The organism is Phyllobacterium sp. TAF24 (assembly GCF_052113785.1).
Taxonomy (GTDB): Bacteria; Pseudomonadota; Alphaproteobacteria; order Rhizobiales; family Rhizobiaceae; genus Phyllobacterium.
The window spans coordinates 56150-112236 of the sequence record NZ_JBFRDN010000011.1; the positions used below are offsets into that span (position 1 = coordinate 56150).

Genomic DNA, 56087 nt, shown 5'->3' on the forward strand with positions numbered 1-56087 from the left:
CGGGCTGCGGAACCTTGGCTTCACAGTTCTTGTTGATCATCGATAGCGAGCGCTGCGCCAGATTACCCAGATCATTGGCAAGATCGGCATTGGTGCGATTGACAATGGCTTCATGGCTGTAATTGCCGTCCTGACCGAATGGCACTTCACGCAAAAGGAAATAACGCACCTGATCAAGCCCGTAATGCTCAACCAATGTGAAGGGATCGATGACATTGCCGACCGACTTTGACATTTTCTCGCCGCGGTTGAATACAAAACCATGGCCGAAAACGCGCTTTGGCAGCTCAATGCCTGCGGACAACAGGAATGCAGGCCAATAGACCGCATGGAAGCGAATAATATCCTTACCGATAATGTGTACATCGGCTGGCCAGTAACGCCACTTTTCAGCAGTCTCGTCGGGATAGCCTATGGCAGTAAGATAGTTGGTCAACGCATCGACCCAGACATACATGACATGCTTTTCATCGCCGGGAACAGGAATGCCCCAGTCGAATGTCGTGCGCGATATGGACAGGTCTTTGAGACCTGATTTGACGAAGGACACAACCTCGTTGCGCCGCTCATCCGGTCCGATAAAGCCCGGATTATCCGCATAAAGCGTGAGAAGACGATCCTGATAGGCGGAAAGGCGGAAGAAGTAACTCTCCTCCTCCAGCCATTCGACGGGAGATCCCTGCGGACCATAACGCACGCCGTCGGCACGCACTTCCGTTTCATCTTCCTGATAATAGGCTTCATCGCGCACGGAATACCAACCGGCATAGGAATCCTTGTAGATATCCCCGGCTTCCACCATTTTCTGCCAAATCGCCTGYGATGATTTATAATGCCGCTCCTCGGTGGTGCGGATGAAATCATCATAGGACGCATTCAAAGCGTAGCCCATGTCACGGAAAAGCTTGGCATTTCTATCGGCCAGCTCTCGCGGCGTGATGCCTTCCTTGCGTGCCGTCTGATGCATCTTGATGCCATGTTCGTCAGTGCCGCTGAGGAAGAACACATCCTTACCGTCATGACGGTTGAAACGGGCAATCGCATCCGTCGCGATCAGCTCGTAAGCGTGACCGATATGCGGACTGCCGTTCGGATAGGAAATGGCTGTTGTGATGTAAAATGTTTCGCGGCTCATACGTAACCTGATTTGCTTCGGAATTGGCATCTTGGGAAGGCGTCAGGCTGACATAACCCATGTCTGGCCTGATTGCTATACCGGTCATAAACTCATGATCTGATTGAAATAATATTCCGCTTCTATCCGTTCAGGCGATCAACCGGCAAGCAGTGCGCGGTGCATCCTGTCTAGAAAGATAAGAACAGACTGCTTGCGATCAAGATTGAAAGCATCGGCTTCCCGTGCTTCGCTCTGCATCTCCTGCCAGAGCGTCGACCATTGATTGGCCTCGGCGACAGCGCCTTTTGCGGCGGCCGCCCTCGCCTTTGCCGCCAAGCGCGAGAATATGTCTTCAAGAAAGAGATCAAACTGGATCTCGGAATCACGGCCTGACAAGGCCGTTCCTAGCGCCTGAGCCTTCGGCACATCAAAGACCGGCTTGGTCAGGATGGCATCAATCGTCTGCGATATTTCAAGGCCGCCAAAGGCCACCAGCAGCGCCGCCTTGCGCACACTGCCATCCGCATGGGCGACAAGCGCTTCAGTGTCAGGCACCTGATCTGCTCCAAGACCGATTGTTTCAAGTGCCGACAACAGGTCCTGCCGGTCCAGTCCTTCAAAGCGAATGGATTGGCAGCGCGACCGAATTGTCGGCAGCAAACGCCCGGAGGAATGTGAGATCAAAATGAACAACGTACGCTGTGGTGGTTCTTCAAGAGTCTTCAGCAAAGCATTGGCAGCATTGCGATTCATGTCATCTGCCGGATCGACAATCACGATGCGCCAAGCACCATCATGCGCTGTGCGATTGAGAAAGTGCGTGACACGGCGGATCTCGTCGACGGTAATGCCGGTCTTGAATTTTCCGCTTTTCGCATCGAGTGGACGGCTGATATGCAAGATGGCCAGATGCGTGCCCGTGGCAATCTGCCGGTATGGCGCAACAGAATAGTCGGGGGTGGCCAGTTCCAGCGGCGCATCAAGCTGGATCGGATGTTTGAGCATGTGGCCGGCAAGATGGAACGCCAGTGTGGTCTTGCCTACACCTTGTGGCCCTTCGAGCAGCAATGCATGGTGCATATGGCCGGATTGATAGGCCTGTGCCAGAAACGAGCGCACAGCCATATGACCGAATAAGGCAGGATTGGCCGAAGGCGCCGGAATGCCATCAATGGAATCATGCGTGGCTGGAACATCAAGAACAGCATCGCTCATTGTGCCGCTCCCGCCTTGGGCTTGGCCTTGATGGACCGACTTGCCTTCAACCGGTCGACAAGTTCGGCAATATCGGCAGCAATGTCGTCAACCGGTCTATCGGCCGCAACAACCTTGCATCTGCCCGGTTCCGCCGCGGCGATGGCCAGATAGGCGTCCCGCCGCTTGCGATGCATTTCGATTGTCTCTTTCTCAAAACGATCAGCAGTCTCTGCGCCGCGCCGTGCATTTGCGCGTTGCAATCCGGTTTCCGCAGGCAGATCGAGAATAATAGTCAGATCGGGCATCAATCCATTGATTGCTGCACGTTCAATTGCACGCATCAACCCTGCATCGAGATCGCCGGTCACACCCTGATAGACACGACTGGAATCGATATACCGGTCGCAGAGCACCATGCTGCCGGTATTCAGTGCCCGGCGCATGACCTGCTCGACATGATCATTGCGCGCGGCGGCAAACAGCATGGCTTCCATGGCTGGACCAAATGGCTCGGCCGCTCCGCTCAAGATGACATGGCGCACGGCCTCCGCACCGGGCGAGCCGCCCGGTTCGCGTGTCACCAATACATCGTCACCGCCCGCGCGCATGTGTTCTGCCAGACGGGTGATCTGGGTAGATTTGCCCGCGCCCTCGCCGCCTTCAAAGGTAATGAATAGTCCCTGTTGCACGCCGTCAGCCGTCTTTCGCTAAAGAGTCACTCTTTACAGCTGGTTCTAATGCCCGAGGAAGAAAAGGTCGAGCGGTGAAAGCACTAAAGCTTAAGGTGCCGTGTCCAGCCTGTGGTCAGTTCCAGCACGGCATCCATTGTCCGCTTCTGCAAATCGCCTGTTTCAACGGCTTCTCCCGTATAAACAGGTGTTTCCTGAGCCAAGGCATCGCCAATCCAGATTCGCAGCACGCCAACCTGTTCATCCGCCTTCACTGGTGCAATGAGCGGCCCCTTATACTCCACATGGGCCCTGAGGCGGTCCTTATTGGCGGCTGGAATCAAAAGACTGATCTTTTCATGCGCTTTCAGGGGAACGCTCGACTTCACACCGCCAAACACGCTGGCCTCGCCCACAGTCTCGCCATCAGCAAAGATGCTGATCTCTTCAAAGGCGTTGTAAGCCCATTCAAACACCTTCTTGGCCTCTTCCGCCCGTTCCTTGTCTGAAGCAAGACCACTCAGCGCAACAATATAACGGCGCCCATTATGTTCGGCAGATCCTACGAGACCATAGCCCGACTGTTCCGTATAGCCGGTTCCCATGCCATCGGCGCCGATATCCAGCCGCAATAGCGGATTGCGATTGCGCTGGAAAATATTGTTCCAGGTAAAGCTCTCCTGCGTGTAGGTCCGGTAATACTCAGGATATTCGTGTTTGATGTAGCGAGCCAGTGTAACGAGATCGGTCAGGGATACTTTTTGCTGCGGATCGGGTAAGCCGGTCGAATTGCGGAATGTCGAGTTCTTCAGGCCAATTTCCTTGGCCCGTTCATTCATCATCTCGGCAAATTTCTGCTCGGAACCCGCAATGCCTTCTGCCAGAATGATGCAGCCATCATTGGCCGACTGCACAATGACACCCTGAATGAGATCGCCGACGCTGATCGATGATTTGAGCTTGGCAAACATGGTCGAACCGCCGGAGGGCGCCCCACCCGTCCGCCAGGCATTTTCACTGACCGTATATTGTGTATCGATCTTGATGTTACCGGTTTTAAGCTCATGAAAAACCAGTTCCATGGTCATCAGCTTGGCCAGCGCCGCCGGTTCAATCAGTGTGTCCGGGGCTTTGGCATAAAGGATGGTGCCGGTCTGGTCTTCCAGCATCAAAGCCTGCTTGGCCTTGGTATCGAACAGCGCCTCTTGCGCTTGGGCTGAGCCATAGGCTGACAGTGCCACAAGAAGGCCAGCGGCAAGCATGCGGAATGGCTGTTTCAGGGATAGTTTACGGTGTGGGAGATCAGTTTCCATCATCGCGTACGACAAACGCGTCGCCTGCCCCGGCCTTCCATGCGGCCTGCAGCAAGGCATCGGTGTTTTTCCCGGCATTGGCGCGCGCCACCAAGGCAATGCGCGGACCATCGGGGCTGGCGACCTCGGACAGATCGACCTTACCCAGCGGCGAAAGTGCTCGCATGACACGGCCAGCAGCGGCCTTGTCAGCAAAAAGACCGATATCCACATATTCGCCCGTAGGCGCAGCGACATCATCCAGCTTGTTCTGGTTTTTCCAAGCGCCGGAAATAGCCTGCGGCGAAATAAGGCTGTTCATCGCCACGGCTGTACCATTGGCACTCGCCACGCGCTCGCTGGCATAGGAGCTGACGAACGGTGATGGGCGCTTGGAGCCGCCCTTGAGCGATCCCAGCAGCACAGCGGGCTTGTCATCGATATAAGGCCCGATCAACGGCAGAACGGGTTGAATATCATAACCGAAAGGCATAGTGCCTCCAGACATTGCGGCCATATCCGCCGTCTGCGGCTGCATTGGCGCACCAAGATGAGCAGCCTGATCATTAAACGATACCGGCTGCATGCTAAGGCTTGCGACCTGAACGCCTGCGGGACGCGATGGCTGCATCCCCGGAATTTCAACCGTATTGCGCCGCGTGGGTGTCGAACCATTCATGGCGATCATCGTGCCTGAATCTGGCTGCCCCAATGGATTGCGCACGCCTGGACCACGATAGGAAGCCATAAGGAATCCATCATCACGCCCTTCAAGCGGCGCACGTCCGACATATTCGACCTTCACATCAGCCGTACCCGTATGCTGATAGTCCAGCATGGTTGCTGCCTTTTGCGAAAGGTCAATGACGCGATTGCTATGATAGGGTCCACGATCATTGACGCGCACGATTACCGAACTGCCATTGGCAAGATTGGTGACACGCGCATAACTGGGCAAAGGCATGGTGGGATGCGCCGCAGACAGATGGTTCATATCGTAGACTTCACCATTGGCAGTCAGACGACCATGAAATGCCGAGCCATACCATGAGGCAAGACCCTGGCGTTTATAACCGGGTTCTTCCTTGGGGTAATACCACTTACCACGAACCTGATAGGGCCGGCCGAGCTGATCGCGACCACCGCCGCGGGGCATGTTACGAAAATCCGTAACCACGCGTGGGCTGGCTTTGACGCCATATTCGGATTCTGCGAAATATTCCTTACCGTGGGTACGCTTGCCGACTTTCACCTTAGGTGACGATGCACAGGCAGCCATCAAGGCGCCCATCGCAACAACTCCAGCAATTCGAAAAGCTTTGGCTTTTGACAATGCAAACCACCGGCTGGACGCCGTCCCCACACTTTTTACGCATCGATAAACAGACAAGAATGTCAGCGCAACTCCAGAACTCATCATGGACGATTGCACCAAGTCTATAACTCGCACCGATAGGTTGACAGCACCTTAACAGAATAGGTTGATATCGCTGACATCAGGTGACTTTGGTTAACGGGCAATGATCTGGCGATCACTTTTTATGTGTCGTCGATTCAATGGCTCTATTCAGGTGGATTGCGCGCTCCGCCCATCTCATCTCTGAACTTCCCGTTCTATGCTTTTACCTGTGATGGCTGAACAGGCTTAAAACAGGCGCATCCGGTTTGCAGATATCATCCTGCCAGGAAATACGTAAGAAGAGCAGCCACAATCACGCCGCAGACAAATATAATCAGATACCAACCATAGGAATTATGGGTCGGCCAGGCATCTTCATCATCGTCGTCAAAATCGTCAATCATTGCACCGCCCTTTTGGGTGGGCCCGGCCAAGCGGAAGCTACACGCTTCTTGTCGACCGGGCCCTGCCAACGGGGTTTCGCCAGCTTTCTTGAACCCCGGCCAGCGAAGAAAGTTCCAATTGGGGGGAAGAACCAATCTGGAAACGCCGCCATAGAACGTTTATAGGCATCCCATGATCGATTTGTCTGGCCATATCCTGATTCTAACCGGTCCTCCGGGTTCTGGAAAAAGCACAACTGCTGCATCTCTGGTTGCGAATTCAGAGGTCCCCGCAGTGCATCTGCATTCAGACGATTTTTGGCATTATATCAAGAATGGCCTGATTCAACCCTACCTGCCGGAAGCTCATGCACAGAACAAGACTGTCATCGATGTTCTGGCCGGTGCCGCAGAACGATATGCCAAGGGTAACTTTTTTGTCGTGGTGGACGGCATCATTGGCCCCTGGTTTCTCGATCCTTTCCGCTCTCTTTCTCTGCCACTCCATTACATCATATTGCGGCCAATACTCAGCGAGGCCATTGCAAGGTGCCAACGTCGTGGCGGCAATACGCTCAGCGATCCGGGCCCTATCAGCGAGTTGCACCGGCAATTTTCCGCGCTTGATGGGCTTGAGCGCCATGTCATTGAAACGGCAGGACAAAGCCGTGAGGAAACCCTCGAAGCTGTTCAGACTGTATTGGCTGACGGCACGCACCGCCTGAACCCTATTGATTAAATGCCTCCCGCTTCCGTCCTTTGCCATCGCATGCTTTAATGCTGGCGGAACATAAAACGACATCGGGAGGAAAATGAATGTCACTATCTGGGATCACCCGGCGCGCTAGTCTCGCCCTCGGCCTTTCAATTCTATCAGCAGTAACGTTTGGCGGGCTGGCACAAGCCCAAAACTTTCCGGACCGCGTTGTGACGATGGTCGTGCCTTTTGCCGCCGGTGGATCAACCGACGTTGTGGCGCGTGTGATCGCCAACAAAATGTCTGATCTGCTCGGCCAGCAGGTGATCGTCCAGAATATTGGCGGCGGGGGTGGCAGCCTTGGTGCAGGCAATGTGGTACGGGCCGATCCTGATGGTTACACGATCCTCATGGGCACGGTGGCAACGCACGCGCTTAACCCGCTTATCCTGAAATCCAAACCATATGATGCCGAAAAGGATTTCGCACCGATTTCATTGCTCGTGATCGTTCCCAATGTCCTGGTGGTCAATCCGGAACTGCCGGCAAAGAATGTCAAGGAACTGGTCGATTTGCTGAAGGCCAATCCGGAGAAGTACAGTTACGCATCTTCGGGCAATGGCACGCCGCTGCATCTCTCCGGCGAGTTGTTCAAGAAGATGGCTGGCGTCTCGATGCAGCACATTCCATATAAGGGCGCAGGCCCTGCGCTGAATGATGTCATTGGCAATCAGGTGCCGATCATGTTCGACAACCTCCCCTCATCATCGTCGCATATGAAGGGAGGCACATTACGGGCGCTTGGCGTAACCACCAAGGAAAGGGCCGCGTCCTTCCCTGACGTGCCCACAATTGGCGAAACAATCCCCGGTTATGAAACCTATACCTGGAATGCGCTGTTCGCACCGGCAGGTACACCGCCTGAGGTTATCGCCAAGCTGAATGAAGCTGCCAACAAGGCGATGAAAGATCCCGCGGTAATCGAACGCATGAAAGAATTCAGCGCCACCATCGTCGGCTCTACGCCTGAAGAACTCGCTGCGCATGTGAAGGCGGAAATCGCCAAGTGGACACCTGTCGTCAAGGACGCCAACGTCCAGATGGATTAATCCAGACGACACAACAGGCGGGCGCGGATTGGCGCCCGTCTTCCGTCAATCCTAAAGACTATCCCCACATTCCTCTCATTCGCCCGGCGATGTCGACACGGACATTGCGCGCTTCCGCCTGTCTTGGAGATTCCTGCCGAACTTTCGGCCAAGTGGTGCATTCGAAATACTGCAGAAGCGTTGCCGGAACGAACCGCGTGCGCGAAGCATAGACATGCCTGTCACCTTGCGCGTTCTGGCCATACGTAAAAAAGCGTTGCGGAACGACCAGATGCAAATCATCCTTTGCCCGGGTCATGGCGACATAGAGCAGCCGCCTTTCCTCCTCAATTTCGGGTTTTGACCCTACCCCAAGATCAGACGGCATACAGCCATCGACAACATTCAATACATAGACTGACTTCCATTCCTGCCCCTTGGYGGAGTGGATTGTGGAGAGGATCAGAAAATCTTCATCGAGCAGAGGAACGCCAGACTGGTCGCTCGTTGCATCGGGTGGATCAAGGGTAAGCTCGGTCAGAAAACGTTCACGCGATGGATAGCCGCTGGCGATTTGCTGAAGTTGCAGAAGATCAGCCTGCCGCATGGATGCATCTTCGTGAAGCCGCTCCAGATGCGGCTCATACCAGGCGCGAATGTTCTCCAGATCGCCTGGCCACTCGCTCTTGCGGCCATGCACGCCTTGAAGCATTTCAACAAATTTCGCCCAGTCCTCGCCTGCCCGCGGCGGTGCGGGAATCTCGGACAGCGCCGCAACCGGGTCTGCATGCAGGGCCATCTTGTCGAGGACATTTTGAGCAGACGCCGGGCCTACACCGGGCAAAAGCTGCATCAGGCGAAAACCCGCCACACGGTCCCGGGGATTCTGGATGAAACGCAAAATTGCCAGCAAATCCTTGACATGGCTACTGTCCAGAAACTTCAGGCCGCCAAATTTGACAAACGGAATGTTTCGCCGCGTCAACTCGACTTCCAGCGCACCGCTATGACTAGATGTCCGGAAAAGCACGGCCTGCTGTTTTAGCAAGGCGCCGTTTTCCCGCCTGTCGAGCACCTGTTCGACGATATAGCGCGCCTGTTCACTCTCATCACGCACAGTAACCAGTTGCGGTCTGTCGGCAGATTGCCGTTCCGTCCAGAGGTTCTTGGTAAAACGCTCGGATGCCAAATCGATAACGGCATTGGCAGCGGTGAGGATTGGCTGTGTGGAACGGTAATTTCGGTCCAGCGTGATGACATCAGCCGCTGGCGTAAAGGATGCCGGAAAGTCGAGAATGTTGCGGACAGTGGCCGACCTGAAAGAATAGATTGATTGCGCATCGTCACCGACGACAGTCAGCCCCGTACCCATGGGTTTCAGCGCCAAAAGGATCGAGGATTGTAGCCGGTTGGTGTCCTGATACTCATCGACCATGACGTGATCAAACCGCGACCCGATATCCTCAGCCAAAAGTGGGTCCGTTACCGTCTGGCACCAATAAAGCAGCAGGTCGTCGTAATCGAGAATGTTCTGGGATAGCTTGGCTTCCACATATCCCGCGAACAATTGGCGCAATTGCGCACCCCACGCGGCACACCATGGAAAATGCTCCTTCAGAACGTCTTCAAGCGGGCGTTCAGAATTGATTGTCCGCGAATAAATGGCAAGGCATGTGCCCTTGGTTGGAAACCTGTTCTCCATCTTGGAGAAGCCAAGTTCATGGCGGACGAGGTTCATCAAATCCGCCGAGTCCTCCCGGTCGTGGATCGTGAAATTCCTGTCGAGTGATATCTGATCGCAATATTCGCGCAGAAGGCGTGCGCCTATGCCGTGAAATGTGCCAGACCATTCAAGTGCATTGCTGTAGGCAGCGCCATTCGCACCGAGAACCTGATTGCAGATGCGCTCCACGCGCCGCGCCATTTCAGCGGCTGCCCGCCGGGAAAACGTCATCAGAAGAATACGCCGGGGGTCCGTACCATTGACAATCAGATGAGCGACGCGATGGGCAAGCGTATTGGTCTTGCCCGAGCCCGCACCGGCGATAATGAGCAATGGTCCCGCACTGCCCCCGGTGCCAACTCCATATTCAACGGCGCGCCGCTGTGCATCATTCAGTTTTTCGAGATAGGCAGCCATAGACTCTCCGAACGCGCGAATCCAGAAAAGAATCGCTTGGAACAGAGAGAGAACGTACTACCAACGCCCTACCGATGGAAAGCGCACAATTTTCGGCTGTAAAAATGTCTGATTACCAACCCATCAAAGCAGACGATCCCGATCGGCAGCCTCCGGAAGCCAGCATGTCTCATAGCGTCCAAAAAGAAAGTTTCTGTGGCGCGCAATGAAGCGGTAGATTGGATCACGGATAAAACGCGGCACAGCTTTAAAAAGGCTGGCAATCCGCCATGGCCATCCAAGACCGGCATAGATCGCCAGAACTGCATCCGAATTCCTGAAAACGCCCTGCTGTTCAACGACGATCATTGTTTCCGGGTCAGCGGGATCAATGCCATTGAGCCGGTAGAGCGCCATCCCAACAGGTTCCTGCATGGATGCGAGGCGAAAGCGATGTTGATGATCATGACGAAGGACGAACTGGGCATTGGCAGAGCACATCACACAAAGCGCATCAAACACAATGATTGGGCCCTTTGAGATTATATCCTCAAGCTCAGCCGAGGAAGGAGTGGTGCCGGGGTTTTTCGCGTCCATAGTCAATCACATAGTTAAGAAACGTCCGATAGCAATGGTCTCTCCAGGACCAATCAATGCTTTCGCACTGGATAGACCTGTGTCTAAAATTGCAAAAGCGACAACCAACAGCTGTGAAGGTCATCATGCTTATTATTATGAGTGGCTTGCCCGGAACTGGTAAGACCACAATCGCTCGTGAGCTTGCTCGCCCTCTAAAGGCAACGCATTTGCGGGTCGACACAATCGCGCAGGCGTTAATTTCATCCGAAATGTTGAGGGATGAGGTGGGTCCGGCAGACTATATCGTTGCCTATGCTCTGGCGGAAGAAAACTTGCGAAACGGAGGAACAGTTATCGCCGACTCCGTTAATGCCATCACGATCACGCGCCAAGCATGGCGCAACGTGGCGTCTCGAGCCAATGTCGAAGCATTCGAAATTCACGTTACGTGTTCGGATGCCGAAGAACACAGGCGCCGCGTCGAAACAAGAGTCTCCGACATCGAAGACATGATACTGCCCACATGGAAAGAAGTCGCAGAGAGAGTCTACGAGAAATGGGACAGAGATACGACGGTCATTGATACCTTCACAACCGGTCCAGATGAAGCTGTCAGGCTCATCTTGAGCAAGATCGAAAAAAGATCCCGAAATCGTTGACAGCACAAACCGCAGACATCAGAAAATCGATTGGTGCCCCGCAATGGCTACCGCCTCTTGAGGAACGCAAACTTCGCATTAAGCTGGCCGGTAGCAATGAGCCTGTTCAGGTCGGTCTGATCGATGCGCCCACTTGCAACACCATCTGCCAACCGATTGCAAAGCGTGTCTGAAAGGTGCTCACGCGATACGCCTATATAGGTCATGGCGTGCTGCTTGAATTCAGGTCTCGACATTTCAACCTGCCGTACACAGCTTGCAATCGTTGCTGTCCGATTGTTCTTCACATCGTCTTGAATTGTGGAACAACCCGCCAGCGCGACCAATATTGCAGGCAATACAATGTGCGTAATGTCCATGTGACCCCCGTCCCCATTTTTAGCCAAGGCTAGGGTAAGATATATATCCTTGCAATGGCCCGAGTCCTCATCGAAAAGATGTGGAAGCATCCTCTCATTTCATTCCTGATCGTAAAGTCATTCAATAATGTGGTTATGGCGGGGTCACTGGGCTACTGCAGGTGTCACACGCCAAATCGTATTGCCCACATCATCAGCAACCAGCAACGCACCTGACTTGTCGATTGCAACACCGACTGGACGGCCAAGGGCTTTATCCTGATCATTGATGAAGCCCGTCAGTATATCCTTCGGCGGACCGCTGGGCTTACCGTTTTCAAAGGGAACGAAAATAACTTTGTAGCCGCTGCGCGGTTTGCGGTTCCATGATCCGTGCTGGCCAACAAATGCGCCATTTTGATAGTCGGCGCCCAAAAACGTTCCGGTGTTGAACGTAAGGCCGAGCGACGCTGTATGCGGTCCAAGCGCGTAATCTGGCTTGATCGCCTTTGCCACAAGCTCAGGATTTTGCGGTTTGACACGCACATCAACATTCTGGCCGTAATAGCTATAAGGCCATCCATAGAATGCACCATCCTTGACCGAAGTCATATAATCCGGAACGAGATCGCTGCCGATTTCATCGCGCTCATTCACGGCAACCCACAATTCACCGCTATCTGGATTCCACGAAAGCCCGTTGGGATTGCGAAGGCCGGATGCGAACACACGCTCCTGTCCCGTTGCCAGATCGATCTCAAGAACAGCTGCTCTGTTCTTCTCGGCATCAAGGCCGTTTTCGCCGACATTGCTGTTTGAGCCCACGGTCGCAAAGAGCTTCTTGCCATCCGGGCTTGCTATAACATCCTTCGTCCAATGATGGTTGATAGGACCGCCCGGCAGGTCAGCGATCTTCTCGGGCGCTGTGGTGATCTTGGCCTCACCATCCTTATAGGGAAACGCGACAATGCCATCGGTGTTGGCAACATAAAGTTTCCCATTGGCCAGCGTCATGCCAAAAGGCGAGTTCAGACCTTCGATGAACGGCTCCTTTATTTCGGCCACGCCATCCTTGTCCGCATCCCTCAGCAGTGTAATACGGTTGGCATTGACAGCTTTGGCGCCAGCCCGGTTCATCAGAACACCCATAACCCAGCCTCGAATACTGAAACCGGTTTGCTCCTCTGCAGGACCATTGGTTTCCGCAACAAGAATGTCCCCGTTAGGGAGGACATGCAGCCAGCGCGGATGTGCCAAATCCTTCGCATAAACATTGGCCTTCAGCCCTGAAGCCACAACGGGGGTCACACCATCAGGCCATTTGGTGGCTTGTGCGACATTCACGGTTGGAATCGGTCGGGGGTTGGGTGCTGGCAAAGTGGGATTAGGTCCATACCCTTCGCTGACAGGCACTGTCGCTGACTCTTGCGAATACAAGTAGACGCCACCTGCCCCCAGGCAAGCGAGGATGATCAAACCCAAGATACCAAAGGTCAGTTTTTTCATGGCGAATATCCTCGTTGAAGAATTTCTGAGGCTGACATGGTGATCGCGTCAGTTTGCGACACGTTCGGGCGAAACGCAGACGGGCGCAAATAGTTCCATGCTATTCGCTCAAATTCTCATCAGGTAATCAGGCAGATCCTTGAGGGTGGAGAATGGGAGAGATTTGCAAAATTTTAAAATGAATATCGAACAACCAGAATAAATGAGACGAGGTATTATTCGTCACTTGGTTGAAGCGGCGACCATTTCCATTCCCAATATTCCATCAGCTCATCTTCAAATTTATCGTTCTGTGCGTGATAGTAGTGTGAGTGCGGCACGGGAATGCGAACCGAATCTTCTTTGAATCCAATCTGCTTTAAAAATTCAATATATCTGGCTGTATCGCCATAGGCATAGATAACGTTGTGCTGATCATAAACCAAAGTACCATTACCATTGGCAGAACCAATCCAGAAATGATGCCGCCCATCGGTTTCAAGAAACGGTTTGAAAGCAGTGCAAAAGTCCTCTGCCTCCTTGAAGGATAAAGGCCCAGAACTTTGATATCTGCCTTGCTCGCGCTTAGAAAGGCGAGGAACCAGCAGTATATATAAAAGGAAATAACCTTCGTCCCACAACCCGGCGAGCAATAAGAGAATATCAATCTGGTTCTCATTAGGTGCGATTACCAAACGGTCAGGCCCGGTCGTTTTCTCTATCTGAAAAATATTGCTGTAAGAGAAGCGTTTTACCGCCTCATATGCGCCTTCACCAAACTTCGTTAGCGGTCCGAACATTTTATTGCCTATAGATCAATAAGTTGTTTTCGGAGAATGGCGGAGGGGGTGGGATTCGAACCCACGGTAGGCTCTCACCTACGCCGGTTTTCAAGACCGGTGCCTTAAACCGCTCGGCCACCCCTCCATCCTGCACGGATATTCATCATGGCGGATCGGTTATTCCGCCACATCTATCCGAGCTGATCGGAGGCCTTTATATCTATTCGCATTGCTGCGTCAACCGGCTCCGCAGCACTGATGCACATTCTATGTACGATAATGACACCTTGCGCATTTCCGCGCGAACAACACGGTTGAATGCCATTCCAAAAGGCCGTCGGTGGCGCTGGATGAAGGTCAGCGCCACCGACGAAGCAAGCCCTGGTCAGGAGCCCGCTTTTGGGAATTCATTTTTCCAATTTCCAAGGATGGCCGTTAACAGCCTGATTCATCGACAAAAGATCGAAGAACTTGCTCTCCAGCAACGCTCCACAAGCGCCCGTTTGAACCAGACTTGGCGTCGAACAGCACGTATTGCCCGTTACGGCTATCGGATTTCTGTTCTGAAATGCGCCATGACGTTTCTGACTATTGGGCCTGGCAGCGTTTGAAACCCACCCAGTTAATTCATCTCCACCATTTCACACCGACTCCTGCGGCATTTCAGGCAGAGTTACCCAATATTTACAGTGTGTCAGCCCCGTCTGCTCAGGTGCGAGCTTTAACTGTCGCAGTTTTGCGACAAACCATGGCAAAAAAATCAAAATCGCTCAGGAAAGGCCAAGACGCTTCAATTTGCGGTGCAATGTGGCGCGGCTGATACCCATATCGGCGGCTGCAGCAGACACATTGCCGCCGCTTCGCGCCAGTGCCCGTTGAATAGCACCGCGTTCAGCGGTGGCAAAATCACGCGACGTTGGTTGATGYTGCCCCAGAAGATCGGCAGCCGGCAATGGAGCACTAAGCACCTCATCGGTCAGACCGAGCATTTGGCGTGCGGATCGCGAAGCGCCAACCACCAGATCATCCTCATCAACGGCAATGAGAGCGTTCAACGCCCGCTCGCTCATCACATTATCGCCGGGAGGAGCCAGAAGAATTCGTGCCTTGGGAAACGCAAGACGGAAGTTTTCCGCTTCTACACGCCGCGCAGCATCAGCCACGGCAATGGAAATCAGCTTGACGAAATCATCGGTCAGATCGTGTCGTGCCGAGGACACGTCAATGACAGCAGCCAGACGGCCACGATGATCAAAAATTGGTGCAACAGTGCATGATAATGCCGTGTTTTTACTGCGAAAATGCTGATCACGATGAATGGTTAGCGCGCGTTGCTCAACAATAGCGGTACCAATTCCATTCGTCCCCTCGGTTTCCTCGCTCCATACGGCGCCTGTCCAAAGACCCATTCTGTAGAAGGTTTCGTCGTCGCCGATATAGCCCCGCCGGTCCACCGGAACGCTGTCTTTGTCCGCGAGCAGGATGCAGCAACCTGCCCCGCCCACTGCCGCATAAAGCCTGTCCAGGCTGGTTTGAGCGGTGAGTATCAACGAGCCCATGCGCTCGCGTGCCTGATTGAGTTCATATTCTGTCAGAATGTTTGGTCCGCGACCTTCAATTGGATTGAGGCCATAGAGACGCATAGACCGCCGCCAGGAAGCAATCAGAGCCGATTGCGCAGCAGCATTGCCCGACGAGAGCGCTGATTCAATGTATTCAGCGTGCAAACCGCTTTGCAGCGTTACCATGGTCCCCTCCGAGGCCGCGTAGTGAAACCAGACTATGGTTGAGTGATCACCACGGTCAAGCCCACACTTTACGCTATATTAAGGAGTCCATTCGGGCGATGACGGGCAGAAAGCGACACCGTAAACGACAATAAATAGTCATATCAGGTCAAAATCAAACATCAGACCTGCTGGGGGCTAGGCATTGGCCGCGTGCAGAACCTTGGGTCTGCTCTGTTCGTGTTCGCCAATATAGGTTCGCGTCAAAGGGATAACGTTGTTTCTTTTTGCAATCTGGAACTGGAAAACCACGAGATCCTCGTACCGAAATGCAGACTCGGCGGCGGCGAGATAGAATTCCCACATCCGGCAGAAACGTTCATCATAGAGCGCCGCTGCGTCCTGCCACCGCGCCATGAAGCGTTCGCGCCAGGCGGATAAGGTCGACGCATAATGGAGACGCAGAATTTCCACGTCGGTGACCATCAATCCGGCTTTCTCGATTTCCGGAATGATTTCCGACATGGACGGGATATAGCCACCCGGAAAAATATACTTGTCGAGCCACGGTGTGGTGAAGCCCGGCACTGCCGAACAACCGATCGTATGCAGGACCATCACGCCATCCTCGTCAAGCAGTTCCGCGCACTTCCTGAAAAACTGTCCATAGGAGGCAGCGCCGACATGCTCGAACATGCCGACCGAAACGATACGGTCAAATGTTCCATTCAGGCTACGATAATCCTGCAGGGCGAAATTCACACGGTTGGAGTGGCTTTTCGTCCCCGGTCTGTTTCTGGCAAACTCAAGCTGTTCTTCTGATAGGGTAACCCCAAGCACCTCACCCGACGGTGCCTCATCAGCCAGATGCAGCGCCAAACCGCCCCACCCGCAGCCAATATCGAGGACTCGGCTATCCGGTTGCACCAGAAGCTTGGCAGCCAGATGCCTTTTCTTGGCAAGTTGTGCCTCTTCCAGGCTCTGTTCGGGATGTTCGAAATAGGCGCAGGAATATTGCCGGTCTGCATCGAGAAACAGACCATATAGCCTGCCGTCCAGATCATAATGATGGGCGACGTTGCGCTTCGAGCGTGCTGGCAGATTGCGCTGGCGAAAGCCTCTGAAACGAGCCCGCAAACTGTCGATCAGGCGGGCGGGAAGCGGGTGTGTTTCGTTCTGCGCCTCCCGCAACACCAGACAGAGAAAATCATAGATCGTACCCTGCTCGACGATGAAACGCTCATCCATGAACAGCTCACCGAGTTGCATGTCGGCATCCATGAGAAACAGCAGTTGCGCCGACCGGTCGGCAAAACGCACGACTACCGGATCGCCGGTTTCATCGCCAAAAACAAGGCGGACACCGCTTGCCGTTAGGACAGTCAGCGAGCCTTTGGTCACAATGCGGGAAAAAGCGAAACGAAGAATCCGGTCCACGAACGAAAGAGGCATGCAGACACTCCTGAGGCGATACGTGTCAGGCTCCTATCATGCGGCGATGATCACAAGATTACGCGAACCTGATGCCAAAATGAAATGATCGCTGCTTATATCGTCAGAACATGGCGGAGCCGGTCGCCCATAGCCTTTATATCGCCAAGCGATTCGTGGCCGATCAGCATGAAGGCATGGGTGTCGCTGGACCAATATATGACATTCATGCCATGACGCCGTTCGCTATCAGGAGCTTTTGCGCCCTTGGAGGACTGAACGATACAAAGAGCCATTGGTGCCTGCGCCGCATCCAGATAGGTGATCTGTCCGAGCGCCTTGCCATCATAGGCGAGCATTTGGGCACGTTTCAACGTGGTTCCCGGCAACTGCACCAATTCAGGTGTGAGATTGAGACCAAGTTTGACGCCAACACCACGCAGTTGTTCGGTCTGCACTGCCACGTCAGCGGGAGCGTTACCCAATGTGTCACGGGTATAAAGCGACATATATTGGGCGACGACCGAGCGCCAGTCACTGCCATCCTGATCGCCATGAAGGCTTGATTGAACACCAAGGAAAGTCCGGTCCACTGCAATACCAATAGCGATGAAACCAATTGCAGCTGCCAGAAAGCCGCGACGATTCCAGCCGTTTGCCTGTTTCCTGACCTGCTCTGGCGGCAAAATCTCAGCAAGCATCGCATCGAGCTTGGCCTTCGGTGCACTGTCGAGCAATGGATTAAAGGCGTCGCGGAACGGCAAGCTGCTGGAAGACAGGAAACGCAGCCGATCAGCAACGGCTTCGTCTCGTTCGAGCAGGTTTTCGACTTGCTTGCGTGTATCTGGATCGAGTTCTCCGTCCAGAAACGCCACCAGCATCTCATCGCTTCCGATTGTCTCTCGGTTGGGATCGGTCATGGCGCGCTCCCTTCCATTCTGTCTGATCCGGCGGAGGCCAGCTTCGCACGTGCCGCAGCAAGCCGACTCATGACAGTGCCAATGGGTATTTCAAGCAGATCGGCAACCTCGCGATAGGAAAGCTCTTCGACATAGGCAAGGAAAACCACAGTCCTCTGCGCTTCAGGCAGAGCCTGAACCTGCCGAAGCACCTGATTGGCAAAAATGTGCGTCTCGGTATCGCGTGCCCCATCAAAAACAAGGGTCTCATCGGCATCAACGAAGCCCTGCCCCATGCGCACGCGCCGGGAGCGGACCTCGTTGAGCCAGATGGAATACAGGATTGAAAACAACCATCGGTCGAGCCGGGTGCCGGGAGTAAACTGGCCTGCCCGCTCCAATGCACGCACACAGGTTGCCTGCACCAGATCATCGGCAACGTCGCGCTGATGCGATAACACCACAGCGTAACGCCAGAGCCTCGTAAGGTGTTGGGAAAGTCCCGCCCTGATTTCCTGCTCGTTTGCGATGGTCGCCTCCGCATCGGACCGGGAAACACGGTCCGATGACTCTCTGCTACGCTTTGCCTGACTATAAGCAGGAACCGCTGGATATGCGACAGACATGATGAATCCGGTTTGAATTGTCATGGTCATCCGCCGATCTAGCTTCAATCAGGCGCTTCCTTCCTCACATCTTTGTCGGGTTTTCGATCGCTTCGGCCAAATCGMGATATTCCTCGCAGTCTGTGCCGCAAATACCCCTGATCTTGGCGAGTTGATCCTTGGCAAGGTCGAGATGACCTTTGATGACATAGGCCTCGCCAAGATATTCACGCACCTTGGCATATTGCGGATCAAGCTGAACCGATTTCATATAATAGCCGATGCCCTCGTCGGTGCGCCCAAGCTTGCGCGTCGCATAGCCGCGATAATTGAGGGCAATAGCGGTATTCGGATTCTTCAGCGTATCAAGGATAGCCAGTGCTTCTTCGTAACGCCCGGCTTCTGCAAGCGCATAAGCGTAGGTTGTCAGGTCGGAATCGGGAAGCAAGCTGCCTTCCTGCTTGACACATTTCTTGGTTTTTGGGTTCCAGACCTCCCCTTTCGGGCAGGTTGGGGTCGCGCTGTTATCCTCGCCCGCCGCATAGACCGGGCTCGATAATGCAGCAACCGCAAGGCATGCGCCAAACAAGGCTGCGGTAACGGATAGTGAATTGGCTTTGTTCATGATGACGTTCTCTCCTGCATCAAAACGACTGCAATGAGAGAACACGCCAACTATTCATTTTATTCGGCCTGGCCGCAGAATTTTGATCAGGACGAGAATAAAATTTCCGCAAAGCAAAAAATCCCACCAAAATTGTCCATCACATTGGTGTCAGGACTTAAAATTGCCCGCGGCGCTCTCTATATGCATCTCGCGTGCTCAAATTGGCCGGGTGCGTAACAGGAGAAACTTATGTCTGGCACTGCTTCCCGCATTATTCGCATCGCTGTGTTGCTCGTTCTGGCCTTGGCGGTGACGCTGAGCGCTTTTGATATCGCCGACGCACGGCGGGCAGGTGGCGGATTTGGCAGCCGTGGTACACGCACTTTCGATGCGCCCGCAACCACACGGACCGCGCCCTCTCCTGCTGCCCCAATTGAACGCTCTATGACGCCGCGCCCGCAGACAAACCAGCCTTCTGCCATGCAGCCGCAGATGAACACACAACGTCCGGGCTTCTTTGGCGGTTTCGGCCGTTCCATGATCGGTGGCTTGCTGGTTGGCGGCCTGATCGGCACACTGCTCGGCCACGGTTTTGGGGGCGGCTTCGGCTTCCTCGGCATGCTCTTGCAGATCGGCCTTGTTATCGGCGCGGTCATGCTGGCCATGCGCTTCTTTGCCCAGCGCCGGCAATCATCTGCAACGGCATCAGGTCCCTCGTTCAATCAGGCATTCGGCCGCCCGGCTGATCCGTCTGCATCGCCTTCGTTCCGTATTCCAAGCATTGGTGCGGCGATGGGGTCGGGCTCTGCGGCTCCAAAGCCAGCACCGGCCCAGTCTTCGCAGGCATCGGATGAGCTTGGCATTTCGCAGCAGGATCTGGACAAGTTTGAACAGCTTCTGACCGAAGTGCAGACAGCTTACGGCACGGAAAATTATGCGGTTCTGCGGACGCTGACCACACCAGAGGCCATGTCCTACCTTGCCGAARAACTCGGTGAGAACGCAACGAAGGGCGTGCGCAACAGCGTTTCCGACGTCAAACTGCTTCAGGGTGACATCGCTGAGTCGTGGCGCGAGGACAATGCCGAATACGCGACGCTGGCTATGCGCTATTCAAGCGTTGATGCGATGCTCGACCGCACAACAGGCAAGCTTGTTGATGGTGATAACACGAGGGCAAGTGAAAGCACTGAGGTCTGGACATTTGTGCGGAAGGATGGCGACGACTGGAAGCTGTCAGCTATTCAGGCCGCATAAGCTCAATCTAGCCGGCCCATACTTATAATTCCGGCGCAGGAGCCTTGCTTCTGCGCCGGATTGATTCTGCGGGATTGGTTTGCGGTTATTTCACAACGTGCCAGACGCCACCGACGCCATCACCCGTTGTCTCGCCTTCTTTTGTGTCCTTGGCAAAGGTGTAAAGCGGCTTGCCATCATAGGCCCACATATCTTTGCCATCAGAAGCTTTGACAAGGGACCATTTGCCTTCGGCCTTCGCCTTGGCATCCGCATGGAAGGCCGGCCACTTCTTCAGGCAATCCGCATCACAATTGGATTTGCCTTTTGCATCCTTGTCGAACGTATAGAGCGTCAGGCCCTTTTCCGTGGCAAGCACCTTACCGAGTTTGGTTTCCACCGTCTTTGCTGGCTCTGCAGCATAGGCGGACAGGGTCGTGGCGGCCAGAAGACTCATTGCAATCACAAGTGTTTTCATTGTTTTCACTCCCTTATCGGTTTGACCGGTGAGACACCGGCATTGCCGTTTTACGCGAACGACGTTCGCTATTCATGACGATGCGACCCATTCTGATCCGAATTGAGGCACGGTTGAGCAAAAAACAAACAACAATTGAGACGATTGGTAACAAGACGAAAACAGCGTATTGGTTACTGCAATCAGTTGTGAGCTGAAGATGGACTGCCCGCAAAAAACCGAGATTTGATCTTATCTGCCCCGCCATACCGCACCGCATTGTGATGCGGCGCCTCGAACATTCAAAGTAATGATCTGAAAAATGCGACTGCTGCTGGTTGAAGATGATATGATGCTTGGTTCTTCGTTAAAGAAGGCGCTGGAGAAGCATGCCTATGGTGTGGACTGGATGCAGGACGGTGAATCCGGACTGGCCGCAATACAGGATTCCAGTTTTGCCGTCGTTATTCTGGACGTCAATCTCCCCAAGATGAGCGGACTTGAAGTACTCCGGGCGGCGCGCCGTGACAAAAACCTCGTTCCCATTCTCCTTTTGACCGCTCGCGATACCCCGCTTCATAAGGTTGAAGGCCTCGACAACGGGGCGGATGATTATCTGGTCAAGCCGTTTGATCTTGATGAACTGCTGGCGCGATTGCGCGCACTCGTGCGTCGCAGTGAAGGTCGGGTCGATACTGTTCTGCGATGCGCTGATGTGGAAGTGGACCCAGCTGCCAAGGTAGTGCGCAAAGCATCCACGCAGGTCATGATGACCGCCAAGGAGTTTCAACTCCTGAAGCTCCTGATGGAGCGATCCGGCAAATACGTCACAAAAAGCGATATTGAATATGCACTCTACAGCGCGGAAAGTGCCGTCGAAAGCAATACCACCGAGGTGACAATCTATAATCTGCGCAAAAAKCTGGGCAGCGATTTCATCAAATCCATCCGCGGTGTGGGCTATATGGTGGATGCATGAGCCGTCCCACCCTCACCCGGAAGCTCTTTTTCCGGATTACGCCGACGATTCTCATCACCATGGCAATCATCGGCGGATTTGCCTTCAACAGCGCCACCCGCGAAATCAACAATGTCTATGACGCTCAGCTGATCAACGACGCCAATGTGTTGTGGATGCTGCTGCACAATCAATTTGACGAGGAGCCCGGAGACGCTCCACCGAAACAGATCGCCGACATCGATTTCAACATGGGCAACCAGCTCGCGCTGAATGAAGATGCGGATGATTATGCCGATGCGCATATGTTCCGCGCATGGAAGGAGAATAAGATCGTTCTCTTTTCGGGCTCAACCTTTCCGGCGGAAATTTCGATGCAAAGGGCGGGTTTTACCAATGTTCGTTATGATAGCGAGCAATGGCGGATTTACTCGCTACCCATCCCCGAAACAAAGGTCGTGATCGAGGTGGCTGAAAAGATCGCCATGCGCCAGACGCTGGTGTCAAACATTCTGCTCAATCTCATTTTCCCGCTGCTCATACTCATCCCGCTGATTGCTATGCTGATCTGGTTTGGCATCAATAGCGGCCTCAGCACCATCCGTATGCTGGTGCAGCAAATCCGCAGTCGCTCACCGGATGACTTGTCAGCAATTCCAGTTGATACGCTGCCAAGGGATCTTTCACCGCTTGGCCGGTCGATCAATCAGCTTCTTGAGGATCTGGACGATTCGCTGAAAGCCGAACGGCGTTTTGCCGATCATGCGGCGCACCAGCTGCGCACGCCACAGGCGGCGCTGAAATTGTTGCTACAGATGTTATCGCAGGCAGACAGCGAGAAAGAACGTCAGGCGATTCTTGCCGACCTCGTCATCAGCAATGAAAAAGCCACCTATCTCATCGAGCAATTGCTGCGCGCTGCGCGTGTTGGCCATCAACCGATCCAACTTCAGCCTGTCGCACTTTACAGCACCGTGGCATCAATCGTCGCTGAAATGGGAAATTTGATAACGGCCAAAACATTGGACATGTCGCTCGACGGTGACGAAAAAGCGTTGGTCAGAGCAGATGATCCTCTGTTGCGACTGATGGTCAGCAACCTGATCGAGAACGCCGTGAAATATACGCCGGCGGGCGGCCGCATTCGCGTGGGCGTTACGCTCGCCAACAATTTCTGGCGTCTGTCCATTTCCGACAGTGGTCCCGGTATCGCCGAGCACCACCGGGAAGCCGTTTTCCAGCGATTCTATCGCATCGATACACCGCAGATCGAAGGAACCGGTCTCGGATTGACGATTGTTGCGGATATTATCAAGCGGTTGTCAGGCACGATCGCTTTGAAGTCTCCGGCCTCGGGCAAGGGTCTGCTCGTGGAAGTGCTTCTACCAAAAGCTTAATTTTGCTGTTTCCAAGTAAGCATGAAGGTCTTTGCTGATTTCAGTTTGGCATCATCTTGGCATAATTTAGCAATCAGTCCTGAATGCTAGAAGCTCCTCACATTGCACGAGGAGTGTCTGCATGCATGTATTTTGTGATTTCGACGGGACCATTTCCCTCGAAGACGCCACAGATTTCATTCTGGAACGATTGGCCAGCCCGAAATGGGAGGAAATCGAACAGGAATGGAAGCAGGGTCTTATTGGTTCCGCGGAATGCATGGCACGTCAAATCGCTCTGATCCAGGCTACGAATCAGGAGCTGGACCGCGCACTTGACGACATTGCCATTGATCCCACCTTCCCCGCTTTCGTCGATTTTTGCTGGGCACAGGCCATCCCTGTCACCATCATCAGCGATGGCGTTGACTATTTCATCAAACGCATTCTTGCCCGCTACAATCTCGATTACCTGCCTGTTATCGCCAACAAACTGACGATATCGGGCATCAACGGCCACACGCGCTATCAGTTGAGCTCGCCTTACAGCGATGCCGATTGTTCATCGGCTGCCGGCGTCTGCAAATGCCGCTCGGTCGAAGCTTTCGATACACGCGTCTATATCGGTGACGGCCGTTCCGATTTCTGCGTCTCTGACAAGCCGGAACTGGTGTTTGCCAAAGACAAACTTGCCGAATTTTGCACCGAAAGGGCCATTCCTTTCGTTGGCTATCAGAATTTTTCCGACCTTACCCAGAGCCTGAAGAATGCACTCCCCGGCTTTACCAGCCGTCCAGTGAGCGTCCCACGTTACGCCACGGCGTAAATCTACAACAGAAGAGAATCTTCATGAACATCAACCTTGCTATCAAGCAGACTGACAATGCTGCGTCGCAGCAGACATCCGAAGCTGAACTTCGTGCCCTCGAACAGGAATATTGCTCCCATGGTGATACGGTCCATTACACCGACCACCCCATGTTCTTCGAACGCTGCGAAGGCTCATATGTCTACGATGCGACAGACACGCCGTTCCTTGATCTGCAGATGTGGTATTCGGCTGTCAATTTCGGCTACCGCAATCCGCGTTTGAACGCCGCTGCACACCGCCAATTGGATACACTGCCCCAGGTTGCGTCGCAGTATCTGCATCGCGAAAAGGTTGAGCTGGCCGCCATGATCGCCAAGGATGCCGAGCGCAAGTTCGGCGCCAAGGGTCGTGTCCACTTCAACGTCGGCGGCTCGCAGGCCGTTGAAGATTCACTTAAGCTGGTGCGCAACTATACCGGCGGCAAAAGCCTGATGTTCGCCTTTGAAGGCGGCTATCATGGCCGAACCCTCGGTGCATCGGCGATCACCTCAAGCTATCGCTATCGCCGCCGTTATGGCCATTTCGGTGACCGCGCTCAGTTTATCGAATTCCCCTACCACTTCCGTGGCCCGAAAGGCATGACCAAGGAAGAGTACGGCCATTACTGCGTGCAGAAATTCGCGCGCCTGTTTGAAACCGAATATAATGGCGTGTGGGACCCGAAAACCGGCAAAGCCGAATACGCCGCATTCTATGTCGAACCAATTCAGGGCACGGGCGGCTATGTCATCCCGCCAATGAATTTCTTCAAGGAACTTAAGAAGGTTCTTGATGATCACGGCATCCTGCTTGTGGTTGATGAAATCCAGATGGGCGTCTACCGGACCGGCAAATTGTGGTCGATCGAACATTTCGGCGTAACACCCGATGCGCTCGTCTTCGGCAAGGCAATCACCAATGGCCTGAACCCGCTTTCCGGTGTCTGGGCCAAGGAAGAAATGATCAATCCAGGCATTTTCCCGCCCGGTTCGACCCATTCAACCTTCGCCAGCAATCCGATGGGCACTGCCATTGCCCTCGAAACCATGAAAATGCTCGAAGAAGAAGATTTTGGCGCAGCGATCATGGAAAAGGGTGCCTATTTCCTTGATGGCCTCAAGGAGTTGCAGAAGCGTCATCCGACCATCGGCGATGTTGACGGGCTTGGCCTCGCGCTGCGTGTCGAGATTTGCAAGGAAGACGGTTTTACACCTGACAAGGCAACCCTCGACTGGATGTCCGATGAAGGCATGAAAGGCGATCTGCTTGTCGGCGGCAAGAAGTACGGTCTCGTGCTGGATGTCGGCGGTTACTACAAGAACGTTATCACGCTGGCGCCAAACCTTCTGATCACACGCGAAGAAATCGATCTGGCTCTGAACCTGCTTGATCAGCTTTTCGTGCGCGCCGCCAAGAGATAATCGCATGCAACTCCTCCTTCTTCACCTCGATGATGCGCTGGAGTTGCAACCAGACTTCGTGCGCGCCTGTATGCGAACAGGCGCGCGCCAGATACATGCGGAAGATCATGGCCGCGTGGTTCGTCTGTGGGGGCATCAGCCCGCAATAGACGCCCTCAGCGGCAACATCTCCCGCTACATCGTTGGTGATCAGAAGAAACCGCATCTCTGCTTCATGGGTTCGGGTGACTTCCATCACGTCACCGCGCTTCTCGTTGCCGCGGCACTTGAAAACAACCCCGGCCCGGCAACGCTCATCCATTTCGATAACCACCCCGACTGGGTGCACTTCGGCAATGGCATGCATTGCGGATCATGGATTAATCGTGCCCTGCAGCATCCTGATCTCGAAAAAATCGTGACCGTGGGCGTATGCAGCGATGATCTGACAAGCCCTGAGCGTAAAGGGGCAAACCTGTCATTGCTCGCGCAGGGACAGCTGGAATTATACCCCTATAGCCATGCGCCAAGCCGCGTCCGTAAGGACTATGGCAGCGGTGCGAGCTATGAGCAGAAGAATGGCGTTTTGAGTTGGAAAACCATCGCGGAGATCGGCGAAGAAAACTTCATTGATCAGTTGCTGTCGCGCATCAAAACCGAGGCTGTGTATTTTACGATCGACAAGGATGTTCTTGTCCGTGACGATGCGATCACCAACTGGGATCAGGGGCGGATGCGCCTGCCCTACGTTCTCTCGCTGATCACGGAAATCAGCAGGCATCACCGGATCGTTGGTGCCGATGTGACCGGTGACTATTCGACACCATCCTATTCCGGCAATCTGTGGACCCAGTTTACAAAACGTGCCGAGATTTTCATCGATCAGCCGCACGCAACGCCGGACCCTACGATAACAACAAACATCAACAGTGCCGCCAATCATGCATTGCTCGAAGTCCTGTCGGAGGCGATGGGATGACCGGCACGCTTACACTTCATATGCTGGCTTTGATCGCTTTCTGCGTTCTCACAGAAACCGCGCGGGAAGTCTGCTTCAAATATTCAGCCGATAACGAAGCGTTGGCTGCTGCACTGGTCAAACCTGTGACCTGGCTCGGCGTGATCTTCTGGGCGCTGGAACTCGTTGGCTGGACCATCGTGCTGGAGCATGTGCCGCTGTCGATCGCCTTCCCGCTCATGGCTCTCAGCTATGTCATCATCGTGCTCGCAGGAGCATGGATATTCAAAGAACAAATCAACCTTCGCCACGCAGCCGGTGTGCTGTTCATCACAGCCGGTGTGGCATGTGTAGGAGCAACAGGATTATGAAACTCTTCGCTCATACAAGGTGGGATATCGCGCCCATACTCGCAGCTATTGCTCACCTTCTCTTCAATATCTATCTGGTCGTCGGCTTCGAAAGCCGACCTTTGTGGCTCTCGCTTGTGCTTGGTGGGCTCTACGCGGTCTCGATCTCGTGGAACATCAACAGCATTTCGCATAACTTCATCCACACGCCCTACTTCAAGTCCCGTGCGATGAACTACGCATTCAGCCTGCTGGAATCAGTGACAATCGGGTTCTCCCAGACCTATTACCAATGGATTCATATGCGCCATCACTCGGGCAACAGCGACCGCCCGAACGAGAAGGGCGAAACCATCGACTGGTTGTCGATCTATCGCCACGGCAAGAATGGCGAGCCTGAGAATGTCTGGAGCTATACGTTTCTAAGCTTCTTCCGCGATAGTCTCGGCGACATTCACAAGGCCATCTCGAAGAACCGGCCATTTGATGCCAAATGGGGTCGCTTCGAGCTTTATGCGTTTCTGGGTCTGGCTGCGATCGGTTTTCTCTGGGACTGGAAGGCGATGCTCTTCTTCGCGCCCTTCTATTATCTGGGAAACTGCCTCTCTTCGCTCAACGGCTATTATGAGCACCTGCACGGCGATCCGGATGAGCCTATCGCATGGGGCGTGAGCAGCCATAACACCTTCTATAACTGGCTCTGGTTCGGTAACGGTTACCACGCCGAACATCACTACCGCCCGAAGACCCATTGGACTGAACTGCGCAACTTCCACGAGAAAATCAAGGAAGAGCAGGACAAGGCCGGTGTACACGTCATCAGCACCTGCCATGCACTTGGGTTCATGGCCCCGGAAAACAGAAACCCGGATATGATCGATGCAGATGTCTGATGGATTGAGCTATTTCCTTGAAGGCTCGAATGGCAAAGGCGTGTTGCTCGTCCATGGTTTGACGGGCGCGCCTGCGGAAATGAAAATGCTGGCCCGGCAGCTAAACCGGAAAGGCTACAGCGTCTACGCCCCGCTTCTGGCGGGGCATGGCGTTGACATGGCAACATTGACGCGATCACGCTGGCAGGACTGGCTGGAAAGCGTGCATGAGGCGACGGAGAAATTTGCCCCCTATACCGATGAAACATTTGCGGCTGGCATCTGTATCGGTGGCAAATTGTCGATGATGGCTGCCCATCAAAGGCCGAACAGCATCAAGGCCGTGGCGATCTATTCGCCCTGCTTCCATTATGACGGCTGGAATGTTCCACACCATTACTGGCTGCTTTCTCCGTTTATCGAGCTGTTGTCGCATATTCCGTCTATCGCCAAGCTGAATTTCAGCGAGACATCCGCACTTGGTATCAAGGATGAGCGGATCAGGCGTATGATGGTAAGCATGGAAGCAGAGGGCGTTATCGACAAATTCCCGGGAAAGGGCATCGCCGAGATGTATCGCCTTGGCAAGGAGTTGAAGCGAAACTTGCCACAAATGCGCACGCCGACACTCATCCTGCATGCCAAGGAAGATGATCTGAGCAGCCCAAAACACGCCCGTTATATCAGCCGCCACATTGGTGGACCGCATCAACTGACGTGGATCGAAGACAGCTACCATATGATCCATGTCGACCGGCAGCGCCAGAAAGTTGGCGACTACACAGCGGCATTCTTCGAGGCCAATAATGCCCCAGCCTATGCATGATCATGTTTTACAGCACGCGCCCGTTTCAGCGAAGATCGCTGTGGTGGCACAAACACGCATATTTGAATCGATCCGTGATATCGGCCGGGACGCATGGGACAAGTGTTTTGCCGACGAAGCAGAGGATTACGGTTGCCTGCTTGCCATTGAGGAAGCTGGAATTGCCGGTTTTGCCTTCCGCTATGTCACTGTCATCGAAAATGGCCAATTGCTCGCGGCCATGCCTGCATTCCTGACAGATTACCAGTTGGACACAACGCTCGAAGAAGGCCGGTTGCGTCAAATTCTGCGCCGCATAAGGCAGACGTTTTCACGTTTTCTGACGCTCAAGCTGGCTTGCCTCGGTTCGCCATGCACTGAAAATGGCATTGTTGGGTTTCATCCTGATGTACTTGAGCGGCGCAAGGCCGATCTGTACTCACAATTGCTATCGGGCTTTGAACATTATGCCAAGGCAAACGGCTGCTCGCTTATCGGTATCAAGGATGTGCCGGAGCCAGCGACAAATGCCTTTGCGACGGTGTTCTCGGATCATGAGTTCGCCGGCATCCCCGGTCTGCCAACGGCCTGGCTCGATATCGATTTTGACTCCATCGAAATCTATATGCTCAGGCTTTCATCCGGAACGCGCAAAGACATGCGCCGAAAGATGAAATCGTTCGATAAAATCAGAGTGGAAAAACGCACTGATTTCGCGAACCTGCTGCCGCAGGTCATGGCGCTTTATCACGACACGCGCAACCGCAGCGAATGGCAGTTTGAAGAACTGACGTCTGACTATTTCAGCGGTATTCTTAACCAGATGCAGGGACGTTCGTTTTGCACCTTTTACTATGCAGGTGACCAGTTACTGGCTGCCAATCTAATGGTTCACAATGGTAATACGCTGATCGACAAGTTCTTCTGCATGAACAGCGCCGAAGGCCGTGCCTATAATTTGTACTATCTGAGCTGGTTCACCAATCTGCGCCATTGTCTTGATCATGGCATGAAGCGCTATCAGAGCGGACAAGCCTACTACGAAAACAAGATCCGCCTCGGCAGTCAGCTGACGCGCAACACCATGTATTTCAAGCATCGCAATCCAGTCATTCAATGGGCATTGCGCCTCGCCTCCCCGCTGTTTGCGGCAGACGAAACATTGAAGGATGGCGCATGAAGCCGATCAATCTCGTCTGGTTTGCCATTCCAGTTCTCAACACGCTGTTTCAGGTCTTCATCAAGCTCGCCGCCGAACAGATGACCGGACTTGGCTTCGATATGGCCTGGCTCATCCATGCGGTCACATCACCATGGATGCTGGCCGCTATCGCTGCTGAAGTGATCTGCTTTGTGTTCTGGCTGCAGGCATTGGCCCAGCTTGATCTGAGCAAGGCATTTCCCCTGACCGGGATCAGTTATGTAATGATCCTTGCAACGAGTTGGCTCATTTTCCGGGAAGATATCAGCGCACTCCAGATTATCGGCAGTACACTGATTCTTATCGGTGTCTGGCTCATCGGCACGGCCTCCAGTGAGCAGAAAAGCACTGAACCGTCGCTCTCAGGTGTCATACCTCACAAAATGCATTAGGTTGAGTATTGCCGCGAAGGCATTTGCCAATCGGTCAACGCAATTTGACTGTCCGTCTTTATTTCGATGTAATCTGCCATGAAAACACAGCATGCCCGACTAGGAACGCAGCCCATGGATCGCTACGAAACATTCGCAACCTGGATCTTTATCGCATTCGGCGTGCTGATACTGGCAGGATTGATGGCGTTCTCGATAACCACTGGCGACAAGCAGGCGTTTTTGTTCACGATTGCTGCGTCTTGTGCCACATTTTTTCTGGGCGTTGCCGTGGTCTTCAATCAACCCAAGCTATATGGCCTCATTTTGCTGGCCACGATCGTTCTCGTCGGCTGTTCGATAACCGCGATCGTGACTTAGTTCATCACTCAACCGGCGGCGTAATGTGCCTGTAAGCACCGTGCCAGTAGAGCAAGGGTTCAGCATTCTTGCGCACAGTGACCGCGCGCACCCTTCCAATGAGAATGCCATGCGAATGCCGTTCAATCGCGTCATCAAGTTCGCAATCAAGAACCGTCAAGGCATTCTTTAAAGCAAGCGTTCCTGTTGCAAGCTCATGCCATTCGCTATCCAGATAACGATCAATGCCCTTGCGCCCGCCCCGTCCTGCAAAACTGTCTGCGACATGGCGCTGATCATGTGCCAACACATTGACACAGAAACTGCCGTGACGCTGCAGCACGGGCCAGGATGACGAATCCCTGTTGAGGCTGACAATCACCGATGGCGGGTCAATGGCCAGCGACGAAACCGAGGTTGCAGTAAAGCCTGTCCGGTCATTGCCGCGCCCCACCGTGATAACACTCACCGCGCCAGCGAGGTGACGCATGGAATCCTTGAACAAATCAGCTTCCACAGTCAATTCGTGCTGGGCGGCACGCGCCCCTGTCTGAAAGACGGACATTTTTTCCTCATTCATTGGATCACTCTGGCAGGTGGGACCGTCAAAGTCCGGGCTTTCGGCTACGGAAGGATCACTTCACTCGGTGTGCAAGAGGTCTTCGTCATTCGACTTTCGATGAATAGACTAGTGACCGGTTTCAGATGAGCATCCATCCATTCGATTTCAATCTCCTCGAGATCAAAGGCATAGAGCTGCTCACGACTGCATTGCAGCACATTCGTATAGCGCGAAACCAGATTGTGCTTTGCTCAACCTGCGACCTTTCGGCAATTTTGTTTTGCCTTTCGCGGCAATTTCGAGAAACCAAATCTAAAACGGGCCGTATAGCGACTTCACCGCGCCAGATCCATCGAACAATTGCCAACCCGAAACAACCGGCGATGAGTCTATTGATCGGTCATTAATCTCTCGCTCATACGGACATTGATAACGGCGCAGTTTTGAACCTGCATGCCACACCAAACTCACACGCAGGATTTATTTTCACAACAAGGCCGCTGCGCGCAAAATCGTGCTCTTCCTTTCGCGAAAATTGTAATCTCTATCGTGTTAATCGTCTATCGGATGCCTGATGATGGTCCGTACCAGCAGAGAGAGAATAATCCCGATGGCGTCCACTGACTATACGACCACGCACAGCGCACGCGCTTCGGCATTCCAACGTATTTTCAAAGACAAAGACCGGGCCACCGTCGCCCTGGTTTTCACGGGCGCTTTTGCGTTCCATCTGGCCGTGCTGTTCAATCTCCTGCCTGCATAAGCTGTTACCCGGTATTATCCTGATCGCTCTGCATTCGTCAAAGACCAGACTCCGGATGGCAGGCGCTATGGTGCACAAAATATTTTCAATTGCCATGGAACCAATCCTCCGCTGACGCATTCTGTGGGTACTGGTACCCCAACCAGCCTTGGCTTTCCCCCCACAAGCCAACCCAGCCCAATCCTCATACCCCTTGAGGATTGGGCTTTTTTCATTGCGCTACCTGTGCCCGAACAGAACTGGTTCAATTTCGGCAGGAAAGGCTCTAGCATTGCAGAATAAGAAAACCTGGAACGGAGGAAGCAATGTCCATTGATAGTGCCAAACAAGCCATCGAGACTGCAATCCATCGCGGCGATTTCAAAAGCATGGGGGTTGCCGTGTTCAAGGCAATCAACGCTTTGGAAGATCGAATCCGGCAGATGGAAGAGGAAATCGCCCAGTTGAAAGCAAAAGTGAACTGACGCCAAGCCATTCGATCTTTGAAATGAAAGTTGGCTATGTTAAGGTTCTGGCAAGTTGAGTGTAGCGGTACCTTGAGCCTGCGCCGCACTGAAACGATGCGTGATATTCTTATCCAGAGTCCAGTTTGTTAGAGCCAAATCAAGCCTCAACCCGTGAAACCCCTACCGTTTCGGCAGGGGTTTTGCTTGTGAGAACGGGCACGCCATGAAAATCATTCTGTCGATTGTTGCGGTACTTCTGATCATTATGGGCGGGGTATGGGCTTTGCAGGGCCTTAGCCTTATTGGCGGTAGTTTCATGGTTGGGCAAACCCGCTGGCTCTATATCGGGTTGGTGACGATCGTCGCCGGTGCTGTTTTGCTGGCTTTTGCCGCTTCGCAAAAATAACGTGCCAGCACGCGCCAATCCCTCATATTTCCAACGCCAAGTTCGCTTTGATCCCTCAGCGGTGTGTTCCAGCACGAATGATTTGATCACGTGCGCAGCTGTCATTTTCCAGAAGGAATCGAGATTTTACAAGGCTTTGACCTGCCCTGTCAGCAGCTTACGTCTGGATTTGTCAGGAGCTCGCTGATAGAACCGTGAGAGAAAAGCGGGAGGCTTGAATTTTTATGACTGAACTGACGATTATTGTTGAATTCGAAACACATGAGGGCCGGGAGGAAGAGTTTACGGCGCTCATTCGCGAGCATGCACGCAAAACACTTGACGAAGAACCGGGCTGCCTGCGCTTCGAAGTCATCAAACCAATCGAGCGTGACGGTACGCCTATTCCCAACAAGGTTATGGTCAACGAGCTTTATGCCAATGAAGCGGCCGTTACAGCCCATGAAAACAATCCGCGCCTGGTCAAAGTCCGTGCAGCCAATGCACCATTGCTCAAATCCAGCCGGTTAATCTGGGCCAAATCCCTGAGCGCCAAACCGGCCGAAGGCATGACCACGATGGAACTGAATGCGAGCAATGACGATTGAGGGGCTTTGCCTAACGTCGAATGTCGTTGGGCATTGAAATGTGCAATGAATAAGTTTGAAATACCGGCTGCGACAGCAAGAAGGTTTCCTGTGAAAAGCAAATTGGCTCTCGCTATTTTCCTGCCATGCATTTTGGCCGTCAGCAATTGCGGCGCGATGCGTTGGATGGATGAAACCTCCAAATCGACAGGATCTTCCAAATGTGCAGGCTGGAACAAAATCCGCATCAAGCCGGAAACTGCTGTTTATCTTGCCCGGAATGATTTTTCTGCCGGAATAGACATCGACTCCCACAATCTCAATGGACAATCGCACGGCTGCTGGAATTGATTTCTCTCCAGAATCCTTTCCGGCCAATACCGTCGGAAAGGTTCTGGGTTTTCTGGAACCAAACGCTGCCTCTACCGTTATTCCTTCGCTTATGATGAAAGGAATTCTCGAAATGGCAACGAACGTATCGAAAGCGCGTGACGCAGCTGAGGGTGATCTGGAAAGCCAGATTGCGGCCCTGCGCAAGGAACTTTCAGGGATTACCCAGTCCCTTTCCGATCAGGGTTATGATCTGCTTGATCAGGCAAATTCGACCTACGACACCGTGAAACGGCATGGTCGCAAAGCAGCACGCTTCGTGGGAGATGAAGCACAGGTTGTCGCCGATAAAGCGAAGGAAAACCCGCTGATCACTGTTGCCGTCATTTCTGCAATTGCGGGTATTGGCTTGCTTGCAGGCCTTAGTGCCTATCGCCGGTAAACCGGACGGGTCTTGAAACGGGCGATATGGTTGCCTATATCAGGTGCAGAAATTCGGTTCCGTCTTTGACCACGGATGTACTGGCACTGGTGTTGAGCTGAGTTTGGAAAGGTCGGGATTTCCCGACCTTTTTTATTGCCTTTTTGCACCAACGCGGCGTTTATCAGCCAGACTTGAACCGGTCTTCTGTTGCACCAGCGAGGCGGAACATCTATGAAAGACGGGAATATAGCCTTGATCATGTTGGATCGGGTTTTACAGTGAGAGTGAGCCCCTTGATTCCGTGCCGGGGTGTTTAGAGCGAGCTGCCTGAATGGACAATTTTGAGAAATACGCACTGGCTTTGATGGTCGTATTCGGTGCCCTTATTATTGGCGGCCTGATGGCAGTCCATATTGCCTGGGTGCACAAAGCCGGATTTCTCTACGCCTTGAGCGCAGCCGTCGTTGTCTGGGCTGCCGGATTCGCCGTTCTCTTCGACAAGCCTCGGGTCTATGGTTTCCTGCTGCTGGTCGCTGCCGGTTTTATCACGGCGTCTATTGTCGTTCTCGTTCGCTGATCCCAAAAATTTTGGCGATGTCTCCCGAGCGAAAATATGAAATTTTCGCTCATAATATTATTTACTTTATCAAGAATAATTCTAAACTAGAGTCTCGTTTCCAAGGCATGCCCTGATTTCAGGTTGAGAGAGATATTCCCATGCGCCTAACCAGACAGACAAATTATGCCATTCGCATTCTGATGTATTGCGCCGCCAATGATGGCAATCTGAGCCGGATTGCCGAAATTGCGCAGGCTTACACGGTCTCCGAACTTTTCCTGTTCAAGATTCTGCAGCCGCTCGTTGAGAACGGTTTCGTTGAAACCGTACGTGGACGCAATGGGGGTGTGAAGCTTGGCAAACCTGCCAAGGACATCACGCTTTTTGACGTTGTGCGTGTGACCGAAGAGAACTTTGCCATGGCGGAGTGCTTTGAGAACGATGCTGCCGAATGTCCGCTGATCGACAGCTGCGGCCTGAATGCTGCCCTGCGCAAGGCATTGAATGCATTCTTCGAAGTTCTGGCTCAATATTCCATCGACGATATCGTCAAGACCAGAGATGTTCGCGCCCTCCTCGGCATCGACAATCTGGCGCCACGCCTCGCAACTGCGAGCTGATGTAGTCCCAACTCTGCGCGGTGACCGGTTTCGGAATCGACCATCAATCACATCTGCCCAAATGGAGTTTGCGCCGTGTACATAGCTATGAATCGTTTCAAAGTTCAGTCGGGCTCTGAAGAAGCCTTTGAAACCGTGTGGAAATCACGTGACTCCCGCTTGGCGTCAGTCCCCGGTTTTGTCGAGTTCCACCTATTGCGCGGCTCCAAGAACGAGGAAGAGAACTATACCCTCTTTGCCTCGCATACCATCTGGCGCACGCAGGCGGATTTTACCGCATGGACTCAGTCGGAACATTTCCGTGCCGCGCATCGCAATGCGGGCGATACCAAACCGAGCTACATCGGACATCCCCAATTTGAAGGATTCTCGGTGGTCGAAGGCGCCTGATTTAGTCTTTTTACGACAAATGAGACGTTTTGACACACTTAAAACCGACAATTAATTTTGCCGGGTTTTGTATTGAAATACGCCAAACATGATTGAATTGGTTATATTATTTTCCTAGTTTAGAACTATTCTAACTTATTGATATCACGACATATTCAGCGTTGGCCATTTGACAGAATTCTGACAAACCGGTCTTATACAACCAGTATTGCGAATAACGCATGACCTTTAATGTTAGGGCCTTGAACCCTTGCGATTGGAGGAACCTTTGTCTGGTTCGAAAGTATTATCAGGCCACAGGACAATATTCCTTGGCCATTTTCAGCGAAGCGCCACCCGCCCTGCCATCAGGGGAAGTTTTGACGATGTAATGACGTCAAGATTTGTAGGTATTTATTCTTCCAGATACGGCGCGTAGACAATATGCTTGTATGTCATTGCAATATCATTACCCAAAAAGAGATCGAGAATACTATTGTTGAACTTCTCGATATTGACCCGTGGCAACTGATTGTCCCGGCAAAAGTCTATCATGCCATGCAGAAGCGCGGCCGCTGCTGCGGCTGCTTCCCAAACGTCGTTGAAACCATCATAAAGGTGACGGAAGAATATCACCTCCGCCACGGTTCCAACGATTCTGATGCAGTGTCGTTTATTGATCGTGTGCGGGCATTGCGTCACGAATACGGGAGTTCACGGCATGAAAGGCGACAAAAAGGTCATCGAGCGGCTTAACGAAGCGCTGTTCCTCGAATTGGGAGCAGTCAATCAGTATTGGTTGCACTATCGCCTTCTGGACGATTGGGGTTACAAGCTGCTCGCCAAGAAAGAGCGTGCTGAATCCATTGAAGAAATGCAGCACGCTGATCGTATTATCGAGCGCATTATTTTCCTCGAAGGCCATCCAAATCTGCAGTCGATCGGCGCTCTGCGCATTGGTCAGAACATCAAGGAAGTGCTGGAAGCCGACCTTGCTGGTGAGTATGACGCTGTAAAATCCTACAAGACGTCACGCGAAATCTGCGCCGAAGTCGGCGACTACGTCACCAAGGAACTCTTCGATGAGCTTCTCAAGGACGAAGAAGGCCACATCGACTTCCTGGAAACACAGCTTGATCTGCTGGGCCGCATTGGCGTCGAGAACTACGGTCAGCTCAATGCTGCACCAGCTGACGCCGCTGAATAAGCCAATCATTTTGCACGCATAAAAAAAGGGCGCCATTGGCGCCCTTTCCTTTGTCGCAAGACAAACCTTATTGCGGCAGCTTGTCGTCTACGCCTGCTACGTAGAAATTCATGCTGAGAATGGTCTTGTCATCGGCCGTTTCGCCAGCCTTCAACCACTCCGAACCATCCTGCTTCTTGACTGGGCCCGTGAAAGGCTTCAGCGCGCCAGAAGCGATCTTGGCCTGCGTTTCCTCGGCCAGCTTCTTCACATCGTCAGGCATGTTGGTGTACGGCGCCATCACTACAAGATTCTCATGCATGCCATGGAAAACATTGTGGGTTTTCCATGTGCCGTCAATCACAGCCTTGGCCCGTTCAATGTAATAAGGGCCCCAATTATCAACGATAGAGGTCAACTGGGTTTCCGGACCGAACTTGATCATGTCGGAAGCCTGACCGAATGCCTTGATTTTGCGCTCGGCAGCCACCTGCATCGGTGCAGTCGAATCCGTGTGCTGTGTGATAATATCAACGCCCTGATCGACCAGAGCCTTGGCCGCATCCGCTTCCTTGCCCGGATCAAACCAGGAGTTGGCCCAGATCACTTTGACCTTGAAGTTTGGATTGACCGACTGCGCACCCAGCATGAAGGAGTTGATGCCCTGCACCACTTCCGGGATCGGGAAGGAACCGATGTAACCAGCAACGCCAACCTTGGACATCTTGGCCGCGATCACGCCTTGCACATAGCGGCCTTCATAGAAGCGCGAGTTGTAGACGGCAACATTGTCGGCAGTCTTGTAACCGGTTGCGTGTTCGAACTTCACATTCGGGAATTTCTGCGCAACCTTGATCGTCGCATCCATATATCCGAACGATGTTGTGAAAATCAGCTTGTTGCCTGCACGGGCCAGACGCTCGATGGAGCGTTCTGCATCGGCACCCTCAGGTACACTTTCAAGGAACGTGGTTTCAACCTTGTCACCAAGCGCCTTTTCCATTTCCTTGCGGCCCTGATCATGCTGGTAGGTCCAGCCGAAATCACCGGGTGGTCCGATATAGATGAAGCCAACCTTCAGCTTCTCCTCGGCATGCGCCGCTCCCGTCACAGCAAAGCTGGCGGCCATAGACAGCGCCATAAGCAGTTTTTTCATTCGTGTTCACCTCTCTGTTAAACCAAATGCATTGTCTTTTTATTCTCGTTCGGCCCCTAGCGGTCGGGCACGAAGGGTTTGCCGAGTGATGTCGGCGTATTCATAAGGGTCAGCCGCTTGTTGCGCGAAATCAGCACAAGAACGACAATTGTTGCCAGATAGGGCAAGGACGACATGAACTGCGAGGGTATGCCGATACCGAGCGCCTGCGCATGCAACTGGCCAATGGTCACAGCACCGAAGAGATAGGCACCAGCGAGAATGCGCCATGGTCGCCATGAAGCGAACACCACCAGCGCAAGCGCGATCCATCCCCGGCCCGACGTCATGTTTTCCACCCATTGCGGCACATAGACGAGCGATAGTTGCGCACCGGCGAGCCCGGCGCAAGCGCCCCCGAACATGACAGCGAGATAGCGCACCCGGACAACAGGCACACCAAGTGCATGGGCCGATGTGTGGTTGTCACCCACCGCACGCAGTGTCAGTCCGGCGCGGGTGCGGAACAGGAACCACGTAACCCCGATGGTGAGGAGGATCGAGATGTAGAAAATCGGGTCTTGTCCGAACAGGAATTTGCCGACCACGGGAAGATCAGTGAGGACGGGAATGTACAGGGATTGCATCCGCACGCCGGGCAACCCGACAAAGCTTTCCCCAATCATCGCCGACGCGCCGAGCCCAAGCAGTGTTAAAGCCAGACCCGTTGCCACCTGATTGGTGACGAGCGTCAGTGTCAGAAAACCGAATAACAGGGAAAAGGCCGCACCCGCAAGAATGGCTGCGAACATTCCAAGCCATGCCGATCCCGTGACTTGCGCCACACCAAAACCGGCAACGGCACCCATGATCATCATGCCTTCAACGCCGAGATTGAGGACGCCGGATCGCTCCACCACCAATTCGCCCATCGCGGCGATCAGCAAAGGCGTAGCAGCCGTGGCAACAGTCAAAAGAATAGCTTCGAACATGCCCATATCACGCGCCCTTTGCTGCGGTTTCGCTGTGACGGGTCACGAAGCGGATGCGGTAATAGATGAGCGTGTCACTTGCCAGCACGAAAAACAGGATGATGCCTTGAAAGATGCGCGCCGATTTCTCCGAAATACCAAGGGAAACCTGTGCTGCCTCACCACCAAGATAGGACAGCGCCAGAACCAGCCCTGCAGCAACAATGCCGAGCGGATTGAGACGACCGAGGAACGCCACAATGATCGCGGTAAAGCCGTAGCCCGGTGTGATCGTCGTGCGTAATTGCCCGACAGCGCCCGAAACCTCGGCAATGCCTGCCAGTCCAGCAAGCGCACCAGAGACAAGAAACGCGAAGAATGTCAGGCGGCCGGCGCTGAAACCGGCAAAGCGCCCTGCCCGTGCGCTGCGTCCGAGCACCTTGATTTCAAAGCCGTTCAATGTGCGCGACAGCATGAACCAGACGAGCAGCGCAGCAACAACGGCCAAGATGAAACCCCAATGCGCCCGGCCCGATTCAGCCCATATCTCCGAGAGTATGGCGCTCGAATTGAACTGCACGGTCTCAGGGAAATTGAAGCCTTGCGGATTACGCCAGGGACCACGCACAATCCAGTCGAGGAACAGCTGTGCCACGTAAACAAGCATCAGGCTGGTCAGAATTTCATTGGTGTTGAACCGCACCTTCAGAAAGGCCGGAATGGTGGCATAGGCCATACCACCCGCCATGCCGAGCAAAAGCATGATCGGCAGGACATACCAGCCCTGAAAATCTGGGAAAACAACGGGCAGGATCGATCCGGCAATACCGCCCATGATCAACTGCCCTTCCGCACCAATATTCCAGTTGTTGGACAGAAAACAGACGGAAAGCCCTACAGCGATCAGGATCAATGGCGCCGCCTTCACCAGCAACTCATGCCACGACCAGATTTCGGTCAAAGGCTCAACGAAATAGGAATAGAGCGCCGAAACCGGGTTCTTGCCCAATAGCGAGAACAAGATAGCTCCGGCAATCAGCGTCAGGAACAGTGCAATGAAGGGTGAAAGCGCACTGAACAGCGCCGAATGTTGCGGACGTTTGACCAGTTCAATGCGCATCAGACCGCCCCTGCATTTACATGTGCCGAAGCAGTATCTGCGCCGCCCATCATCAGACCGACACGTTCCATGTTCATTGCTTCAATCGGCACTGCCTCCGAAAGACGACCATGCACCATAGCGGCAATGCGGTCAGATATTTCAAAGAGTTCATCGAGATCCTGGCTGATGACAATGACAGCCGAGCCACTGCGAGCAAGATCGACAAGCGCTTGCCTGATATGCGCTGCTGCTCCCGCATCGACACCCCATGTGGGCTGATTAACGACCAGAACAGAAGGATTTCTATCCAACTCACGGCCGATGAGAAACTTCTGCAGGTTTCCGCCAGAAAGCGCTGATGCATCTGGGTTTTCTGCACTTTTACGCACATCCATCTGCGCGACAATACGCTTTGCAGCAAGGGCAAGACTCGATTGTTGTAACAATCTTAAAAGTCCGCCGCCGAGAAAGACTTTTCCATCCGTCGAATAACGCGACAGCAGCAGATTGTTCGTCAATGACATATCAGGAACCGCCCCATGGCCAAGGCGCTCTTCAGGAACAAAAGCGGCACCAAGCCTGCGCCGTGCAGAAATACCCGAGCGCCCTGCATCCTTGCCCCGAATGCGGACAATATCTGCCCGTTCCTGCAAGGCTTCTCCCGATATGGCTTCGAAGAGTTCACCTTGCCCGTTGCCAGCAACGCCCGCGATACCGAGAATTTCACCCGGTTTGACGGACAGTCGGACATCATGCAGCGATACAGAAAACGGGCCTCGCGGTTTTTGCGACAGGCCATTGACCTCTATCAAGGCCGCCTGGGTGGCAGGCGCATCATTCGGGCGCCGCTCAATGACATGAATATCGCTGCCCACCATCATGCGGGCAAGTGAAGCTGATGTTTCCTTGCGTGGATCACACTGGCCAACAACCTTGCCATGACGCAGCACCGTCGCCCGGTCACAAAGACGGCGCACCTCTTCAAGCCTGTGGCTGATGTAGAGGATGGACTTTCCTTCCGATCGCAACCGTTCGAGCGTCACAAACAGAAGGTCGGCTTCCTGCGGTGTCAGCACTGACGTCGGCTCGTCGAGAATGATCAGATCAGGGTTTTGCAGCAGGCAGCGAATAATCTCGATGCGTTGGCGTTCGCCTACAGAAAGATCGCCGACCAGCGCATCCGGATCAACAGGCAAACCATAGGTCTGGCCAATTTCCCGGGCTCTGGCTGCAATGGTGTTCAGGTCGGTTTTAACATCAAGTGACAAGGCGATGTTTTCAGCGGCTGTCAGAGCATCGAACAGAGAAAAATGCTGGAAAACCATACCGATACCCAGCGATCTTGCGAAAGCCGGATTGGCCATTGCAACGGTGTCGCCCTTCCAGTCGATGTCACCGGAACTCGGCTGCAAGGCGCCAAAGAGCATCTTCACCAGTGTCGATTTACCGGCGCCGTTTTCGCCCAGAAGTGCGTGGATTTCGCCGGTGCCGATTGTCAGATCGATCCCGTCACAGGCTTTCAGAGAGCCAAAAATTTTTGTGAGAGCGCTTGCTTCCAGAAGTGGACGCCCGGCCCCGCCTTTATCACTTATGCTTGTCATAGTACCCCACGGCCCGGGACGATTATTATAAGGTGTCCCCTAACCGTTTTCGATCCTATGTCGGGCAGCATCGATTTGGGAAGTGCAAAACCTGAGGTTGCGGCCATTTGCGCACATTATTCGAGCATTATTTTCAGTGGCTTAAGGAATAAGCACCGTTGTTCCGGTTGTTTTGCGTGCTTCAAGATCACGATGGGCCGTTGCAGCATCTTTGAGTGCGTATTTTTGGCCGATATCAATGCGCACGACGCCGCTTTCCACCTGAGCAAAAAGCTCGCGTGCAGCATTTTCGAGAGCGGCCCGCGCGGCGACATAGACAAATAAGGTTGGCCGCGTCAGATAAAGCGAGCCCTTGCGTGACAGAATACCAAGATCGAACGGTGGGACCGGACCCGAGGATTGGCCGAAACAAACGATCATCCCACGCGGACGCAAACAATCCAGTGATCCATCAAACGTGTCCTTGCCGACAGAGTCGTAGACAACATCCACACCTTTGCCACCCGTAATTTCCTTCACCCGCTCGACAAAATTCTCGGTGCGATAGTTGATGACGTGATCAAACCCATTTTGAAGCGCGAGCTTTACCTTCTCATCTGAACCGGCAGTGCCGATAACCGTCGCTCCCAGATGTTTGGCCCATTGTCCAGCGATAAGCCCGACACCGCCAGCCGCCGCATGAAACAGGATCGTATCGCCCTTCTTTACGGGATATGTCTCCCGCAACAGATAATAGGCGGTCATGCCTTTCAGCATCATCGAGCCCGCTTGCTCCGATGAGATGGCATCAGGAACTTTCACCAGACGATCCGCCGGCATGAGGCGTTCTTCCGCATAGGCACCGATCGGATTGACATAGGCGACGCGATCTCCCGCCTTAAAATCCGTAACACCTGCACCAACGGACAGGACAATGCCTGCACCTTCATTGCCGGGAATCAGCGGCAAACCGCCGGGCGATGGATAAAGGCCGGTACGGAAATAAACATCGATGAAATTCAGCCCGATGGCCTCATTGCGCATGCGCACTTCACCGGGGCCAGGCTCGCCTACCTCGACGTCTTCATAAACAAGAGCTTCCGGACCGCCCGTTTGATGAATGCGGATTGCTTTGACCATCATGCCTTCTCCGTCCGTCCAAGATTGGGAAATGCCTGCATTACTGCGCCGATAAGAAACAGATAAATACCCGTCACCGAAATGCCAATACGTACCCAAAGGGGCGAGTCCAGATGCTGGTACAGCGACAGCACGCCGAATGCACACCACAGGAAGAATATCGTGAGATTGAGTGGCCGCAGACGCTGTACGCGTACCGGATGCAGGAAATAAATCGGCAGGAAGGAAACAATGGCTGCGCCGAGAACGATGGCAAATGCCACCCATTCGCCCGGCTTGACGATAAACAGCGTGAAAACCAGCATATTCCAGACAACAGGAAAGCCTTTAAAGAAGTTTTCCTTCGTCTTCATACCCGTATCGGCATAGTAGATCGCGCTCGATACCACGATAATTGCCGCTGCCAGAAATGACAGTCCCTCGCCCATGAAGCCGCGCTGATAGAGCGCAAAGGCCGGAATGAGCACGTAGGTCATGTAATCAATGATATTGTCGAGGAGTTCTCCCGACCAGTTCGGCAGGACATATTTGACTTCAAGCTTGCGCGCGATCGGGCCATCAATGCCATCGACGAAAAGTGCGAGGCCCAGCCACCAGAACATGGCCGTCCAGCTTTGTTCGCTGGCGGCGACAACCGACAGGAATGCAAGAAATGAACCGGAAGCGGTCAACAAGTGGACTGAGAACGCTTTGGCCTGTGGTGCCGTTACTTTTTTGGGCTTAACGCCTTTGGGCAAAGTTGGTTTTTTCACGGTCCGCGCCAATCTGCTGCATGATACTCATCCGCTTGTCCCTATATGTTATCAAGGACAAACGATTTGTGAGCAGCTTTTCTTGAAAATGGCTCAAAGCGCAAGCAAAGTTCTTGATATAAACTGTTGAAAGCCTAAATGGCTTGGAAGCGGAGAGAGATGATGACCAGCACCAGAACAGATCCGATCATTGTGGCCGGAACCGGTCATGTGGGGTTGATTGCAGCCATCGCCCTTGGCCGGAGTTTCGAGAACGTCATCAGTCTTGGGGTAATTCCCAATGGTACAGATAAACGCACGACTGCCCTTATGATGCCTGCCATTCGCTTTCTCCAGCGTATTGAGCTGTGGGATAGCATTGCGCCGCACGCCGCCCCCATCGGCTCCATGCGTATTCTTGATGGGACAAACCGGCTGGTCCGCAGCCCGGCAGTGACATTTGAAGCCAGCGAGATTGATGAAGAAGCGTTTGGCTACAATATCCCCAATGCCACATTGACCAAAACGCTCAATGCCGCGCTAAAGCAGGTACCGGTTCGTCATGTGGCAGCATCGGCCACCCGCTACCATCCCGTCGAGAACGCCATGGCGGTCGAAGCCAGCGACGGCTCGATGTTCTCCGCCAATATTGTTATCGCCGCCGATGGCCGGTCATCTCTGGCACGCGAAGCGGCGGGCATTTCTGCGCGCACATGGCAGTACAACCAGACCGCACTTGTACTCAGCTTTAGCCACACCCGTGAACATCATGATATTTCTACGGAATTTCACACGGAGCATGGCCCTTTCACGCAAGTGCCACTGGCCGGAAAGCGCTCAAGCCTCGTATGGGTAACGACACCTGCGCACGCCGTTGAACTGCTTGATCTGACCGCAGAGCAATTGGCAATGCGCGTTGAGGAACGCATGCAGTCCATGCTGGGGGCTGTTACGATCGACGTTGAACCACAGGCCTGGCCGCTGTCAGGGCTTGTTCCAACCGCCTTCGCCCGCAATCGCGTGTTTCTGGCGGGTGAATCAGCCCACGTCTTTCCACCAATCGGGGCACAGGGCCTTAATCTTGGCGTCAGGGATGTCGAAACACTGCTGGACACCTTGCCGGCGGATGGTAGCGACCTTGGCGCCGCAACGGTCGTTTCTGCTTATAACCGCAAGCGCAGTCCTGACATCATTGCGCGCACCGGTGCTGTTGACGCGCTGAACAGGTCATTGCTCTCTGATTTCCTGCCCGTACAGATGGTTCGTAGCGGCGGATTGGAGCTACTACGCACCTTCTCGCCCTTGCGCAACTTTCTTATGCGAGAAGGCCTGCGCCCCGGCAGCGGCTTTCGCTGGCCGCGCCGGGAAGCGGATCGCGTCTAGACGAGCACGAAATCCATCAACAGTTTGACGTTCAGCACGGCGATCACCACAGCAATGAACATGGCAAGAGCCGTGAGCCATTTGGGGGAAACCAGAGCGCCCATTTTCGTCTTGCTGGCCGTGAAGATAACCAATGGGAACACCGCGAAGGAAAGCTGAAGGCTGAGGACGACCTGCGTCAGGATCAGAAGCTTGGCTGTTCCGCTATCGCCATACCAGACGGTGACGATTGCCGCCGGAATGATGGCGATGGCACGGGTGATCAACCGGCGCAGCCAGGGTGCCAGCCTGATCTTGAGAAAGCCTTCCATGACGATCTGACCGGCCAATGTAGCCGTCACAGTCGAGTTGATACCGCAGCACAGCAGCGCGATACCGAACAGCGTCGGCGCAAAGGCCCAGCCCAGCAGCGGCGCGAGCAGGGAATGCGCTTCACCGAGTTCCGCAACTTCAGTCTGCCCTGTCTTGTTGAAAGTCGCCGCAGCAAGGATCAGGATCGCCGCATTGATCAGCAAGGCAAACATCAGCGCGATGGTCGAGTCCCATGTGGCATATTTCAAAGCCTGACGCTTCTCCGGCATTGTATGGCCATAGTCGCGCGTCTGGATGATGCCGGAGTGTAGATAGAGATTGTGCGGCATGACCGTCGCGCCGAGAATACCAAGTGCGAGGTAAAGCATCTCCGGATTGGTAACAATCTGCGTGGTTGGCGCGAATCCCTTGATCACCGCAGCCCAATCGGGATCGGCCAAGAAAATCTGGATGCCAAAACAGAGAGCAATCACACCCAGCAGCGTGATGATCAATGCCTCCACCCAGCGGAAGCCAAGCTTTTGCAGATAAAGAATCAGGAATACGTCAAGTGCCGTGATCAGAACACCGATCTCAAGCGGCACACCGAAAATAAGGTTGAGGCCAATCGCTGTACCGATCACCTCCGCGATATCGGTTGCGATAATCGCAATTTCCGCCACGAGCCAGAGCGTGTAGGCCACGGGCCTTGGAAAGGCATCGCGGCAGGCCTGGGCAAGGTCCCTGCCCGAACCGATAGCCAAACGGGCGCAAAGCGCCTGCAGCACGATTGCCATGATGTTGGAGATCAGCGCGACAACAAGCAGCGTGTAACCGAACTTCGACCCGCCCGCGAGCGATGTCGCCCAATTTCCCGGGTCCATATAGCCAACAGCAACGAGATAACCCGGCCCCACAAAGGCTGCGGCCCTGCGCCAACCCGGTCCCGCTGTTCTGACTGCTATTGAGCGATGCACATCTGAAAGCGATGCATCGCCCCGTTCGCGCCGCCAGCCATCGTCCGTATCGGCTGCCTGCCGCAAGGAGTCCATGAAATACCTCTAATCCTAGTCGCAATTGCAAATCATTCGCAATAGTACACACAAAGATCGCAACCACAAGTACGGGTTTGCTGCGACGAAACAGCCCATATTGCAGCGTGGAGCAGCTTTTCGGGGAAAGACAGGGTTGAGGCTGTGATCAGCGGGGGCGAAGCCGGAAGACGCTCGATTTCACAGTGGACGTTTTCACTTGCCCGACATCGGGAACGAAATATTCGGCAATCAGCTCAAGCCGATCAACCGGAAGATGCGCCCTCTCCGGATCGCCGATCAGTACGTTGATTCCCGCGTCAAGGCATCGGTCAAGAAACGCAATCACTCGGCCGGCCAATTCAGGCCCGTAGAAAAGATCGCCGACAACGACCAGATCGACCGGCGGTGGCGATCCGGAGGTCAGATCGTCCCCTATGAGGGTCAGAGCGACATTGTTGACCGCTGCATTCAACTGCAGCGCGACAATCGCGTTCTGATCAATATCTGCTGCAAGGACATGACTTGCGCCTGATTTGGCTGCAGCAATGGCGATAATCCCGGAACCGGCACCAAGGTCGAGAACCTTTAAGCCTTGCACGCTCTGCGGCTGTTCAAGGATATAGCGCGCAAGCGCAGCACCACCTGCCCAGAGATAGGCCCAATAGGGTGGCTCGGGATCGCCGCCATCTATGGATTCAGCCAGGCGCCAAAGCCCACTTGCCGGATGGGACGTGTGAAGCAGGATTTCCGGAAGCGATGGTACTTCCGCAACAGGCATGTTCGCCTGAATGAATTTCGCTCGATCTATCGCCAACAAAGCTCCGGAAACACAATAGCAGTCCAGCCAACCGCCGGGTGCGGAATATCAATATCAGGGAATAAACCCATGCGTCATCACATATAGCCACAGCGTCAGCGTTACGACCGAAAATAGTGTCGTTGCCAGAATGCTGCTCGATGCGCGCTCAACCCACACGCCATATTGCTGGGCAATGACAAAGACATTCGTCGCCGTAGGCAATGCCGCCAGCAGCATGGCCGTATAAACCCACACAGGCGGAAAATCACCGGCAAGGTGAAGCATGCCGTAGATGAGCAGCGGCTGGAAAATCAGCTTGATCGGCACGATCATGTAGAGTTCCGGCGGCACTCGCTTCAACGGCCGTAAGGCGAGCGTCACACCCATGGCAAACAATGCACATGGTGCGGCGGCTTTTGCCAGGAGATCAATCAATTTGTCGATGGAGGATGGTGGCTCAAACCCGACAATAGCCGCAGCAACACCGAGAATTGTCGCTATGATGAAGGGATGCAGCAATATCTTTTTGAGAACGCTGATCACGAGTTCATGCGGCTGGCGCTTCTCCTTACCTGATAGTGCCATCATCAGCGGTGCCATGATGAAATGCAGCGTATTGTCGAAACAGAATATCAGGGCGACAGGGACGGCAGCCGGAGCGCCGAAAGCCATGATCGCCAGTCCCGGCCCCATATAGCCAATATTGCCATAGGCGGCCGCCAACCCTTGAATGGTGCTCTCGTCGATTTTGCGCGTTCTGTAGAAAGCCACACCGAACATCACCAGAAAAACACAAAGTGTTGATGCCGTACAACCAATGATGAAAGCCCATTGAGTCAGCTCAGCGACAGGTGTCTTTGAAAGGATCTGGAAAAACAGTGCCGGTAACGCCACATAGACAATGAAAACATTCATCCATCCCATGGCCTCCAGCGGCTGACGACTAACGCGGGCAACCACAAATCCAAGAAAGATCAGGCCGAAAAATGGAAGAACAAGATTGAAAACGCTGAGCATGACGAGCTTTGACCATTGGAACGCGACCGGAAATGGCAAGACGCCATAGATGCTCGCACGATTTGATGGAGACAGGTATGTCTCTGATATCTATAATGAATGATGATGATGAAACAAATACGCCACGCAAAATTTCAGATTGGCCAGGTCGTGAGCCACCGGATATTCGCTTTTCGCGGCGTAATCTTCGATGTCGATCCGGAATTCAACAATACGGAGGAATGGTATCAATCCATTCCCGAGGATATCCGGCCACGCCGTGACCAGCCGTTCTACCATCTCTTCGCCGAGAATGCGGATAGCGAATATGTAGCCTATGTTTCGGAACAGAACCTTGTTCCGGACACAACAGGCGTGCCTTTACGGCACCCGCAGATCAAGGACATGTTCGAAAATCCGCAAAATGGCATCTATCGCGTCAAGAGTCCGCACATCAACTGAAATCAACGCAATAAAAAAGGGACGCAAAGCGTCCCTTTTTCACGGAAATAGCGATTATTTGCCGGACTTGGATTTTTCCTGTTCGGCTTTCATCTTGTCTTCGAATTCCTTCTGACGCTTCTGGACTTCTTCCTGAAGTGTCTTCTGGCGATCTTCGATTTCCGACTGCTGCAGGCCGGGGCCGTCAAAAGCCTGGCTGAAACCGGTCAACGCAACATTGATCGGGTTTGGCTTGTTCTGGAAATTAACCGAAGTCAGCGTGAGCTGATTGCCCTTCTTGAAGGAAGCGACCAATTCGTCCGACATGGCAACTTCAGAGATACAACGATCCGGGAAGCAGATGGCGAAATCGATCTTCTGTGTCTTGCCGCCATTGATCTGAAGTCCGACACCCGGAGCAATCAGGCGGCCCGTTGGTACGGAGACCTGGAAAATCTTGCGATTGACCTTGCCTTTAATCTCAATGAGGTTGACGGCAGTCAAAAGCTGACCGCTATCGGCCGTTACGATGTTCTGCGTGTTGCAGATATCGTTCTCTTCCTGCTTGGAGCAAACCTTGAACCAACCCTGCGGCGTTCTCTGCTGCTGCTGCTGGGCTGATGCTGGTACTGCCGCGGCGGCAAGTAATGCAATTGCACCCGCAATGGATGCGGTTGCAGCGAATGTCTTCGGGTTGGACATGGTCAACTGGTTCCTTTCAGCGCACTTATCCGAAGTGTAACTTGATCACTAAGAATTGCTTTCTCTGGCTTGGTTACCAAATAAGGCAACAGAGTGACCCTCCGTCTCGAACGTCGTGTTACACTGCATGTTCGTGCAAATCCAGACTACTTTTAACACTGTTGTCATTTCGCGAAGATGATTACACCCGTTTGGCCGCAGAATCGTCACGAGATGGTAATCTTGTGGGCGAATCAAAGGGAAATCCCGCCAAGGGGACACAAGGTTGAGACGATGTTGAAGAGAAGTTTCCAGATTTTGGCGCTGCTGGCCGTGGCTTATTCGGCAACAAGTGCAGCTTTCGCCGAGCCAAAACATGGAATCGCCATGCGCGGTGAGCCCGCCCTGCCCGCCGATTACCAATATTTTCCCTATGTGAACCCCAACGCGCCCAAGGGCGGCTCGATCACCTATGGCGTCGTCGGTACATTCGACAGCCTGAACCCGTTTCTCGTAAAAAGCCTGCGCACGACAGCGCGCGGCATCTTCAATGACCTCCAATTCGGCAATCTCGTTTTCGAAACGCTTATGCAGCGCAGTGCCGATGAACCCTTCACCATGTATGGTCTGCTTGCCGAGACTGTTGAAACCAATGACGAGCGGACATGGGTTGAATTCACACTGAATCCGAAGGCAAAATGGTCGGATGGTGAGCCTGTTACGCCTGAGGACGTTATTTTTACGTTCAATCTTTTGGCCGAAAAGGGTCTACCTCAATACAAACAGCGCATGGACCGCATCTCGAATATCGAGAAAGTCGGCGAACGCGGCATTCGTTTTACCTTCAACGACAAGGCTGACCGCGAGTTTCCGCTCGTTCTGGCTTTGATGCCGATTCTTCCCAAACACGCCATTGATCCGGAAAAATTTGACAGTTCACCACTGACACCGCCTATTGGCAGCGGCCCTTACACCATTGCAAAAATTCAGCCCGGTCAACGTATCGTCTACAAACGCAACCCCGCCTATTGGGCAGCCGATATTCCAAGCCGTCGCGGTTTCAATAATTTCGATACAGTCACCATCGAATATTTCCGTACCGAGCAGTCACAGTTTGAGGCGTTCAAAAAGGGTGTCTTTGACATCTTCATGGAGGGCGATCCAAACAAATGGGCCTCATCCTATAATTTTCCCGCCTTCAAAGACGGCCGCGTCGTTCAGGAAACGTTTGAAACCAAATCACCATCGAATGTGTTTGGCTTTGCATTCAATACGCGGCGGGAAAAGTTTGCTGACCGGGACGTGCGCGGCGCCCTTTCGATGATGTTTGATTTCGAATGGACCAATCGTAATCTCTATGCAGGCCGATATCAGCGGCTTGGCAGTTATTGGCAGGGTTCCGACCTGTCTGCCCTCGGCAAACCGGCTGATCCTACCGAACGCGCTCTTCTGGCACCCTATCCAAATGCCGTTTCACCGGATGTGATGGATGGGACATACGTGCCAGCCCAGACCGACGGTTCCGGACGCGACCGCAAGGAAATGAAGCGCGCCTACGACACTCTGGTCAGCAAGGGATATTCAATCAAAGACGAAGTGATGCTGGACCCCACGGGTATTCCGCTGACGTTTGAAATTCTCACCCGTTCCGTGGCCGAAGAACGGCTGGGCCTTGCCTATAAACGTACGCTGGAGCGCCTTGGTATCGGTGCTACAATTCGCACCGTCGATGATGCGCAATATCAAAAGCGTTTGGAAACCTTTGACTACGACATCATTCTCGGTGCCTATTCTGGCTCCCTTTCGCCCGGCTTTGAACAGACGCGCCGCTGGAGCAGCGTATCCCGGGACGTGAATGGCAGCTTCAATTATGCCGGCGTGGCTGATCCCGCTGTCGATGCTTTGATCGGCGAAATGCTGGCTGTCCGCACCCAGACGGAGTTCGAGAGCACCGTGCGGGCACTCGACAGGGTGTTGATTTCAGGAAATTATTTCGTACCTATTTACTACCAGCCCGCGCAATGGGTTGCCCGGTGGTCCTATATCAAGCATCCGGACAAGACATCTCTCATTGGCTATCAGCTCCCGACCTGGTGGTCCGACAAACGATAGGTTGAAATCATGAGCGAAAAGAAATTCACGATCGACGTTGTATCGGATGTCGTCTGCCCTTGGTGTTTTGTCGGTCGCAAGCGGCTTGAAAGTGCGCTCGCCCTCAATCCTGAACTGGATGCGACCATCAACTGGCGGCCATTTCAACTTGATCCCACTCTTCCCAAACAGGGCAAGGATCGCAATCGCTACATGACCGAAAAATTCGGCAGCAGCGATAAAATCTTCGAAGTGCATCAGCAATTGATCGAACTTGGCAAGGAAGAAGGCATTGAGTTCGACTTCGAGGCGATCGAAATCGCTCCAAATACGCTTGACGCGCATCGTCTGATCCGTTGGGCGTCGCAAGCCGGCCCTGATGTTCAGGACAAAATCGTTGGCATTCTGTTTTCCTACTATTTTGAACAGGGAAAGAATATTGGCGACCATCAGGTACTGATCGAAGCGGCTGAAGAAGCAGGTATGGACAGCGCCATCGTGGCGAGCCTTTTGCCGACCGATGCGGACAGCGTTGGCGTGCGTCAGGAGATCGACACCGCCAACCAGATTGGCGTTCGCGGCGTTCCTTGCTTCATTCTCGACCAGAAATACGCGGTTATGGGCGCGCAATCTGCTGATGCGCTGGCCGATGCCATTCGCCAGACAGCCGATGGGTTCGAGCCTCGACCAGTCTGACAATCAAAACTGGCCGCTTATGCGGCGGCCAGTTTTGCCAATTGGGTCATCACTACAGCTGCGCCATTCAGTCGCTTTTCCGCAGTTGGCCAATCCCGCACGAATACAATGCTCTGGTCCGGGCGAATTTTAGCCATCGAGCCCTGCTCGCCGATCATTTTCACCAATGCTGCCGGATTGTTGAACGTCTTGTTGCGGAATTGGATGACAATGCCCTTCGGCCCCGCATCAAGTTTGTCGACATTGGCGCGGCGGCAAAGCGCCTTGATATAAACAATCTTGAGCAGGTGCTGCACTTCATCAGGCAAAGGCCCGAACCGGTCAATAAGCTCGGCACCAAAGCCGTCAATGTCCTGCAACTCTTCCAGATCGGCCAGACGGCGATAGAGACCAAGACGCAATTGCAGGTCAGGCACATAGGTTTCCGGGATCATCACGGCTGTTCCCACAGCAATCTGCGGCGACCAGTGACCATCATCGACCTCACCTGTGCCCTTGATCTCGGAAACGGCCTCCTCAAGCATTTGCTGATAGAGTTCGAAACCCACTTCCTTGATATGGCCCGACTGCTCTTCGCCGAGCAGATTGCCAGCACCGCGAATATCCATATCGTGGCTGGCCAGCTGAAAACCGGCACCGAGCGTATCAAGTGATTGCAAGACTTTCAGCCTGCGGTCGGCCATCTGCGTCAGCATTTTGTTTGCAGGCAGCGTGAACAACGCAAAGGCACGCTGCTTCGAGCGTCCAACCCGGCCGCGCAATTGATAAAGCTGGGCAAGACCGAACATATCGGCGCGGTGGATGATCAGCGTATTGGCCGTCGGAATATCGAGGCCGGATTCCACGATGGTTGTCGACAACAGCACATCATATTGCCCGTCATAGAAGGCATTCATGATGTCGTCGAGTTCGCCGGGCGGCATTTGCCCATGCGCGGTCGCCACTTTCAACTCCGGCACCTGCGAATCCAGAAAATCCTTGATTTCGCTTAAATCAGAGATGCGCGGACAGACATAAAAGCTCTGACCACCACGATAACGCTCCCGCAGCAATGTCTCGCGGATGACCAGAGGATCGAATGGCGACACAAATGTGCGCACCGCCATGCGATCCACCGGCGGCGTGGTGATCAGCGACAATTCGCGAACGCCTGTCAGTGCCAGCTGCAATGTGCGCGGTATCGGCGTGGCCGAGAGTGTCAGCACATGCACATCGGATTTGAGGTCTTTCAGCCGCTCCTTGTGCTTGACGCCAAAGTGCTGTTCTTCATCGATGATCAAAAGGCCGAGATTCTTGAATTTGATGCCCGATCCAAGCAGCGCATGGGTGCCAACGACAATATCGATCTGACCCTCGGCAATGCCCTTCTTGTTCTCCGCCAATTCCTTGGAACCGACCAGCCGCGATGCTTGCGCCACATTCACAGGCAATCCCTGAAAACGTGTCGAAAATGTCTTGTAGTGCTGACGCGATAGCAGCGTTGTCGGCACCACAACCGCTACCTGAACACCATTAAGCGCGGCGACAAAGGCGGCACGCAGCGCAACTTCCGTCTTGCCAAAGCCGACATCGCCGCAGATCAGGCGATCCATCGGCTTACCGAGTGAGAGATCGTCAATGACCGCTTCAATAGCGCGGTCCTGATCTTCCGTCTCATCATAGGGGAAACGCGCCGCAAACTCGCCGTACAGCCCCTCGGGCGGCGTGAGAACTGGCGCACCGCGCATTTGCCGCTCAGCAGCAATGCGGATCAGATGCCCGGCGATCTCAAGCAGGCGTTTCTTTAGTTTGGCCTTGCGCGCCTGCCAGGCACCGCCACCAAGCTTGTCGAGAACCGCCGTCGAGCTTTCCGAACCGAAGCGCGAGAGAAGTTCTATATTTTCAACCGGCAGGAACAGGCGATCATCACCCGCATAATGGATTTCGAGACAGTCATGCGGCGCACCTGCCGCTGTAATCGTCCGCAAACCGATAAACCGGCCGATACCGTGATCCACATGGACAACGATATCCCCTGCATTCAGCGCAGCCACCTCACTGATGAAATCCTGATCGCGCTTACGCCGCTTGGACCGGCGAATGAGCCGGTCACCCAGAATATCCTGCTCGGCGACCACAACGAGATCACCCGCATCAAAACCGGTTTCCAGCGACAGAATACCGGCTGTAATCTTGTCGCGAGCCAATGCCTTGACCGTGCGCAGGTCTTCGACCAGCTCGATCTTTTCAAGGCCATGCTCGTTCAGAACCTGAATGAGCCGGTCGCGCGATCCCTCGCTCCATGCGGCAAGCAGCACTTTTTTGCCCGCAGCGCGTTCATCGGCAATATGTTTGACCACGCTATCGAAGACATTGGCGTCCTTGGCAGTGCGCTCCTCAACGAATGTTCGTCCGCGATGAGCACCCGCATGGATAACAGACCGCCCGGTTACAAACGGTGCGTCGAAGGGCGAGAAATCAATCCGCATGCCGGATGAAATCGCCGCTGCTTCAACTTCGGCCGGTGTCAGATAGAGTGAGCCCGGCTCAACCGGCTTGTACGGCACCGCTTCTCCGGGTTCTTTACCATCCGACTGTTTTTTGCGCGCCTCATAATGATCGACCACCATCTTATGACGTTCGGCCATGGCTTCATGCGCCAAATGGTCGAAGATGACGGGCATGTTGCCCGCATGATCAAACACGGTTTCCATGCGCTCGTAGAAAAGCGGCAGCCAATGTTCCATACCGGCAAACCGGCGACCTTCCGATATGGCCTGATACAATGCGTCGTCACGTGAAGGCGCACCGAATTTTTGCACATATTGCGAGCGAAACCGGCTGATTGTCTCGGGCGAGAGCGTGATTTCGCTCATCGGCTGCATGGAAAATTCGGTTTTCTGGCTTGATGTGCGCTGGGACGCGGCATCGAATGTGCGGATGGATTCGAGCGTATCGCCGAAGAAATCAAGCCTCAGTGGCTCCTCGGCTCCCGGCACGAAAAGATCAAGAATACCACCGCGCACGGCATATTCGCCAACATCGCGCACGGTCGAAACGCGCTCGAACCCATTGTTTTCAAGGCGTTGAACAAGCGCATTCATGTCAATTCTATTACCGGGCCTGGCGAGAAACAGCTGCTCAGCCAGCACTTTGCGCGGCGGCAGTTTTTGCAGCACCGCATTGGCGGTCGCCAGAATGACACCCGGATGTTTTTGATCACGAAGGGAAGCAAGGCCAGCCAGAGCCGCCAGCCGCCGCGCCGCCGTATCGGAACCGGGCGATACCCGATCATAGGGCAGGCAGTCCCAGCCGGGCAGTTGCAGCACCGGCAGATCAGGCTGCACGAAATTCAGCACCTGCTCGATGTCAGCCACGCGCTGGCCATCGCTGGCAATAAACAGCACCGGACCGCCCGCACCCGCTTCGGCAACCACCTTGGCCAGCGTAAAGGCTTCATAGCCATCACCCACGCCGTCAATGACGACATGTCCATTGATATCCGGTTTCAGTCCGAGTTTGGAAAAGGCAGTCATATCTGATCAGAATTTCATTGTGTTGCGAGAAGCCACGATCCTGTGAAAGATCGGCGTATCATATTCGGCGGGAACGTCAGCCTCCCCGGTAACCCATTTGAGCAGGTCGCGGTCGAGCGCTTCCATCAGTTCTTCATACTGATCGAGTTCCAACTCCGTCAGGCTTTCAATATGCGCATCAGCAAATTGGCCGAGAATCAGATCCATCTCGCGCATGCCACGATGCCAGGAACGAAACAGGATTTTGCGCTGTCTTGGTGGCAGATCAGCTGTTGAACGACTGCTTCCGGTCATGGACAGTCTCCCTTGGAATATCATGAAAAGGCTTCGGCTGGGCGGGAAGCCATAGGATTGCGGCTGGGTATAGCGTGCATTGAGGCCGCTGTCAGCCTTGCAACGCGCTTTGAAGACGTTAAACCTAAGGAATGCGTCCATCTTTGCTTGATCCCCTGTTTGCTTCCGTACGCTCGCTTCCCGGTATCGGACCGAAAGTGACGGGCCTGCTTGCCACTTTGCTCGGAACCCAGCCACCCGGAACCGAACCGCGCGTCGGCAATCTCGTTTATCTGCCGCCCAACAGCGTTATCGACAGGCGCAATCGCCCGGGAATCGCCTACGCGCCTGAGGGTGCCATTGTCACGCTGGAAGTCCGTATTGATCGCCACCAGCCGGCACCAAAGGGACGCAGTAATGTCCCTCACCGTGTTTTTGCCCATGACGATACCGGAGAAATCGGTCTTGTCTTCTTTCATGCCAAACTCGCATGGCTGGAAAATATCATGCCCGTCGGTGAGACAGTCATCGTTTCCGGTCGCATCGAATGGTTCAACGGCAGACCGACCATGGTTCACCCGGATCATATAGCCGCTATTGCCGACGCCGCATCGCTGCCACTGGTCGAACCTGTTTATCCCCTGACCGCTGGCCTTTCGCCCAAAGTGCTGGCGCGGGGCGTACAGGAAGCTTTGGCGCGAGCACCTGACATGCCTGAGTGGATCGAGGAA

General features: G+C 53.8%; 62 protein-coding genes and 1 tRNA gene (2 of these 63 running past the window's edge). 32 read left to right on the forward strand and 31 right to left on the reverse strand.

Annotated features, from left to right (window positions below):
• The 6 genes from metG to AB4Y96_RS11900 all read right to left on the reverse strand — a co-directional run.
• Nucleotides 1–1135, reverse strand: the 5' portion of a protein-coding gene (gene metG, locus AB4Y96_RS11875) for a methionine--tRNA ligase (protein ID WP_441917533.1). Its footprint begins 416 nt before the window's first position; only the first 1135 of its 1551 coding nucleotides appear in the window; its start codon is at nucleotides 1133–1135; its stop codon lies beyond the left edge, outside the window.
• Between the two features lie 138 nt (nucleotides 1136–1273).
• Entirely contained in the window at nucleotides 1274–2332 is a 1059-nt protein-coding gene (locus AB4Y96_RS11880) for a DNA polymerase III subunit delta' (RefSeq protein ID WP_441917534.1), read from the reverse strand.
• On the reverse strand, nucleotides 2329–3003 hold the full coding sequence (gene tmk / locus AB4Y96_RS11885) for a dTMP kinase (RefSeq protein ID WP_441917536.1): 675 nt from the start codon (nucleotides 3001–3003) through the stop codon (nucleotides 2329–2331). Before tmk ends, AB4Y96_RS11880 begins: the two co-directional genes overlap by 4 nt.
• 83 nt (nucleotides 3004–3086) lie before the next feature.
• Nucleotides 3087–4298: a D-alanyl-D-alanine carboxypeptidase family protein gene (locus AB4Y96_RS11890; protein WP_441917537.1), complete on the reverse strand. Its 1212-nt coding sequence runs from the start codon at nucleotides 4296–4298 to the stop codon at nucleotides 3087–3089.
• A complete protein-coding gene (locus AB4Y96_RS11895) occupies nucleotides 4285–5565 on the reverse strand; it encodes a septal ring lytic transglycosylase RlpA family protein (protein WP_441917538.1) in 1281 nt (426 codons plus the stop codon). The genes AB4Y96_RS11890 and AB4Y96_RS11895 overlap by 14 nt, the downstream gene beginning before the upstream one ends.
• Nucleotides 5566–5948: 383 nt before the next feature.
• The gene (locus AB4Y96_RS11900; RefSeq protein ID WP_441917539.1) at nucleotides 5949–6077 is read right to left on the reverse strand and encodes a hypothetical protein; all 129 of its coding nucleotides are present in this window, start codon (nucleotides 6075–6077) and stop codon (nucleotides 5949–5951) included.
• 175 nt (nucleotides 6078–6252) lie between these two features.
• On the opposite strand from AB4Y96_RS11900, the gene AB4Y96_RS11905 reads away from it, so the two are divergent.
• Both AB4Y96_RS11905 and AB4Y96_RS11910 read left to right on the forward strand, forming a co-directional pair.
• Nucleotides 6253–6795 carry an AAA family ATPase gene (locus AB4Y96_RS11905; protein WP_441917632.1) on the forward strand — a complete coding sequence of 181 codons (543 nt, stop codon included), beginning with the start codon at nucleotides 6253–6255 and terminating at the stop codon, nucleotides 6793–6795.
• A 77-nt stretch (nucleotides 6796–6872) separates the two neighbouring features.
• A complete protein-coding gene (locus AB4Y96_RS11910) occupies nucleotides 6873–7862 on the forward strand; it encodes a Bug family tripartite tricarboxylate transporter substrate binding protein (protein ID WP_441917540.1) in 990 nt (329 codons plus the stop codon).
• 58 nt (nucleotides 7863–7920) lie between these two features.
• Here the strand turns inward: AB4Y96_RS11910 and AB4Y96_RS11915 are convergent, their stop codons facing one another.
• On the reverse strand, nucleotides 7921–9981 hold the full coding sequence (locus AB4Y96_RS11915) for an ATP-dependent helicase (protein WP_441917542.1): 2061 nt from the start codon (nucleotides 9979–9981) through the stop codon (nucleotides 7921–7923).
• 123 nt (nucleotides 9982–10104) lie between these two features.
• The gene (locus AB4Y96_RS11920; RefSeq protein WP_091876810.1) at nucleotides 10105–10557 is read right to left on the reverse strand and encodes a thiol-disulfide oxidoreductase DCC family protein; all 453 of its coding nucleotides are present in this window, start codon (nucleotides 10555–10557) and stop codon (nucleotides 10105–10107) included.
• Between the two features lie 125 nt (nucleotides 10558–10682).
• On the opposite strand from AB4Y96_RS11920, the gene AB4Y96_RS11925 reads away from it, so the two are divergent.
• The gene (locus tag AB4Y96_RS11925) at nucleotides 10683–11198 is read left to right on the forward strand and encodes an AAA family ATPase (RefSeq protein ID WP_441917634.1); all 516 of its coding nucleotides are present in this window, start codon (nucleotides 10683–10685) and stop codon (nucleotides 11196–11198) included.
• Nucleotides 11199–11245: 47 nt separating this feature from the next.
• Here the strand turns inward: AB4Y96_RS11925 and AB4Y96_RS11930 are convergent, their stop codons facing one another.
• From AB4Y96_RS11930 to AB4Y96_RS11945, 4 genes are all read right to left on the reverse strand, one after another.
• Complete coding sequence (locus AB4Y96_RS11930) at nucleotides 11246–11434, reverse strand: hypothetical protein (protein WP_441917543.1); 189 nt, start codon at nucleotides 11432–11434, stop codon at nucleotides 11246–11248.
• Nucleotides 11435–11701: 267 nt separating this feature from the next.
• Entirely contained in the window at nucleotides 11702–13042 is a 1341-nt protein-coding gene (locus AB4Y96_RS11935) for a PQQ-dependent sugar dehydrogenase (protein WP_441917545.1), read from the reverse strand.
• A gap of 215 nt (nucleotides 13043–13257) precedes the next feature.
• Nucleotides 13258–13821, reverse strand: a complete 564-nt coding sequence (locus tag AB4Y96_RS11940) for a hypothetical protein (protein WP_441917546.1) — start codon at nucleotides 13819–13821, stop codon at nucleotides 13258–13260.
• A gap of 37 nt (nucleotides 13822–13858) precedes the next feature.
• A tRNA-Ser gene (locus tag AB4Y96_RS11945) sits at nucleotides 13859–13948 on the reverse strand.
• Between the two features lie 124 nt (nucleotides 13949–14072).
• On the opposite strand from AB4Y96_RS11945, the gene AB4Y96_RS11950 reads away from it, so the two are divergent.
• Nucleotides 14073–14414: a hypothetical protein gene (locus AB4Y96_RS11950; protein ID WP_441917548.1), complete on the forward strand. Its 342-nt coding sequence runs from the start codon at nucleotides 14073–14075 to the stop codon at nucleotides 14412–14414.
• Between the two features lie 159 nt (nucleotides 14415–14573).
• Here the strand turns inward: AB4Y96_RS11950 and AB4Y96_RS11955 are convergent, their stop codons facing one another.
• The 5 genes from AB4Y96_RS11955 to AB4Y96_RS11975 form a co-directional block, all read right to left on the reverse strand.
• On the reverse strand, nucleotides 14574–15551 hold the full coding sequence (locus tag AB4Y96_RS11955; RefSeq protein WP_091876821.1) for a GAF domain-containing protein: 978 nt from the start codon (nucleotides 15549–15551) through the stop codon (nucleotides 14574–14576).
• A gap of 177 nt (nucleotides 15552–15728) precedes the next feature.
• On the reverse strand, nucleotides 15729–16982 hold the full coding sequence (locus tag AB4Y96_RS11960; protein ID WP_441917550.1) for a class I SAM-dependent methyltransferase: 1254 nt from the start codon (nucleotides 16980–16982) through the stop codon (nucleotides 15729–15731).
• Between the two features lie 95 nt (nucleotides 16983–17077).
• Nucleotides 17078–17881, reverse strand: a complete 804-nt coding sequence (locus AB4Y96_RS11965; RefSeq protein ID WP_441917551.1) for an anti-sigma factor family protein — start codon at nucleotides 17879–17881, stop codon at nucleotides 17078–17080.
• Nucleotides 17878–18486 carry an RNA polymerase sigma factor gene (locus AB4Y96_RS11970; protein ID WP_091878341.1) on the reverse strand — a complete coding sequence of 203 codons (609 nt, stop codon included), beginning with the start codon at nucleotides 18484–18486 and terminating at the stop codon, nucleotides 17878–17880. Before AB4Y96_RS11970 ends, AB4Y96_RS11965 begins: the two co-directional genes overlap by 4 nt.
• A 64-nt stretch (nucleotides 18487–18550) precedes the next feature.
• Nucleotides 18551–19090: a tetratricopeptide repeat protein gene (locus AB4Y96_RS11975; protein WP_441917553.1), complete on the reverse strand. Its 540-nt coding sequence runs from the start codon at nucleotides 19088–19090 to the stop codon at nucleotides 18551–18553.
• Nucleotides 19091–19321: 231 nt separating this feature from the next.
• On the opposite strand from AB4Y96_RS11975, the gene AB4Y96_RS11980 reads away from it, so the two are divergent.
• Nucleotides 19322–20329, forward strand: a complete 1008-nt coding sequence (locus AB4Y96_RS11980) for a TIM44-like domain-containing protein (RefSeq protein ID WP_441917554.1) — start codon at nucleotides 19322–19324, stop codon at nucleotides 20327–20329.
• A gap of 85 nt (nucleotides 20330–20414) precedes the next feature.
• Here AB4Y96_RS11980 and AB4Y96_RS11985 read toward each other — a convergent pair whose 3' ends face one another.
• Nucleotides 20415–20786 (reverse strand): COG4315 family predicted lipoprotein, encoded by a 372-nt coding sequence (locus AB4Y96_RS11985; protein WP_091876830.1) that lies wholly within the window; start codon nucleotides 20784–20786, stop codon nucleotides 20415–20417.
• Between the two features lie 301 nt (nucleotides 20787–21087).
• Here AB4Y96_RS11985 and AB4Y96_RS11990 point away from each other — a divergent pair, with 301 nt between their 5' ends.
• From AB4Y96_RS11990 to AB4Y96_RS12040, 11 genes are all read left to right on the forward strand, one after another.
• Entirely contained in the window at nucleotides 21088–21744 is a 657-nt protein-coding gene (locus tag AB4Y96_RS11990; RefSeq protein ID WP_441917555.1) for a response regulator transcription factor, read from the forward strand.
• On the forward strand, nucleotides 21741–23120 hold the full coding sequence (locus AB4Y96_RS11995; RefSeq protein ID WP_441917557.1) for a sensor histidine kinase: 1380 nt from the start codon (nucleotides 21741–21743) through the stop codon (nucleotides 23118–23120). Before AB4Y96_RS11990 ends, AB4Y96_RS11995 begins: the two co-directional genes overlap by 4 nt.
• Before the next feature lie 121 nt (nucleotides 23121–23241).
• The gene (locus AB4Y96_RS12000; RefSeq protein WP_091876837.1) at nucleotides 23242–23925 is read left to right on the forward strand and encodes an MtnX-like HAD-IB family phosphatase; all 684 of its coding nucleotides are present in this window, start codon (nucleotides 23242–23244) and stop codon (nucleotides 23923–23925) included.
• Between the two features lie 23 nt (nucleotides 23926–23948).
• Complete coding sequence (locus tag AB4Y96_RS12005; protein ID WP_091876839.1) at nucleotides 23949–25370, forward strand: aspartate aminotransferase family protein; 1422 nt, start codon at nucleotides 23949–23951, stop codon at nucleotides 25368–25370.
• Between the two features lie 4 nt (nucleotides 25371–25374).
• Entirely contained in the window at nucleotides 25375–26328 is a 954-nt protein-coding gene (locus AB4Y96_RS12010) for an arginase family protein (protein WP_091876841.1), read from the forward strand.
• Complete coding sequence (locus tag AB4Y96_RS12015; protein WP_091876843.1) at nucleotides 26325–26678, forward strand: EamA family transporter; 354 nt, start codon at nucleotides 26325–26327, stop codon at nucleotides 26676–26678. Before AB4Y96_RS12010 ends, AB4Y96_RS12015 begins: the two co-directional genes overlap by 4 nt.
• Entirely contained in the window at nucleotides 26675–27550 is an 876-nt protein-coding gene (locus AB4Y96_RS12020; protein WP_091876845.1) for a fatty acid desaturase family protein, read from the forward strand. The genes AB4Y96_RS12015 and AB4Y96_RS12020 overlap by 4 nt, the downstream gene beginning before the upstream one ends.
• Nucleotides 27537–28355: an alpha/beta hydrolase gene (locus AB4Y96_RS12025; RefSeq protein WP_244518087.1), complete on the forward strand. Its 819-nt coding sequence runs from the start codon at nucleotides 27537–27539 to the stop codon at nucleotides 28353–28355. Before AB4Y96_RS12020 ends, AB4Y96_RS12025 begins: the two co-directional genes overlap by 14 nt.
• Entirely contained in the window at nucleotides 28336–29514 is a 1179-nt protein-coding gene (locus tag AB4Y96_RS12030; protein ID WP_441917560.1) for a GNAT family N-acetyltransferase, read from the forward strand. The genes AB4Y96_RS12025 and AB4Y96_RS12030 overlap by 20 nt, the downstream gene beginning before the upstream one ends.
• A complete protein-coding gene (locus AB4Y96_RS12035; protein WP_441917561.1) occupies nucleotides 29511–29927 on the forward strand; it encodes an SMR family transporter in 417 nt (138 codons plus the stop codon). The genes AB4Y96_RS12030 and AB4Y96_RS12035 overlap by 4 nt, the downstream gene beginning before the upstream one ends.
• A gap of 114 nt (nucleotides 29928–30041) precedes the next feature.
• Nucleotides 30042–30287, forward strand: a complete 246-nt coding sequence (locus tag AB4Y96_RS12040) for a hypothetical protein (RefSeq protein ID WP_091876852.1) — start codon at nucleotides 30042–30044, stop codon at nucleotides 30285–30287.
• A gap of 4 nt (nucleotides 30288–30291) precedes the next feature.
• On the opposite strand, the gene AB4Y96_RS12045 is transcribed toward AB4Y96_RS12040, so the two are convergent.
• On the reverse strand, nucleotides 30292–30831 hold the full coding sequence (locus AB4Y96_RS12045; RefSeq protein WP_091876854.1) for a flavin reductase family protein: 540 nt from the start codon (nucleotides 30829–30831) through the stop codon (nucleotides 30292–30294).
• A 607-nt stretch (nucleotides 30832–31438) separates the two neighbouring features.
• On the opposite strand from AB4Y96_RS12045, the gene AB4Y96_RS12050 reads away from it, so the two are divergent.
• The 11 genes from AB4Y96_RS12050 to bfr all read left to right on the forward strand — a co-directional run bounded on the left by AB4Y96_RS12050 (nucleotide 31439) and on the right by bfr (nucleotide 36518).
• Nucleotides 31439–31591, forward strand: a complete 153-nt coding sequence (locus AB4Y96_RS12050; RefSeq protein WP_175540489.1) for a hypothetical protein — start codon at nucleotides 31439–31441, stop codon at nucleotides 31589–31591.
• Nucleotides 31592–31896: 305 nt separating this feature from the next.
• Entirely contained in the window at nucleotides 31897–32055 is a 159-nt protein-coding gene (locus AB4Y96_RS12055; RefSeq protein ID WP_162700303.1) for a hypothetical protein, read from the forward strand.
• A gap of 205 nt (nucleotides 32056–32260) precedes the next feature.
• Entirely contained in the window at nucleotides 32261–32443 is a 183-nt protein-coding gene (locus AB4Y96_RS12060) for a hypothetical protein (RefSeq protein ID WP_091876856.1), read from the forward strand.
• Nucleotides 32444–32667: 224 nt separating this feature from the next.
• Entirely contained in the window at nucleotides 32668–33030 is a 363-nt protein-coding gene (locus AB4Y96_RS12065; RefSeq protein WP_091876858.1) for a putative quinol monooxygenase, read from the forward strand.
• 45 nt (nucleotides 33031–33075) lie between these two features.
• A complete protein-coding gene (locus tag AB4Y96_RS12070) occupies nucleotides 33076–33360 on the forward strand; it encodes a hypothetical protein (protein ID WP_441917562.1) in 285 nt (94 codons plus the stop codon).
• Between the two features lie 112 nt (nucleotides 33361–33472).
• Complete coding sequence (locus AB4Y96_RS12075; protein WP_441917563.1) at nucleotides 33473–33781, forward strand: hypothetical protein; 309 nt, start codon at nucleotides 33473–33475, stop codon at nucleotides 33779–33781.
• 313 nt (nucleotides 33782–34094) lie between these two features.
• Nucleotides 34095–34340 carry a hypothetical protein gene (locus tag AB4Y96_RS12080; protein WP_091876864.1) on the forward strand — a complete coding sequence of 82 codons (246 nt, stop codon included), beginning with the start codon at nucleotides 34095–34097 and terminating at the stop codon, nucleotides 34338–34340.
• Nucleotides 34341–34480: 140 nt separating this feature from the next.
• Entirely contained in the window at nucleotides 34481–34942 is a 462-nt protein-coding gene (gene rirA, locus AB4Y96_RS12085) for an iron-responsive transcriptional regulator RirA (protein WP_091876866.1), read from the forward strand.
• A gap of 75 nt (nucleotides 34943–35017) precedes the next feature.
• Nucleotides 35018–35332: an antibiotic biosynthesis monooxygenase family protein gene (locus AB4Y96_RS12090; protein WP_441917564.1), complete on the forward strand. Its 315-nt coding sequence runs from the start codon at nucleotides 35018–35020 to the stop codon at nucleotides 35330–35332.
• Nucleotides 35333–35755: 423 nt separating this feature from the next.
• Nucleotides 35756–36067: a (2Fe-2S)-binding protein gene (locus tag AB4Y96_RS12095; RefSeq protein ID WP_441917565.1), complete on the forward strand. Its 312-nt coding sequence runs from the start codon at nucleotides 35756–35758 to the stop codon at nucleotides 36065–36067.
• A complete protein-coding gene (gene bfr / locus AB4Y96_RS12100) occupies nucleotides 36033–36518 on the forward strand; it encodes a bacterioferritin (protein WP_091876871.1) in 486 nt (161 codons plus the stop codon). The genes AB4Y96_RS12095 and bfr overlap by 35 nt, the downstream gene beginning before the upstream one ends.
• A gap of 67 nt (nucleotides 36519–36585) precedes the next feature.
• On the opposite strand, the gene AB4Y96_RS12105 is transcribed toward bfr, so the two are convergent.
• The 6 genes from AB4Y96_RS12105 to pcsA form a co-directional block, all read right to left on the reverse strand.
• Complete coding sequence (locus AB4Y96_RS12105) at nucleotides 36586–37653, reverse strand: BMP family ABC transporter substrate-binding protein (protein ID WP_091876873.1); 1068 nt, start codon at nucleotides 37651–37653, stop codon at nucleotides 36586–36588.
• Nucleotides 37654–37709: 56 nt separating this feature from the next.
• A complete protein-coding gene (locus AB4Y96_RS12110) occupies nucleotides 37710–38630 on the reverse strand; it encodes an ABC transporter permease (RefSeq protein ID WP_175540490.1) in 921 nt (306 codons plus the stop codon).
• Between the two features lies 1 nt (nucleotide 38631).
• Complete coding sequence (locus tag AB4Y96_RS12115) at nucleotides 38632–39723, reverse strand: ABC transporter permease (protein WP_441917568.1); 1092 nt, start codon at nucleotides 39721–39723, stop codon at nucleotides 38632–38634.
• Nucleotides 39723–41306: an ABC transporter ATP-binding protein gene (locus AB4Y96_RS12120; protein ID WP_441917569.1), complete on the reverse strand. Its 1584-nt coding sequence runs from the start codon at nucleotides 41304–41306 to the stop codon at nucleotides 39723–39725. Before AB4Y96_RS12120 ends, AB4Y96_RS12115 begins: the two co-directional genes overlap by 1 nt.
• A gap of 141 nt (nucleotides 41307–41447) precedes the next feature.
• Entirely contained in the window at nucleotides 41448–42425 is a 978-nt protein-coding gene (locus AB4Y96_RS12125; protein WP_441917636.1) for a quinone oxidoreductase family protein, read from the reverse strand.
• Nucleotides 42425–43177, reverse strand: coding sequence for a phosphatidylcholine synthase (pcsA, locus tag AB4Y96_RS12130; protein ID WP_091878347.1), 753 nt, complete (start codon nucleotides 43175–43177; stop codon nucleotides 42425–42427). Before pcsA ends, AB4Y96_RS12125 begins: the two co-directional genes overlap by 1 nt.
• 162 nt (nucleotides 43178–43339) lie before the next feature.
• On the opposite strand from pcsA, the gene AB4Y96_RS12135 reads away from it, so the two are divergent.
• Nucleotides 43340–44539 carry a UbiH/UbiF family hydroxylase gene (locus AB4Y96_RS12135; protein WP_441917570.1) on the forward strand — a complete coding sequence of 400 codons (1200 nt, stop codon included), beginning with the start codon at nucleotides 43340–43342 and terminating at the stop codon, nucleotides 44537–44539.
• Here the strand turns inward: AB4Y96_RS12135 and AB4Y96_RS12140 are convergent.
• The 3 genes from AB4Y96_RS12140 to AB4Y96_RS12150 form a co-directional block, all read right to left on the reverse strand.
• Complete coding sequence (locus AB4Y96_RS12140; RefSeq protein ID WP_441917572.1) at nucleotides 44536–45882, reverse strand: Nramp family divalent metal transporter; 1347 nt, start codon at nucleotides 45880–45882, stop codon at nucleotides 44536–44538. The two genes, AB4Y96_RS12135 and AB4Y96_RS12140, sit on opposite strands and share 4 nt — an antisense overlap.
• Nucleotides 45883–46030: 148 nt before the next feature.
• The gene (locus AB4Y96_RS12145) at nucleotides 46031–46678 is read right to left on the reverse strand and encodes a class I SAM-dependent methyltransferase (protein WP_441917574.1); all 648 of its coding nucleotides are present in this window, start codon (nucleotides 46676–46678) and stop codon (nucleotides 46031–46033) included.
• A 57-nt stretch (nucleotides 46679–46735) separates the two neighbouring features.
• A complete protein-coding gene (locus tag AB4Y96_RS12150; protein ID WP_113097168.1) occupies nucleotides 46736–47680 on the reverse strand; it encodes an AEC family transporter in 945 nt (314 codons plus the stop codon).
• A 102-nt stretch (nucleotides 47681–47782) separates the two neighbouring features.
• On the opposite strand from AB4Y96_RS12150, the gene hspQ reads away from it, so the two are divergent.
• Nucleotides 47783–48121 carry a heat shock protein HspQ gene (gene hspQ, locus AB4Y96_RS12155; protein WP_175540525.1) on the forward strand — a complete coding sequence of 113 codons (339 nt, stop codon included), beginning with the start codon at nucleotides 47783–47785 and terminating at the stop codon, nucleotides 48119–48121.
• 54 nt (nucleotides 48122–48175) lie between these two features.
• Here hspQ and AB4Y96_RS12160 read toward each other — a convergent pair whose 3' ends face one another.
• The gene (locus AB4Y96_RS12160) at nucleotides 48176–48802 is read right to left on the reverse strand and encodes an invasion associated locus B family protein (protein WP_441917576.1); all 627 of its coding nucleotides are present in this window, start codon (nucleotides 48800–48802) and stop codon (nucleotides 48176–48178) included.
• Between the two features lie 273 nt (nucleotides 48803–49075).
• Here AB4Y96_RS12160 and AB4Y96_RS12165 point away from each other — a divergent pair, with 273 nt between their 5' ends.
• Nucleotides 49076–50893: an extracellular solute-binding protein gene (locus AB4Y96_RS12165; protein ID WP_441917578.1), complete on the forward strand. Its 1818-nt coding sequence runs from the start codon at nucleotides 49076–49078 to the stop codon at nucleotides 50891–50893.
• A gap of 9 nt (nucleotides 50894–50902) precedes the next feature.
• Nucleotides 50903–51568, forward strand: coding sequence for a DsbA family oxidoreductase (locus AB4Y96_RS12170; protein ID WP_441917580.1), 666 nt, complete (start codon nucleotides 50903–50905; stop codon nucleotides 51566–51568).
• 17 nt (nucleotides 51569–51585) lie between these two features.
• Here AB4Y96_RS12170 and mfd read toward each other — a convergent pair whose 3' ends face one another.
• Nucleotides 51586–55083 (reverse strand): transcription-repair coupling factor, encoded by a 3498-nt coding sequence (gene mfd, locus AB4Y96_RS12175; protein ID WP_441917582.1) that lies wholly within the window; start codon nucleotides 55081–55083, stop codon nucleotides 51586–51588.
• Nucleotides 55084–55089: 6 nt separating this feature from the next.
• The gene (locus AB4Y96_RS12180) at nucleotides 55090–55377 is read right to left on the reverse strand and encodes an FAD assembly factor SdhE (protein WP_441917584.1); all 288 of its coding nucleotides are present in this window, start codon (nucleotides 55375–55377) and stop codon (nucleotides 55090–55092) included.
• A 131-nt stretch (nucleotides 55378–55508) separates the two neighbouring features.
• Here AB4Y96_RS12180 and recG point away from each other — a divergent pair, with 131 nt between their 5' ends.
• Nucleotides 55509–56087, forward strand: partial view of an ATP-dependent DNA helicase RecG gene (gene recG, locus AB4Y96_RS12185; RefSeq protein WP_441917586.1) — the 5' portion only. It continues 1530 nt past the right edge of the window; the window shows 579 of its 2109 coding nt (coding positions 1–579); the start codon lies at nucleotides 55509–55511; the stop codon falls past the right edge of the window.

Coding starts and splice junctions, on each gene's coding strand:
- AB4Y96_RS11880 (WP_441917534.1), bottom strand. CDS start 2,332: ATGAGCGATGCTGTTCTTGATGTTCCAGCCACGCATGATTCCATTGAT.
- AB4Y96_RS11890 (WP_441917537.1), bottom strand. CDS start 4,298: ATGATGGAAACTGATCTCCCACACCGTAAACTATCCCTGAAACAGCCA.
- AB4Y96_RS11895 (WP_441917538.1), bottom strand. CDS start 5,565: ATGGGCGCCTTGATGGCTGCCTGTGCATCGTCACCTAAGGTGAAAGTC.
- AB4Y96_RS11900 (WP_441917539.1), bottom strand. CDS start 6,077: ATGATTGACGATTTTGACGACGATGATGAAGATGCCTGGCCGACCCAT.
- AB4Y96_RS11910 (WP_441917540.1), top strand. CDS start 6,873: ATGTCACTATCTGGGATCACCCGGCGCGCTAGTCTCGCCCTCGGCCTT.
- AB4Y96_RS11920 (WP_091876810.1), bottom strand. CDS start 10,557: ATGGACGCGAAAAACCCCGGCACCACTCCTTCCTCGGCTGAGCTTGAG.
- AB4Y96_RS11925 (WP_441917634.1), top strand. CDS start 10,683: ATGCTTATTATTATGAGTGGCTTGCCCGGAACTGGTAAGACCACAATC.
- AB4Y96_RS11930 (WP_441917543.1), bottom strand. CDS start 11,434: ATGTCGAGACCTGAATTCAAGCAGCACGCCATGACCTATATAGGCGTA.
- AB4Y96_RS11935 (WP_441917545.1), bottom strand. CDS start 13,042: ATGAAAAAACTGACCTTTGGTATCTTGGGTTTGATCATCCTCGCTTGC.
- AB4Y96_RS11940 (WP_441917546.1), bottom strand. CDS start 13,821: ATGTTCGGACCGCTAACGAAGTTTGGTGAAGGCGCATATGAGGCGGTA.
- AB4Y96_RS11950 (WP_441917548.1), top strand. CDS start 14,073: ATGTACGATAATGACACCTTGCGCATTTCCGCGCGAACAACACGGTTG.
- AB4Y96_RS11960 (WP_441917550.1), bottom strand. CDS start 16,982: ATGCCTCTTTCGTTCGTGGACCGGATTCTTCGTTTCGCTTTTTCCCGC.
- AB4Y96_RS11965 (WP_441917551.1), bottom strand. CDS start 17,881: ATGACCGATCCCAACCGAGAGACAATCGGAAGCGATGAGATGCTGGTG.
- AB4Y96_RS11970 (WP_091878341.1), bottom strand. CDS start 18,486: ATGTCTGTCGCATATCCAGCGGTTCCTGCTTATAGTCAGGCAAAGCGT.
- AB4Y96_RS11985 (WP_091876830.1), bottom strand. CDS start 20,786: ATGAAAACACTTGTGATTGCAATGAGTCTTCTGGCCGCCACGACCCTG.
- AB4Y96_RS11995 (WP_441917557.1), top strand. CDS start 21,741: ATGAGCCGTCCCACCCTCACCCGGAAGCTCTTTTTCCGGATTACGCCG.
- AB4Y96_RS12000 (WP_091876837.1), top strand. CDS start 23,242: ATGCATGTATTTTGTGATTTCGACGGGACCATTTCCCTCGAAGACGCC.
- AB4Y96_RS12005 (WP_091876839.1), top strand. CDS start 23,949: ATGAACATCAACCTTGCTATCAAGCAGACTGACAATGCTGCGTCGCAG.
- AB4Y96_RS12010 (WP_091876841.1), top strand. CDS start 25,375: ATGCAACTCCTCCTTCTTCACCTCGATGATGCGCTGGAGTTGCAACCA.
- AB4Y96_RS12015 (WP_091876843.1), top strand. CDS start 26,325: ATGACCGGCACGCTTACACTTCATATGCTGGCTTTGATCGCTTTCTGC.
- AB4Y96_RS12020 (WP_091876845.1), top strand. CDS start 26,675: ATGAAACTCTTCGCTCATACAAGGTGGGATATCGCGCCCATACTCGCA.
- AB4Y96_RS12025 (WP_244518087.1), top strand. CDS start 27,537: ATGCAGATGTCTGATGGATTGAGCTATTTCCTTGAAGGCTCGAATGGC.
- AB4Y96_RS12030 (WP_441917560.1), top strand. CDS start 28,336: ATGCCCCAGCCTATGCATGATCATGTTTTACAGCACGCGCCCGTTTCA.
- AB4Y96_RS12035 (WP_441917561.1), top strand. CDS start 29,511: ATGAAGCCGATCAATCTCGTCTGGTTTGCCATTCCAGTTCTCAACACG.
- AB4Y96_RS12040 (WP_091876852.1), top strand. CDS start 30,042: ATGGATCGCTACGAAACATTCGCAACCTGGATCTTTATCGCATTCGGC.
- AB4Y96_RS12045 (WP_091876854.1), bottom strand. CDS start 30,831: ATGTCCGTCTTTCAGACAGGGGCGCGTGCCGCCCAGCACGAATTGACT.
- AB4Y96_RS12050 (WP_175540489.1), top strand. CDS start 31,439: ATGGCGTCCACTGACTATACGACCACGCACAGCGCACGCGCTTCGGCA.
- AB4Y96_RS12055 (WP_162700303.1), top strand. CDS start 31,897: ATGTCCATTGATAGTGCCAAACAAGCCATCGAGACTGCAATCCATCGC.
- AB4Y96_RS12060 (WP_091876856.1), top strand. CDS start 32,261: ATGAAAATCATTCTGTCGATTGTTGCGGTACTTCTGATCATTATGGGC.
- AB4Y96_RS12065 (WP_091876858.1), top strand. CDS start 32,668: ATGACTGAACTGACGATTATTGTTGAATTCGAAACACATGAGGGCCGG.
- AB4Y96_RS12070 (WP_441917562.1), top strand. CDS start 33,076: ATGAATAAGTTTGAAATACCGGCTGCGACAGCAAGAAGGTTTCCTGTG.
- AB4Y96_RS12075 (WP_441917563.1), top strand. CDS start 33,473: ATGGCAACGAACGTATCGAAAGCGCGTGACGCAGCTGAGGGTGATCTG.
- AB4Y96_RS12080 (WP_091876864.1), top strand. CDS start 34,095: ATGGACAATTTTGAGAAATACGCACTGGCTTTGATGGTCGTATTCGGT.
- rirA (WP_091876866.1), top strand. CDS start 34,481: ATGCGCCTAACCAGACAGACAAATTATGCCATTCGCATTCTGATGTAT.
- AB4Y96_RS12095 (WP_441917565.1), top strand. CDS start 35,756: ATGCTTGTATGTCATTGCAATATCATTACCCAAAAAGAGATCGAGAAT.
- bfr (WP_091876871.1), top strand. CDS start 36,033: ATGAAAGGCGACAAAAAGGTCATCGAGCGGCTTAACGAAGCGCTGTTC.
- AB4Y96_RS12105 (WP_091876873.1), bottom strand. CDS start 37,653: ATGAAAAAACTGCTTATGGCGCTGTCTATGGCCGCCAGCTTTGCTGTG.
- AB4Y96_RS12110 (WP_175540490.1), bottom strand. CDS start 38,630: ATGGGCATGTTCGAAGCTATTCTTTTGACTGTTGCCACGGCTGCTACG.
- AB4Y96_RS12115 (WP_441917568.1), bottom strand. CDS start 39,723: ATGCGCATTGAACTGGTCAAACGTCCGCAACATTCGGCGCTGTTCAGT.
- AB4Y96_RS12120 (WP_441917569.1), bottom strand. CDS start 41,306: ATGACAAGCATAAGTGATAAAGGCGGGGCCGGGCGTCCACTTCTGGAA.
- AB4Y96_RS12125 (WP_441917636.1), bottom strand. CDS start 42,425: ATGGTCAAAGCAATCCGCATTCATCAAACGGGCGGTCCGGAAGCTCTT.
- AB4Y96_RS12135 (WP_441917570.1), top strand. CDS start 43,340: ATGACCAGCACCAGAACAGATCCGATCATTGTGGCCGGAACCGGTCAT.
- AB4Y96_RS12140 (WP_441917572.1), bottom strand. CDS start 45,882: ATGGACTCCTTGCGGCAGGCAGCCGATACGGACGATGGCTGGCGGCGC.
- AB4Y96_RS12150 (WP_113097168.1), bottom strand. CDS start 47,680: ATGCTCAGCGTTTTCAATCTTGTTCTTCCATTTTTCGGCCTGATCTTT.
- hspQ (WP_175540525.1), top strand. CDS start 47,783: ATGATGATGAAACAAATACGCCACGCAAAATTTCAGATTGGCCAGGTC.
- AB4Y96_RS12160 (WP_441917576.1), bottom strand. CDS start 48,802: ATGTCCAACCCGAAGACATTCGCTGCAACCGCATCCATTGCGGGTGCA.
- AB4Y96_RS12165 (WP_441917578.1), top strand. CDS start 49,076: ATGTTGAAGAGAAGTTTCCAGATTTTGGCGCTGCTGGCCGTGGCTTAT.
- AB4Y96_RS12170 (WP_441917580.1), top strand. CDS start 50,903: ATGAGCGAAAAGAAATTCACGATCGACGTTGTATCGGATGTCGTCTGC.
- mfd (WP_441917582.1), bottom strand. CDS start 55,083: ATGACTGCCTTTTCCAAACTCGGACTGAAACCGGATATCAATGGACAT.
- AB4Y96_RS12180 (WP_441917584.1), bottom strand. CDS start 55,377: ATGACCGGAAGCAGTCGTTCAACAGCTGATCTGCCACCAAGACAGCGC.